Origin of the sequence: Streptomyces sp. NBC_01176, from assembly GCF_045039825.1 — a bacterium.
Classification (GTDB): Bacteria; Actinomycetota; Actinomycetes; order Streptomycetales; family Streptomycetaceae; genus Streptomyces.
This window is the reverse complement of record NZ_CP108600.1, coordinates 1318796-1374762: the sequence shown is the minus strand read 5'-3', so window position 1 is coordinate 1374762 and position 55967 is coordinate 1318796. Positions and strand designations below refer to the sequence as shown.

At 71.0% G+C, this 55967-nt stretch carries 51 protein-coding genes and 1 pseudogene (1 of these 52 cut by a window edge); 28 read left to right on the top strand and 24 right to left on the bottom strand.

Annotation, left to right across the window (positions count from 1 at the left end):
• Window positions 1–660, bottom strand: the 5' portion of a protein-coding gene (locus OG199_RS05750) for an XdhC family protein (RefSeq protein WP_405828355.1). Its footprint begins 513 nt before the window's first position; 660 of the gene's 1173 nt are visible here — the first part of the coding sequence; the start codon lies at window positions 658–660; its stop codon lies beyond the left edge, outside the window.
• Window positions 661–938: 278 nt separating this feature from the next.
• On the opposite strand from OG199_RS05750, the gene OG199_RS05745 reads away from it, so the two are divergent.
• Entirely contained in the window at window positions 939–2927 is a 1989-nt protein-coding gene (locus tag OG199_RS05745) for a translation factor GTPase family protein (RefSeq protein ID WP_356801112.1), read from the top strand.
• A 242-nt stretch (window positions 2928–3169) separates the two neighbouring features.
• On the opposite strand, the gene OG199_RS05740 is transcribed toward OG199_RS05745, so the two are convergent.
• Together OG199_RS05740 and OG199_RS05735 are read right to left on the bottom strand one after the other, a co-directional pair.
• Window positions 3170–3841: a formylglycine-generating enzyme family protein gene (locus tag OG199_RS05740; protein WP_405828353.1), complete on the bottom strand. Its 672-nt coding sequence runs from the start codon at window positions 3839–3841 to the stop codon at window positions 3170–3172.
• 166 nt (window positions 3842–4007) lie between these two features.
• The gene (locus OG199_RS05735) at window positions 4008–4358 is read right to left on the bottom strand and encodes a VOC family protein (protein WP_356801110.1); all 351 of its coding nucleotides are present in this window, start codon (window positions 4356–4358) and stop codon (window positions 4008–4010) included.
• A 178-nt stretch (window positions 4359–4536) separates the two neighbouring features.
• Between OG199_RS05735 and OG199_RS05730 the strand changes: the two genes are divergently transcribed.
• From OG199_RS05730 to glpK, 3 genes are all read left to right on the top strand, one after another.
• Window positions 4537–6426, top strand: coding sequence for an endoglycosylceramidase (locus OG199_RS05730; RefSeq protein ID WP_405828351.1), 1890 nt, complete (start codon window positions 4537–4539; stop codon window positions 6424–6426).
• A 162-nt stretch (window positions 6427–6588) separates the two neighbouring features.
• The gene (locus OG199_RS05725) at window positions 6589–7434 is read left to right on the top strand and encodes an MIP/aquaporin family protein (protein WP_356801108.1); all 846 of its coding nucleotides are present in this window, start codon (window positions 6589–6591) and stop codon (window positions 7432–7434) included.
• Between the two features lie 23 nt (window positions 7435–7457).
• Window positions 7458–8975 carry a glycerol kinase GlpK gene (gene glpK, locus OG199_RS05720; protein WP_405828348.1) on the top strand — a complete coding sequence of 506 codons (1518 nt, stop codon included), beginning with the start codon at window positions 7458–7460 and terminating at the stop codon, window positions 8973–8975.
• A gap of 52 nt (window positions 8976–9027) precedes the next feature.
• Here glpK and OG199_RS05715 read toward each other — a convergent pair whose 3' ends face one another.
• Both OG199_RS05715 and ctaD read right to left on the bottom strand, forming a co-directional pair.
• Window positions 9028–9378, bottom strand: a complete 351-nt coding sequence (locus OG199_RS05715; protein WP_356801106.1) for a hypothetical protein — start codon at window positions 9376–9378, stop codon at window positions 9028–9030.
• On the bottom strand, window positions 9375–11060 hold the full coding sequence (gene ctaD / locus OG199_RS05710) for a cytochrome c oxidase subunit I (protein WP_405828346.1): 1686 nt from the start codon (window positions 11058–11060) through the stop codon (window positions 9375–9377). Before ctaD ends, OG199_RS05715 begins: the two co-directional genes overlap by 4 nt.
• 105 nt (window positions 11061–11165) lie before the next feature.
• Here ctaD and OG199_RS05705 point away from each other — a divergent pair, with 105 nt between their 5' ends.
• Together OG199_RS05705 and OG199_RS05700 are read left to right on the top strand one after the other, a co-directional pair.
• On the top strand, window positions 11166–11729 hold the full coding sequence (locus OG199_RS05705; RefSeq protein ID WP_401809033.1) for an RNA polymerase sigma factor: 564 nt from the start codon (window positions 11166–11168) through the stop codon (window positions 11727–11729).
• The gene (locus OG199_RS05700) at window positions 11722–12693 is read left to right on the top strand and encodes a CU044_5270 family protein (RefSeq protein WP_405828344.1); all 972 of its coding nucleotides are present in this window, start codon (window positions 11722–11724) and stop codon (window positions 12691–12693) included. The genes OG199_RS05705 and OG199_RS05700 overlap by 8 nt, the downstream gene beginning before the upstream one ends.
• A 183-nt stretch (window positions 12694–12876) precedes the next feature.
• Here the strand turns inward: OG199_RS05700 and OG199_RS05695 are convergent, their stop codons facing one another.
• Window positions 12877–13815, bottom strand: coding sequence for a hypothetical protein (locus OG199_RS05695; protein WP_405828342.1), 939 nt, complete (start codon window positions 13813–13815; stop codon window positions 12877–12879).
• 59 nt (window positions 13816–13874) lie between these two features.
• Between OG199_RS05695 and OG199_RS05690 the strand changes: the two genes are divergently transcribed.
• Window positions 13875–14414 (top strand): MarR family transcriptional regulator, encoded by a 540-nt coding sequence (locus OG199_RS05690; protein ID WP_356804651.1) that lies wholly within the window; start codon window positions 13875–13877, stop codon window positions 14412–14414.
• A gap of 63 nt (window positions 14415–14477) precedes the next feature.
• Here the strand turns inward: OG199_RS05690 and OG199_RS05685 are convergent, their stop codons facing one another.
• The gene (locus OG199_RS05685; protein WP_356804649.1) at window positions 14478–14843 is read right to left on the bottom strand and encodes a nuclear transport factor 2 family protein; all 366 of its coding nucleotides are present in this window, start codon (window positions 14841–14843) and stop codon (window positions 14478–14480) included.
• Window positions 14844–15017: 174 nt separating this feature from the next.
• Between OG199_RS05685 and OG199_RS05680 the strand changes: the two genes are divergently transcribed.
• On the top strand, window positions 15018–15314 hold the full coding sequence (locus OG199_RS05680; protein ID WP_356804647.1) for a hypothetical protein: 297 nt from the start codon (window positions 15018–15020) through the stop codon (window positions 15312–15314).
• Window positions 15315–15441: 127 nt separating this feature from the next.
• Here the strand turns inward: OG199_RS05680 and OG199_RS05675 are convergent, their stop codons facing one another.
• Window positions 15442–17196: an ABC transporter ATP-binding protein gene (locus OG199_RS05675; RefSeq protein ID WP_405828340.1), complete on the bottom strand. Its 1755-nt coding sequence runs from the start codon at window positions 17194–17196 to the stop codon at window positions 15442–15444.
• A gap of 331 nt (window positions 17197–17527) precedes the next feature.
• Here OG199_RS05675 and OG199_RS05670 point away from each other — a divergent pair, with 331 nt between their 5' ends.
• The 3 genes from OG199_RS05670 (at window position 17528) to OG199_RS05660 (ending at window position 20325) form a co-directional block, all read left to right on the top strand.
• Window positions 17528–18613, top strand: a complete 1086-nt coding sequence (locus OG199_RS05670) for an S-(hydroxymethyl)mycothiol dehydrogenase (RefSeq protein WP_356804643.1) — start codon at window positions 17528–17530, stop codon at window positions 18611–18613.
• Window positions 18613–19242: an MBL fold metallo-hydrolase gene (locus OG199_RS05665; protein ID WP_266705323.1), complete on the top strand. Its 630-nt coding sequence runs from the start codon at window positions 18613–18615 to the stop codon at window positions 19240–19242. Before OG199_RS05670 ends, OG199_RS05665 begins: the two co-directional genes overlap by 1 nt.
• A 132-nt stretch (window positions 19243–19374) precedes the next feature.
• Entirely contained in the window at window positions 19375–20325 is a 951-nt protein-coding gene (locus OG199_RS05660) for an SDR family oxidoreductase (protein WP_405828337.1), read from the top strand.
• A 152-nt stretch (window positions 20326–20477) separates the two neighbouring features.
• Here OG199_RS05660 and OG199_RS05655 read toward each other — a convergent pair.
• Window positions 20478–20694: pseudogene (locus tag OG199_RS05655) on the bottom strand (hypothetical protein); the annotation flags it as partial.
• Between the two features lie 50 nt (window positions 20695–20744).
• Between OG199_RS05655 and OG199_RS05650 the strand changes: the two are divergent.
• Window positions 20745–21557 (top strand): SDR family NAD(P)-dependent oxidoreductase, encoded by an 813-nt coding sequence (locus OG199_RS05650; RefSeq protein ID WP_356804640.1) that lies wholly within the window; start codon window positions 20745–20747, stop codon window positions 21555–21557.
• A gap of 89 nt (window positions 21558–21646) precedes the next feature.
• Here the strand turns inward: OG199_RS05650 and OG199_RS05645 are convergent, their stop codons facing one another.
• From OG199_RS05645 to OG199_RS05635, 3 genes are all read right to left on the bottom strand, one after another.
• Window positions 21647–22231: a hypothetical protein gene (locus OG199_RS05645; RefSeq protein ID WP_356804638.1), complete on the bottom strand. Its 585-nt coding sequence runs from the start codon at window positions 22229–22231 to the stop codon at window positions 21647–21649.
• 520 nt (window positions 22232–22751) lie between these two features.
• Window positions 22752–23030, bottom strand: a complete 279-nt coding sequence (locus OG199_RS05640; protein ID WP_405828335.1) for a hypothetical protein — start codon at window positions 23028–23030, stop codon at window positions 22752–22754.
• Window positions 23027–23890, bottom strand: a complete 864-nt coding sequence (locus OG199_RS05635; RefSeq protein WP_356804634.1) for an isocitrate lyase/PEP mutase family protein — start codon at window positions 23888–23890, stop codon at window positions 23027–23029. The genes OG199_RS05640 and OG199_RS05635 overlap by 4 nt, the downstream gene beginning before the upstream one ends.
• Before the next feature lie 300 nt (window positions 23891–24190).
• On the opposite strand from OG199_RS05635, the gene OG199_RS05630 reads away from it, so the two are divergent.
• Window positions 24191–25867 (top strand): TauD/TfdA family dioxygenase, encoded by a 1677-nt coding sequence (locus OG199_RS05630; protein WP_405828333.1) that lies wholly within the window; start codon window positions 24191–24193, stop codon window positions 25865–25867.
• A 43-nt stretch (window positions 25868–25910) separates the two neighbouring features.
• Here the strand turns inward: OG199_RS05630 and OG199_RS05625 are convergent, their stop codons facing one another.
• The gene (locus OG199_RS05625; RefSeq protein ID WP_356804632.1) at window positions 25911–26696 is read right to left on the bottom strand and encodes a GntR family transcriptional regulator; all 786 of its coding nucleotides are present in this window, start codon (window positions 26694–26696) and stop codon (window positions 25911–25913) included.
• Between the two features lie 86 nt (window positions 26697–26782).
• Between OG199_RS05625 and OG199_RS05620 the strand changes: the two genes are divergently transcribed.
• Together OG199_RS05620 and OG199_RS05615 are read left to right on the top strand one after the other, a co-directional pair.
• A complete protein-coding gene (locus tag OG199_RS05620; protein WP_405828330.1) occupies window positions 26783–27103 on the top strand; it encodes a hypothetical protein in 321 nt (106 codons plus the stop codon).
• Between the two features lie 367 nt (window positions 27104–27470).
• Complete coding sequence (locus tag OG199_RS05615) at window positions 27471–28385, top strand: YihY/virulence factor BrkB family protein (RefSeq protein ID WP_401809055.1); 915 nt, start codon at window positions 27471–27473, stop codon at window positions 28383–28385.
• A 261-nt stretch (window positions 28386–28646) separates the two neighbouring features.
• Here OG199_RS05615 and OG199_RS05610 read toward each other — a convergent pair whose 3' ends face one another.
• On the bottom strand, window positions 28647–30920 hold the full coding sequence (locus tag OG199_RS05610) for a PAS domain S-box protein (RefSeq protein WP_401809056.1): 2274 nt from the start codon (window positions 30918–30920) through the stop codon (window positions 28647–28649).
• Window positions 30921–31722: 802 nt separating this feature from the next.
• Between OG199_RS05610 and OG199_RS05605 the strand changes: the two genes are divergently transcribed.
• Both OG199_RS05605 and OG199_RS05600 read left to right on the top strand, forming a co-directional pair.
• Window positions 31723–32553, top strand: coding sequence for a lamin tail domain-containing protein (locus tag OG199_RS05605; RefSeq protein WP_405828328.1), 831 nt, complete (start codon window positions 31723–31725; stop codon window positions 32551–32553).
• A gap of 404 nt (window positions 32554–32957) precedes the next feature.
• On the top strand, window positions 32958–33653 hold the full coding sequence (locus OG199_RS05600) for a L,D-transpeptidase (RefSeq protein WP_356799212.1): 696 nt from the start codon (window positions 32958–32960) through the stop codon (window positions 33651–33653).
• Window positions 33654–33704: 51 nt separating this feature from the next.
• Here OG199_RS05600 and OG199_RS05595 read toward each other — a convergent pair whose 3' ends face one another.
• Genes OG199_RS05595 through OG199_RS05580 form a run of 4 tightly spaced genes read right to left on the bottom strand, consistent with a single transcriptional unit; the run spans window position 33705 to window position 38169 of the window.
• Window positions 33705–34907 carry a Gfo/Idh/MocA family oxidoreductase gene (locus OG199_RS05595; protein ID WP_356799113.1) on the bottom strand — a complete coding sequence of 401 codons (1203 nt, stop codon included), beginning with the start codon at window positions 34905–34907 and terminating at the stop codon, window positions 33705–33707.
• A 13-nt stretch (window positions 34908–34920) separates the two neighbouring features.
• A complete protein-coding gene (locus OG199_RS05590; RefSeq protein ID WP_405828326.1) occupies window positions 34921–36264 on the bottom strand; it encodes an ABC transporter substrate-binding protein in 1344 nt (447 codons plus the stop codon).
• A gap of 10 nt (window positions 36265–36274) precedes the next feature.
• Window positions 36275–37192: a carbohydrate ABC transporter permease gene (locus OG199_RS05585; RefSeq protein ID WP_405828325.1), complete on the bottom strand. Its 918-nt coding sequence runs from the start codon at window positions 37190–37192 to the stop codon at window positions 36275–36277.
• Between the two features lie 14 nt (window positions 37193–37206).
• Window positions 37207–38169 (bottom strand): carbohydrate ABC transporter permease, encoded by a 963-nt coding sequence (locus OG199_RS05580; RefSeq protein ID WP_405828323.1) that lies wholly within the window; start codon window positions 38167–38169, stop codon window positions 37207–37209.
• A gap of 165 nt (window positions 38170–38334) precedes the next feature.
• Between OG199_RS05580 and OG199_RS05575 the strand changes: the two genes are divergently transcribed.
• A complete protein-coding gene (locus tag OG199_RS05575; protein ID WP_405828321.1) occupies window positions 38335–39495 on the top strand; it encodes an ROK family protein in 1161 nt (386 codons plus the stop codon).
• Window positions 39496–39566: 71 nt separating this feature from the next.
• Entirely contained in the window at window positions 39567–39755 is a 189-nt protein-coding gene (locus OG199_RS05570; RefSeq protein ID WP_356799123.1) for a hypothetical protein, read from the top strand.
• A 77-nt stretch (window positions 39756–39832) separates the two neighbouring features.
• Here OG199_RS05570 and OG199_RS05565 read toward each other — a convergent pair whose 3' ends face one another.
• Window positions 39833–41215, bottom strand: coding sequence for a S1 family peptidase (locus OG199_RS05565; RefSeq protein WP_405828319.1), 1383 nt, complete (start codon window positions 41213–41215; stop codon window positions 39833–39835).
• Between the two features lie 263 nt (window positions 41216–41478).
• Between OG199_RS05565 and OG199_RS05560 the strand changes: the two genes are divergently transcribed.
• On the top strand, window positions 41479–42237 hold the full coding sequence (locus OG199_RS05560) for a type 1 glutamine amidotransferase domain-containing protein (protein ID WP_356799127.1): 759 nt from the start codon (window positions 41479–41481) through the stop codon (window positions 42235–42237).
• Between the two features lie 111 nt (window positions 42238–42348).
• Here OG199_RS05560 and OG199_RS05555 read toward each other — a convergent pair whose 3' ends face one another.
• Window positions 42349–43695 carry an NAD(P)/FAD-dependent oxidoreductase gene (locus OG199_RS05555; protein WP_401809069.1) on the bottom strand — a complete coding sequence of 449 codons (1347 nt, stop codon included), beginning with the start codon at window positions 43693–43695 and terminating at the stop codon, window positions 42349–42351.
• A 229-nt stretch (window positions 43696–43924) separates the two neighbouring features.
• Here OG199_RS05555 and OG199_RS05550 point away from each other — a divergent pair, with 229 nt between their 5' ends.
• The 4 genes from OG199_RS05550 (at window position 43925) to OG199_RS05535 (ending at window position 47006) form a co-directional block, all read left to right on the top strand.
• Window positions 43925–44560 (top strand): HAD family acid phosphatase, encoded by a 636-nt coding sequence (locus tag OG199_RS05550; protein WP_356799132.1) that lies wholly within the window; start codon window positions 43925–43927, stop codon window positions 44558–44560.
• Between the two features lie 24 nt (window positions 44561–44584).
• A complete protein-coding gene (locus OG199_RS05545; protein ID WP_356799134.1) occupies window positions 44585–44971 on the top strand; it encodes a PPOX class F420-dependent oxidoreductase in 387 nt (128 codons plus the stop codon).
• 176 nt (window positions 44972–45147) lie between these two features.
• Complete coding sequence (locus tag OG199_RS05540; protein WP_356799136.1) at window positions 45148–45537, top strand: hypothetical protein; 390 nt, start codon at window positions 45148–45150, stop codon at window positions 45535–45537.
• Window positions 45538–45686: 149 nt separating this feature from the next.
• Window positions 45687–47006, top strand: coding sequence for an MFS transporter (locus tag OG199_RS05535; RefSeq protein ID WP_405828318.1), 1320 nt, complete (start codon window positions 45687–45689; stop codon window positions 47004–47006).
• 211 nt (window positions 47007–47217) lie between these two features.
• On the opposite strand, the gene OG199_RS05530 is transcribed toward OG199_RS05535, so the two are convergent.
• Window positions 47218–47844 carry an ATP-binding protein gene (locus tag OG199_RS05530; RefSeq protein WP_405828316.1) on the bottom strand — a complete coding sequence of 209 codons (627 nt, stop codon included), beginning with the start codon at window positions 47842–47844 and terminating at the stop codon, window positions 47218–47220.
• A gap of 327 nt (window positions 47845–48171) precedes the next feature.
• Here OG199_RS05530 and OG199_RS05525 point away from each other — a divergent pair, with 327 nt between their 5' ends.
• Window positions 48172–49152 carry a polysaccharide lyase family 1 protein gene (locus tag OG199_RS05525; protein WP_405828315.1) on the top strand — a complete coding sequence of 327 codons (981 nt, stop codon included), beginning with the start codon at window positions 48172–48174 and terminating at the stop codon, window positions 49150–49152.
• 31 nt (window positions 49153–49183) lie between these two features.
• On the top strand, window positions 49184–50014 hold the full coding sequence (locus OG199_RS05520; RefSeq protein WP_405828313.1) for a pectate lyase: 831 nt from the start codon (window positions 49184–49186) through the stop codon (window positions 50012–50014).
• 66 nt (window positions 50015–50080) lie between these two features.
• Here OG199_RS05520 and OG199_RS05515 read toward each other — a convergent pair whose 3' ends face one another.
• The 3 genes from OG199_RS05515 to OG199_RS05505 form a co-directional block, all read right to left on the bottom strand.
• Window positions 50081–50470 (bottom strand): OB-fold domain-containing protein, encoded by a 390-nt coding sequence (locus tag OG199_RS05515; protein WP_356799214.1) that lies wholly within the window; start codon window positions 50468–50470, stop codon window positions 50081–50083.
• A gap of 354 nt (window positions 50471–50824) precedes the next feature.
• Complete coding sequence (locus tag OG199_RS05510; RefSeq protein WP_405834444.1) at window positions 50825–51493, bottom strand: TetR family transcriptional regulator; 669 nt, start codon at window positions 51491–51493, stop codon at window positions 50825–50827.
• A 377-nt stretch (window positions 51494–51870) separates the two neighbouring features.
• Entirely contained in the window at window positions 51871–53331 is a 1461-nt protein-coding gene (locus OG199_RS05505; RefSeq protein ID WP_401809404.1) for an MFS transporter, read from the bottom strand.
• Window positions 53332–53529: 198 nt separating this feature from the next.
• Here OG199_RS05505 and OG199_RS05500 point away from each other — a divergent pair, with 198 nt between their 5' ends.
• Together OG199_RS05500 and OG199_RS05495 are read left to right on the top strand one after the other, a co-directional pair.
• Window positions 53530–53982, top strand: coding sequence for a MarR family winged helix-turn-helix transcriptional regulator (locus OG199_RS05500; RefSeq protein ID WP_405828311.1), 453 nt, complete (start codon window positions 53530–53532; stop codon window positions 53980–53982).
• Between the two features lie 152 nt (window positions 53983–54134).
• A complete protein-coding gene (locus tag OG199_RS05495; protein ID WP_405828309.1) occupies window positions 54135–55916 on the top strand; it encodes a tetratricopeptide repeat protein in 1782 nt (593 codons plus the stop codon).
• The last annotated feature ends 51 nt before the right edge of the window (window positions 55917–55967 follow it).

Here is a 55967-nt window from a genome sequence, read left to right as displayed (position 1 = left end):
CAGGAAGTCCCCGACGCGGGCCACCGCCGCGGCGTAGTCGATCGCTCCGAAGACGAGCATGCGCGGCGGCGGGGCGAAGGACTGCTGGAAGACGGTCACGGCGTCCTCGCGGCGCTCACCGCGCGGTCCGTAGTGCCGCTGTACGGTGGCGCCCTGGGCGAGCTCGCCGCGGGCGTCGGCCGTCACGGCCGCGTCCAGGCCGGTCGAGCCCAGCGAACCGGCCACCTCGTCCGGCCACACCGCGAGGGCGGCGCCGAGCGGCGCGGGCCCCGCCAGCACCGTCGCCACGGTCACCGCGCGCCCGGCGGCCACCGACTCGGCCACCGCGCCGAAGGAGGGGTCCTCGCCGGGCGTCACCCTGCGCAGCAGCAGGCTGATCTCGCCCCCGCAGGTGAGACCGACGGCGAACGCGTCCTCGTCGCTGTACCCGAAGGTCTCCAGGCGCGCCTCGCCGGACGCCACCACCTCCCGGGCCAGCTCGAAGACGGCCCCCTCGACACAGCCTCCCGACACACTGCCCACGACCTCGTCGCCCGGCCCCACCGCCATCGCCGCTCCCGGGTCGCGGGGCGCGCTCCGGGAGACCGCGACCACCGTGGCGAGCCCGAAGGGGGAGCCCGCCGCGTACCACCGGTTCAGCGCCGGGAGGATCTCACGCATCGCTCGCTCCGCTCACCGCTCACCCGCTCATCGCAGACCGCGGCCCGTTCGAGGGCCCGTTTCTCCTCAAGGGTCCACTCCTCTCACCACCCCCGCCAGCCGTTCCGGTACGGCGGGGCCGTACCGGGCGTTGGTTGAGCGTTAATCCGTTGCCGCCGGACCCGGCCGACTGCTGCACTACGTGGGACACGTCCGCCGGGATCAAGGAGCAGCAATGCGCACACCGTTCATGTCCGCCCAGGAAGGAATCACTCCCACTTCGAAGGACATGACGCCCGGTGCATATGCTCAACCTCGGAATCCTGGCGCACGTAGACGCCGGTAAGACAAGCCTGACCGAGCGCCTGCTGCACTCGGTCGGGGTCATCGACGAGATCGGCAGCGTCGACGACGGAAGCACCCAGACGGATTCCCTCGCGCTGGAGCGGCAGCGCGGTATCACCATCAAGTCCGCCGTCGTCTCCTTCGCGATCGACGACGACGTCACGGTCAATCTGATCGACACCCCCGGTCACCCCGACTTCATCGCGGAGGTGGAGCGGGTGCTGGCCGTGCTCGACGGCGCCGTGCTCGTGGTCTCGGCCGTGGAGGGCGTACAGGCGCAGACCCGGGTGCTGATGCGGACGTTGCGGCGGCTGCGGATCCCCACCCTCGTCTTCGTGAACAAGATCGACCGAGGAGGCGCGCGCGACGAGCGCGTTCTGGAGAACATCGCCGCGCGGCTCACCCCGGCGATCGTCCCGATGGGCGAGGTGAGCGGGGCGGGCACCCGGGACGCCCGCTTCAGCCGGTTCACCGCGGAGCGGCTCTGCGGGTCGCGGGCGGACCTGCTCGCCGAGCACGACGACGCGCTGCTGGCCGCGTACGTCGAAGGACGGGTCTCCCGCGACCGGTTCCGGGACGCCCTGGTGCGCCAGACCGGGCAGACGCTGGTGCACCCGGTGTTCTTCGGTTCGGCCATGACGGGCGCGGGCGTCGAGGAGCTGATCGCCGGGATCAGAGAGCTGCTGCCGCCGGCCGAGGGCGCGGCCGACGGCCCTGTCTCGGGCACCGTCTTCAAGGTGGAGCGCGGGCCGGCCGGGGAGAAGATCGCCTACGTCCGGCTGTTCTCCGGGACGCTGCGGACCCGCGACCGGCTGCGCCTGCGCGACGGCGAGGAGGCGAAGGTGACCGCGATCAGCGTGTTCGACCGTGGCGCGACGGTGCCCGAACCGGCCGTGACGGCGGGGCGGATCGGCAAGCTCTGGGGCCTCGGGGACATCCGTATCGGCGACACCATCGGCGTGGCGCGGAAGTCCTCGGACGACGAACTCCATTTCTCACCCCCGACCCTCGAAACCGTCGTCGTCCCCCGCCGTCCGGCCGACAGGGGCGCGCTCCACCTCGCGCTCACCCAACTGGCCGAACAGGACCCCCTGATCGACCTGCGCCAGGACGAGGTGCGCAAGCAGGTCTCCGTGTCGCTCTACGGCGAGGTGCAGAAGGAGGTCGTCCAGGCGACCCTGGCCGACGAGTTCGGCATCGAGGTCCTGTTCCGGGAGACGACACCGCTGTGCGTCGAGCGGCCGGTCGGCAGCGGCGCGGCGGTCGAGTTCAACGGAAAGGACCCGAACCCCTTCCTCGCGACCGTCGGGCTGCGCATCGATCCGGCGCCCGCCGGTTCCGGTGTGGAATTCCGTCTGGAGGTCGAACTCGGGGCGATGCCGTACGCGTTCTTCAAGGCGGTCGAGGACACCGTGGGGGAGACCCTGACCCAGGGGATCCACGGCTGGCAGGTCACCGACTGCACGGTCACGATGACCCACTCCGGCTATTCACCCCGGCAGAGCCACGCCCATCAGGGCTTCGACAAGAGCATGTCCAGCACGGGGGCCGACTTCCGGGGCCTGACCCCGCTGGTGGTGATGGACGCGCTGCGTGCGGCCGGTACCCGGGTGTACGAGCCGATGCACCGGTTCCGGCTGGAGGCTCCCACCGACACGCTGGGGGCGGTGCTCCCCCTGCTGGTGAGGCAGCACGCCGTGCCGGCGACCACCGAGATGCGGGGAACCGTGTGCGTGCTGGAGGGCCGGATCCCGGTCGCCCGGGTCCATGAGCTGCAGCAGCGGCTGCCGGGCCTGACCCGCGGTGAGGGCGAACTGGAATGCGCCTTCGACCACTACGCGCCGGTCGTCAGGGGCGCGGTCCCGGACCGGCCGCGAACCGACCTCAACCCGCTCGACCGGAAGGAGTACCTGCTGAACGTGACGCGAAGGGTCGGCGCGTGACGTGACGTGGCGTGACACGGCGCGCCGCGTGACGGGACGGGACCCACCAGGACGGGACCCGACCGGCCGGCACCCGACACAGGACGGCACGGACCGGCCAGCGAGTGACAGGACATGCCCTGTCTCCGTCGGTCCGGTCCGTGTCTCCGGTGAGCGGGCCCGATCCACTCGATGTCCCGGACGACCGAGCCCCGGTCGTGCGGTCGGTGGACACTGTGTCGGAGGACCGACGAGACCGGTCGTCACCGGTCGGAACGCGCGATGCGGAATCCGACGTCGTCGACCTGGAAGGTCGGGTGGCTGCGGCGCCGGGCGGAGGCCCGGCAACTCCAGTGCTCGTCGAACCAGCCACCGCCACGGAGTACCCGGTAGGTGCCGTAGACCTCGGGGTCGTAGACGTCCCAGCACCAGTCCCAGACATTGCCGAGCATGTCGTGGAACCCCCACGCGTTCGGGCGTTTGCCGCCCACGGAGTGGATGCGCTCGTGCGAGTTGCCGCGGTACCAGGCGATCTCGTCCAGCTCCCCGTATCGCGGACCCGCGGTACCCGCACGGCAGGCGTGCTCCCACTCGCCTTCGGTCGGCAGCCGGTACCCGTCGGCGGACTCGTCCCACTCGATGTCCTCGCCGTCGGCACGGAAGCGGTACGCGGAGGTGAACCCGTCGCGCTGGGACAGGGCATTGCAGAACCGCGCCGCGTCCCACCAGGAGACGCACTCCACGGGCGACTGGTCCCCACGGGCGGTGCTCGGCCGCCGGCCTGTGATCTGTGCGTAGAACGCCTGGGTGACCGGGAATGCCGCGAGCTGGTAGGGCGCGAGCTCGACCGACCAACTGCGCTGCGTCCGCCGGTCCGACAGCGTTGTCCGCCCCGGCGGGACAGTGATCATCTCGTTCCCCGTCACCACGTCCATGATCAGGAGATCCTAACGAGACCTGCCCGTGTGCGAGGGCAGAACCGAACCGGATGGGCCGGGACAGCCCCCGGCTTCCCACCTCCTCGCACCGGATCAGCGAGGATTCCCGGCGGCCGGGCGTCCCGACCGATCCGGTCGCCGCAGGTCACCGGGTGTCGTGGAGTCACAGGCTGTGGGCGATGGGGTGCCGCGGTTCGTACAGCGGGAGTTCGGCGCCGCTGGGGAGCCGGACTGCCGTCAGTCTGCCCCAGCGCTCTTCGCTGACCGGGCGGGTGATCTCGACCCCCTGCGCGCGGAACTCGCCGAGCTGGGCATCCAGGTCGTCGCACATCAGGAAGAACTCGTGCTGGGGCGGGCCGTCGGTCGGGTGCACGGCCACCTCGGCCGGGGGCAACTTGAAGATGAGCCAGCCGCCGCCCGCGTCGACGTCGGGAAAGCGGAGGACGTCACGGAGGAAGGCGCGGTCCGCCTCGGGGTCCTGGCTGTAGAGGACGACATGTGCACCGTTGATCACGGCTGGCTCCTGCCCGTCGACTGGTTCGCGGTCGTGTCCCCGGCATCCTGGCACGCTCAGGTCGGAGAAGACCTTCGGCTCAGCTCGACGACACGACGACACGACTGCTGGTCGCCCGGAGCTGATACTTACTCATGAGTCAGATGTATTGACCCCTTCTCGCACCCGCGCAATTGTTATGGACATGGCGAAGTTGCGTGCGCGTCTGCTCGGCGTCCTCGTACTCCTCACCGGCTTCCTCTCGGCGGCGGGCGCGCAACCCGCCGCTGCGGACGGACTTCCCGACTCCCTGTGGTTCGACGCGCCGGCCGCGGCCACCCTCACGGTCGCCGGCGGACACTTCACCGACGGTCTCGGCCGTGAGGTCGTCCTGCGCGGCTACAACGTCTCCGGCGAGACGAAGCTGGAGGAGAACAGCGGGCTCCCCTTCGCCTCGGTCGCCGACGCGAGGAAGTCGGCGACGGCCCTGCGCGCCCTCGGCGGCGGGAACTCCGTACGCTTCCTGTTCTCCTGGGCCCACGCCGAACCCGTACGCGGTCAGGTCGACGCGGCCTACCTCGCCGCGGCCACCGACCAGATGCGCGCCTTCCTGGACGCCGGAATCCGTGTGTACCCCGACTTCCACCAGGACCTCTACTCCCGGCACCTCTTCGAACCGGGCAGTTGGTACACCGGCGACGGCGCTCCCGCGTGGGCCGTGGACGCGGGGGACTACCCGGGTGAGTCGTGCGGGATCTGCCTCTTCTGGGGCCAGAACATCACCCAGAACGGGGCGGTGAAACAGGCGCAGTACGACTTCTGGCACAACGCCCACGGCCTCCAGGACGCCTTCCTGGCCACGGCCCAGGCCACCCTCGCCTACGTGGAACAGCACCTCACCACCGCCGAGTTCGCGGGCGTCGTCGGCTTCGACCCGTTCAACGAGCCGTACGCGGGCAGCTACGACTCGGGCCAGACCAGCCGCGGCTGGGAACGTGACCTGCTCTGGCCGTTCTACGTACGGTTCCGGGCCCGCATGGACGCGGCCGGCTGGCAGGACAAGCCCGCCTTCGTCGAACCGAACCTCTTCTGGAACGCCGGCATCGACTTCCAGAAGCAGGAGGGCGGCCTGCTCGACGCGGGTCCGCTGGGCCCCCGGTATGTGTTCAACACCCACTTCTACGACCAGAAGGCGATCTCCGGCATCCTGATGTGGGGCAAGGCGGGGGACGGCCAGTACGCCACCGACTTCTCCACGGTGCGCGACCGTGCCACGGCGGCGGGGACGACGGCGATCGTCAGCGAGTTCGGCCACCCGTTGTCGGGAACGGTCGCGGACAAGGCCCCGACGGTCCTCAAGGCGATGTACCAGGCTCTCGACTCCCGCCTGCCGGGGGCCGGTTGGTGGGCCCGGCCGACGGCCTCCGGGCCGGTCCTCTCCGGCACCCAGTGGCAGTGGGATCTCTACAGCGGCCGCCATCACGAGCTGATGAACGGTAACGCGAGCAAGGTCCGCACCTCCGGTGACGCCTGGAACGACGAGGACCTGTCCGCCGTAGGCCTCGACGACTCCGGAACGGCCGTCCTGCGCCAGGACGGCCGCCTCCTGGACCGGCTCTACCCCAGCGCGACCGCGGGCACCACGCTCGCCTTCACCTACGAGGACCGCTCCCGGGACGGCTCCACCACCCTGACCTGGAACCCGGTCCCGTCCACCCTGCCCCATGTCTCCCAGCTCGTGGGACCGGGCCGGTACGGCCTGCTGCTCTGGCGCTCGGACGGCGGCACCGCGCCCACGGAACTCCATCTTCCGGCGTCCTTCGCCACCTCGGCCACGACGGTGGTGTCCGACCTCGGTACGGCGTACTCCCCGCCCGCCTACACCACGAGCACGCCCATCGCCGTGACCCCCGAGCCGGGCGGCACCGGCACCCGCCGCCTGCTGCTCACCGCGCCGGGCGCCGCGGGGACCCCGCACTACGCGCTGGTCACGAACGGGGCCACGGCACCGTCCGCCGACCTGTTGAGCGCGGCCCGCTCCGAACTGACCTCATGGGCGGCGACGGCGGTCGGCCGGCCCGCCACCTGACGACACCCGTGGGGCGGCCCTGGTCCGTCGCCCTGCGAGGTGACCATCCGTGACGCCCGATATCTGCCTGTACATGCGGTTATCTCATGATCGACCTATGCTGATGTCGGAAAAGCTCGGGCAGTCGACGGCCGGTCATGAGCCGGCGGGAAGCGGGCTTGCATGACGGAGCGGTTCGACAGGCTGGGCCTGGTCGGCGAGATGGCCGCCGAATTCGTCGGCACCATGGTGCTGATCCTCTTCGGATCCGCCGTGGTGGCGCAGGTGGTCGCCGGCGGCGCGCTCACGACCCCACCGGGCGGACTCGGCGACCACGACAGCATCTCCTGGGCGTGGGGCATCGGAGTCACCATGGGTGTCTACGTCGCGGCCCGTCTCAGCGGCGCCCATCTGAACCCCGCGGTGACGGTGACGCTGGCCACGTTCAAGGGATTCCCCTGGCGCAAGGTGGCGCCGTACGCGCTCGCCCAGACGGTCGGCGCCTTCGTCGCGGCGCTCCTCGTGCGCTGGAACTACACCGAGGCACTGGCGAAGGCCGACCCCGGCCACACCTTCAAGACGCAGACGGTGTTCTCCACGCTGCCGGCCAACGGCAACCCGAACCTGCCGGTCCACGAGTGGGGCGCGTTTCGCGACCAGGTCATCGGCACCGCCCTGCTGCTGCTCCTGATCCTGGCCATCACGGACCTGCTCAACACACCCCCCGGCGCCAACCTGGGCGCGTTCATCACCGGTCTGGTCGTGGTCGGCATCGGTATGGCCTGGGGCACCAACGCGGGCTACGCCATCAACCCCGCGCGCGACTTCGGCCCCCGACTGGCCAGTTACCTCACCGGGTATCGCAGTGCGTGGCGGGACCAGTACGGAAACTTCTACTTCTGGGTGCCGATCGTCGGCCCGCTGGTCGGCGGTCTGCTCGGCGGGGCGCTGTACAAGGGCGTCGTCGGACGGTTCCTGCCCGCGGCGGAGCCGGAGCCCGCCGGCCGTGTCCCGGCCTCCGAGGGCTGACACCTACGCAGAAGGCGGCACCCATGGCTGACTTCGTCGGCGCCGTGGACCAGGGGACCACCAGTAGCCGGTTCATGATCTTCGACCATGCGGGCAACGAGGTGGCGAAGCACCAGCTGGAGCACACCCAGATCCTGCCGCGCTCCGGATGGGTCGAGCACGACCCGGTGGAGATCTGGGAGCGCACCGACTCGGTGATCCAGAACGCGCTGCGGAACGGGAACCTGTCCGCGAGCGACCTGGCGGCGATCGGCATCACCAACCAGCGCGAGACCACCGTCGTCTGGGACCCGCGCAATGGCCGCCCCTACTACAACGCGATCGTCTGGCAGGACACCCGCACCGACTCCATCGCCGCGGCCCTGGAACGATCGGGCCGGGGCGACGTCATCCGCCGCAAGGCGGGCCTGCCGCCGGCGACGTACTTCTCCGGCGGCAAGATCCAGTGGATCCTGGAGAACGTGGACGGCGTCCGCGAGGCGGCGGAAAGGGGCCACGCCGTCTTCGGCAACACGGACTGCTGGGTCCTGTGGAACCTCACCGGCGGCCCGCACGGAGGCATCCACGCCACCGACGTGACCAACGCCAGCCGCACCATGCTGATGGACCTGGAGACCCTCGACTGGGACGACGAACTGCTGGGATTCTTCGACATCCCGCGGAGGATGCTGCCCACCATCAACGCCTCGTCCCACCGCGAGGCGTACGGGGTGACAAGCACCTCCCGGCCCCTGCGGGCCGCCGTCCCCGTCACCGGGGTGCTCGGCGACCAGCAGGCGGCCACCGTCGGACAGGTCTGCTACGCGCCCGGCGAGGCCAAGAACACCTACGGCACCGGCAACTTCCTGGTCCTCAACACCGGTACGGAACCGGTCCGTTCGCAGCACGGCCTCCTCACCAACGTGGCCTACCGGTTCGGCGACAGTCCGGCGGTCTACGCCCTGGAGGGCTCCATCGCGGTCACCGGGTCCGCGGTGCAGTGGCTGCGCGACCAGATGAAGATCATCAAGAACGCGGCGGAGAGCGAGACGCTGGCCCGTACCGTCGAGGACAACGGAGGCGTGTACTTCGTCCCCGCCTTCTCGGGTCTGTTCGCCCCCTACTGGCGCTCCGACGCCCGCGGCGCCATCGTCGGCCTCGCCCGCTACAACGACAACGGTCATCTGGCCCGGGCCACCCTGGAAGCCATCTGCTACCAGAGCCGTGACGTCGTCGCGGCCATGGAACAGGACTCCGGAGTCCACCTCGACGTGCTCAAGGTCGACGGCGGGGTGACCGCCAACGACCTGTGCATGCAGATCCAGGCCGACGTCCTCGGCGTACCGGTCAGCCGCCCCGTCGTCGCCGAGACCACCGCGCTCGGCGCGGCCTACGCGGCGGGCCTGGCCACCGGCTTCTGGCAGAACACCGACGAACTGCGCACCCACTGGCAGGAGTCCAGACGCTGGGAACCCGAGTGGTCCGACGACCGGCGCGAGGAGGGGTACGCGGCATGGAAGAAGGCGGTGCAGCGGACCCTCGACTGGGCCGAGGTCGAATAGACCGCCCCGAGCCGCGCACCGCCCGCTTCTGCGGCACCGGCCGTCCCAGCGGTCAGCGCGCGCTCACCGAGGTGAGGGTCACCCAGGCCACGACGACCGCGCCGAGGAGGAACGCGGAGCACAGCCGCAGCCGCAGCGCGCGGTACGTCGCCTCGTACTCGGCCCGCAGCTCCCGGCCGCGCCGTGCCGTCCGTTCCCAGGAACGGCGCGTGAGCTCCAGGTAGTCGTCCACGTAGGACTCCTCCACCTCCTCCCGCTGGGTGTCCGTCAGCCATGCCAGCGACCGGGCGAAGCGAGCCGCCCGCGCCCGTCCCTCGGCCCGTGTGGCCTCGATGAGCAGATGGCCCTCCACCTCACTGATGAGGGCCCGCGGATCGAGCGGGCGGTCGTCCATGGCCGTCATCGCAGTTCCTCGCGCGTCGTCTCCAGCTGCGGACGGGCGGCGCCGATCTCCGGATGGTGGAGATCGAAGGCGGGGGATTCGCTGCGGATCCGCGGCAGGGTCAGGAAGTTGTGGCGCGGCGGCGGGCAGGACGTGGCCCACTCCAGTGAACGGCCGTACCCCCAGGGGTCGTCGACCTCGATCTTCTGGCCGTACTTGGCGGTCTTCCAGATGTTGTAGAAGAACGGCAGGAGGGAGCTGCCGAGCAGGAAGGAGAAGATGGTCGACACCGTGTTGAGGGTGGTCAGACCCTCCACCGCCAGGTAGTCGGGGATGCGGCGCTGCATGCCGCCCGCGCCCAGCCAGTGCTGCACCAGGAACGTGCCGTGGAAGCCCACGAACAGCGTCCAGAAGGTGATCTTGCCGAGCCGCTCGTCGAGCATCCTGCCCGTCATCTTCGGCCACCAGAAGTGGAAGCCCGAGAACATCGCGAACACGACCGTACCGAAGATCACGTAGTGGAAGTGCGCCACCACGAAGTAGCTGTCCGAGACGGGGAAGTCCATCGGCGGCGACGCGAGCATCACGCCCGTCAGACCGCCGAAGACGAAGGTGATGAGGAAGCCGGTGGCCCAGAGCATCGGGGTCTCGAAGGACAGCGAGCCCTTCCACATCGTTCCGATCCAGTTGAAGAACTTCACTCCGGTCGGTACGGCGATGAGGAACGTCATGAAGGAGAAGAACGGGAGCAGTACGCCACCGGTGACGTACATGTGGTGCGCCCACACGGTCACGGACAGACCGGCGATCGCGATGGTCGCGCCGATCAGGCCCATGTAACCGAACATCGGCTTGCGCGAGAACACCGGGATGACCTCGGAGATGATGCCGAAGAACGGCAGGGCGATGATGTACACCTCCGGATGCCCGAAGAACCAGAAGAGGTGCTGCCACAGCAACGCCCCTCCGTTCGACGCGTCGAAGACATGGGCGCCGAACTTGCGGTCCGCCTCCAGCGCGAACAGGGCCGCGGCCAGGACCGGGAAGGCCAGCAGCACCAGCACACCCGTGAGCAGCACGTTCCACACGAAGATCGGCATCCGGAACATCGTCATGCCGGGAGCGCGCATGCAGATGATCGTGGTGATGAAGTTGACCGCACCGAGGATCGTGCCGAAGCCGGAGAAGGCCAGACCCATGATCCACATGTCGGCGCCGACGCCCGGCGAACGCACCGCGTCCGACAGCGGCGCGTACGCGAACCAGCCGAAGTCCGCCGCGCCCTGCGGAGTGAGGAAGCCACCCACCGCGATCAGCGAGCCGAAGAGGTAGAGCCAGTACGCGAACATGTTCAGCCGCGGGAACGCCACGTCGGGCGCGCCGATCTGCAACGGCATGATCCAGTTCGCGAAGCCGGCGAACAGCGGCGTCGCGAACATCAGCAGCATGATCGTGCCGTGCATCGTGAACGCCTGGTTGAACTGCTCGTTCGACATGATCTGCAGTCCCGGCCGGGCCAGCTCGGCGCGCATCAGCAGCGCCATCACCCCGCCGATGCAGAAGAAGCCGAACGCCGTGACCAGATACAGCGTGCCGATCGTCTTGTGGTCCGTGGTGGTCAGCCACTTCACCGCGGCCTTTCCGGGACGACGCGGACGCCCGGGAACGGCTGCGGGCGGCGTCGTGACAGTGGTGCTCTCCATGCCCCGCCTGTGTCCGGCGCCGGGGCCACGGTCACACTGGAGGGAAGCGACGAGCGTCACACCCGCGGCTGTGACGTTCGCAGGACTGCCGGACACATACGGATCATGAGCAACGACGAGACCTTCGCCGCTGCCTATCGCGAGCACTACTGGGCGGTCAGCCGCTACGTGGCGAGGCGACTGGACGGCCGGAGCAGTGACGTGGAGGAGGTGGTGGCGGAGGTCTTCACCGTCGCCTGGCGGCGCCGGTCCGACCTTCCGCCGTCCCCGCTTCCCTGGCTCTACGGGGTGGCGCGCCACTGCCTGGCCAACGTCGTACGCGGCTACGGGCGGCGCCGCAGACTCCTGGACCGGCTCGGCAACGACGAGAGCGCGCACGGCAGACAGGTGGTCGAAAGCCCCGACTCCGGGTCGCCGGGCGACTGGGTGCACGAGGCACTGGCCCGGCTCTCACCGGCGGACCAGGAAATACTGCGCCTCACGGCCTGGGAGGAACTCGGCGTCGACGAGGTCGCCGTCGCCCTCGGCTGCGGCACCCGTGCCGCGGCGATGCGCCTGCACCGCGCCCGGCGCCGGCTCAGAGCCGAGATCGACCGTCCCCATCCCACCGTTGCCCCCGGCACCGCGACGCCCCGCCACGACACCCCGAAGGAGCACGGCCATGGCTGATGAACTCGACCTCCTGCGCCGCGCCAACCCGGTACCGTCCGACGACGGCCGCTTCCACGACCGGCCGCTCGACCAGCACGCCGAGCGCCGCCTCAACCGGCTGCTGCACAGCGGGCGCCCCCGCCGACTGCGCCGCTGGGCCCTGAGCGTCGGGTCCGCTGCCGCCGTCGGCGTGGTCGTCCTGACGGTTGTGCTGTCGGGCTCGGCGACCACGCCCGCGGTGGCCGAGCCCCGCCCCCTGCTGCTCGAGTCCGGCTCCACCCCCGTACCCCTGGACCGGATGGCCGAGCGGGCGGCGGCCGACCGCTCCCTCCGGCTGCGCCAGGGCACCCATGTGCAGACCTGGAGCCTCGGCATGACCTCGGGCCCCGGCGCCAGGCCGCCGGTCACACTGCCCGAGGAACGCGTGATCCGCTGGCGGGCCGACGGCACGCACACGGAACTCGTCGTGGCCACCGACCCCCGCCACCCGGGCAGGCCCGTCATCACCGGCGCGGACCCCGTCCCGCGCATCGTCGAGGACGGCCATGTCCTCAGCAGGCGGACCTACCCGCCCAGCTGGAGCGACGCCCCGCCCCTGGCGACCCCGCCGCACGACACCACCCGGCTGCGCGCCTACCTCGACGAACTCGACCGCACCGGCCCGCTGGGTACGCCCGAACTCCTCGACGGTGTGGCCGAGTTGTTGGACAACTGGACCCTCGGTTCGCGCGAGAACGCCGCACTGGTCCGCCTCCTGGCCGACGCGAAGGACCTGCGCCCGGCCGGCGCGGTCACCGACCGGCTGGGCCGCCCGGGACAGGCGTACGTGTACGACGACACCACGCACGACGTGCGCCGGATGCTGATCCTGGACCCGGCGACCGGCGCCGTACTCGGCCTGGAGGACACCGTCACGAAGGGCGACGCCGAGGTCGGCGTCCGGGCCGGGGACGTGATGTCGTACAGCGCGTGGATGCGCTGAGCGCACACCTCGGCCGCCGGGTCGGCGGGCGGCGCCCGTGGCGGTCCGCGCCGGCGGCACGGCGACGACGGCGATCGTCGTCGGGCCGACGCCGCCCGGCACCGGCATGATCAGCGAGGCCCGATGCACGGCACGGACTCGAAGCCGACGTCCCCGGAGTCGCGGCCACCGTCGCCGGTCTGATCAGTCGCTGTGCTCGCCGGCCGTGGGCGGTGCCGTCGGGTCGGCCCCGTCCAGGAACGCCTCCGCCTGCGCCGCGACGCTCACGGCGCCGACGGCCCGTGCCCAGCGGGCGACCTCACGGGCCAGCGCCGCGGCCCCGGCGTCGTCACCCGCGTCGCGGGCCAGGACCGCCAGGAGCAGTTGCTGCGAGAGGGTGCCGGGGACGGTTCCGGCCCGGGCGCCGAGCTCGGTCGCCCGGGTCCAGCGTTCCCGTGCCCGTACGGGGTCACCGGTGTCGTGATCGTGATCGCCGAGGTGTCGCAGCGCCTCGCGGGACAGAAGGTCGTCGCCGAACTCGCCGGCGCGCAGGGCCGCTTCGTAGTGCGAGGGCGCGAAGTCCCGCTCGGCGAAGAGGTTGTCGGCGATGAGACCCAGGTACATCTCCGCCCATCCGCGGCGGACACTGTCCGGGGCCCGGTCCCGCAGACCCACGGCGAAGCCGCGCAGCGAGGTGAGGACGGCCGGGTCCTTGCCGTCGGGGCCGAGCCGGAACACGCCGTCGACGTACAGCTGTTGCCGGTAGCCGTGACGCAGCCGCAGGAAGTCCAGGTCCCAGCGACTGTGGAGGGGCGACGCGCCTGCGATGACCTCGGTGGGCTCCGCGACCGACGTTCCGGCCACCCCTTCGGCCGCGTCTCTTGTGGTGTCCTCGAAGACTCTCTCGGCGGCCGCGAGCCTGGCCGCCGCCAGAGCGGTCCCGCCGAACCAGTCGCTCTCCAGGGCGACTTCGGCGGCGGCGACCGCGAGCCGGACGCGGGCCCGCGCATCGGTCACCTCGGCGCGGTCCAGTAGGGCCGTCGCACGCTCCCATCGCCCTGCGATCCTCAACTCACGTGCGGCTGCGAGGAGTTCGTCGGTCGACACGACCGCTCCGACGGCGTTGCTCGTGGTGTTCGTCATGGCGACGACGGTAGTAATCAGAAAAACTATCCACAAGAAAACCACTTTCGGAGGTGGGCGTGGGGGAGCACACGGGGCGGCAGTCCTCGAACGGGGACTCCGTCGACCGGCACGTGGCGCTCTGGTCGAAGGAACTCGACTGGATGGACCCGGTCAAGGAGGCGATCTTCGCCCGGCTCGCGATCCTGGCCCGGCACGCCGCGCAGGCCCGCCGGGACACCCTCGACTCGGACGGACTGCGGCACTGGCAGTTCAAGGTGCTCCTGATGCTGCGCAGGGCCGGCCCGCCGTACGCGGCGAGCCCGTCGCACCTCGCCGACCTGCTCGGGCTGACCCGCGGCGCCCTTTCGGCGCGGCTCGCCCCCCTGGAGGAGGCGGGACTGATCACCCGTACGCACGAGGCGGCCGACCGACGGCGGGTGGAGGTACGGCTCACCGACGCCGGATACGCCGCGTTCGAACAGCACGCGGTGTCGGAGGACGAGGGTGAGAACGCGCTGCTCGCAGTGCTGACCGCAGCAGAGAAGCGGACACTCGCAGACCTGCTGCGGAAACTGGTCGTGGCCGCCGAGTCCGGGGCGACCGCGACCGCCCCATAGCCACCTTGGCCGAGAAGGTCCAGGTCAGACGGGAGGACACCTGGACCTTCGGCCAGTTCCTCCCTACTCGTCCCATGCCTGAAGCAGCGTGTGTTCGACGATCTTGCCGTCCCGCAGCGACATCATCGAGCTGGCCAGAACCCGCACGCCGTCCGGGTAGAGGCAGGACTCGGTGAAGGCGACGTGGTCGCCCTGGATGACACACTGTTCGAGCTTGTGGATCATGTCCCGGCTGTAGACGTCGTTCAGCATGTCGGCGATCTCGCCACGACCGTGTTTCACCATCGGGTGACTGGGCTGCGTGTTGCGGTCGACGATCCGAATCTCCGCGTCGTCCGCGTACAGCGCAAGCATGTCCGCCGGGTCGTGTCCTTCGATTCCGCGCCGCAGCGCTTCCGTGTCGAAGGCGGGGCCTGCCCTGGTGCCCATGAAATGACCTCCTCGAAAGGCCGCGGCCCGGTAAGGAGCGGGCCGCGAGGGGCCTCTCCTCCGAGACTCCTCCGCCGCACAGCTCACGGCAAGCCCAGCCCGCACGATGAGCCTCTCGGGTGAGCGGCGGGGTCCGGCCGTGACCGGGCGGGGTCCGGTGCCGTTGCTGAGGGCATGATCTCAACACGACGTATGGTCGCCGCCGTTGGTCTCGCCGTCGGTGTCACGGGCCTCGCCGCGCCGATGGCCTCCGCGGCCGCCCCCGAGGCCCCGGACGCGGGACGGCTGAACCCGATCACCCAGCTCGACACGCTCGCGACGAGCGGCCTCCCGGCCGAGCAGCAGAACGCCATCCCGCGGATCTCCAACCAGCTGGCCGGGCTCAACCACCTGAACGACCTGAACCAGCTGCACCAGCTCACCGACCTGGCCGCCCCCGTCACCGGGTTGCTCCCGGGCATCGAGGCCTGAGCGGTCGGCCGAGCCCCGCACACCCTGCCCCCGGCACGCGTGCCGGGGGCAGGGTCGCGCCCGCCCCCTGTTCGCCCGGTGAAGGGGTCTGCGTTCTGCGGGCGCGCCGGCATGACGGCGCGGAGCCTCAGCCCGCCGTGGCGAGGAACTGTGTGGCGGCCAGCTCCGCGTAGAGGGGGTCTCCCGCCACAAGTTCCCGGTGGGTTCCCACGGCGCGCACCCGGCCCGCGTCCATGACGACGATGCGGTCGGCCATCGTGACGGTGGACAGCCGGTGCGCGACGACGAGCACCGTGGTCGTCCGCGCGACATCGGCGACCGTGTCCCGCAGCGCGGCCTCGTTCACGGCGTCGAGCTGCGAGGTCGCCTCGTCGAGGAGCAGCAGGCGGGGGCGGCGCAGCAGGGCGCGGCCGATCGCGACACGCTGGCGTTCACCCCCCGACAGCTTGGTGCCACGGTGCCCGACCAGCGTGTCGAGACCACGCGGCAGCCGGGCCACCAGCCCGTCCAGACGCGTCGTCCTCACCACCCGGGTCACCTCCGCCTCGTCGGCCTCCGGGTTGCCCAGCAGCAGGTTGTCCCGCAGGGAACCCGACAGGACCGGGGCGTCCTGCTCCACGTATCCGATGGCGGACCTGAGCTGCGACAGGTTCCAGTCCTCCAGCGGACGGCCGTCCACCGTGATGACGCCGGCCTCGGGGTCGTAGAACCGCTCGATGAGGGAGAACACGGTGGTCTTGCCCGCGCCCGAGGGGCCGACGAAGGCCGTCATCCCGCGGGCAGGCACGGCGAACGTCACGCCGTGATGGACGTACTGCAGATCGTCGGCGTACCGGAAGCGGACGTCGTCGAAGGCGAGCGAGGCGGGCGCGGAGCCGGGCGTCGGCAGGGGCACGGGAAGCGCGGCCGGGTCCGCGGGCAGCCGCAGCGCCTCCTGGATCCGGGCGAGCGCCGCGGCGCCGGTCTGGTACTGCGTGATCGCGCCGACGACCTGCTGGATCGGCGACATGAGGTAGAAGACGTAGAGAAGGAAGGCGACCAGGGTGCCGACGCCGATGGCGCCGGTCGCCACCCGGGCGCCACCCACCGCGAGCACCGTGATGAAGGCGATCTGCATCGCGAGCCCCGCCGTGTTGCCCGCAGCCGCCGACCACTTGGCGGCCCGCACGCTCTGCCGCCAGGACTCCTCGGCCGCCGCGTGGATGGTCTGCTCCTCGCGGTGCTCGGCCCCCGACGCCTTGATCGTGCGCAGTGCCCCGAGGATCCGCTCCAGCGCGGCGCCCATCACACCGACCGCGTCCTGCGCCTGCTTGCTGGCCCGGTTGATGCGCGGCACGATCAGGCCGAGCACCGTTCCCGCGCACAGGATCACCCCGAGGGTGACTCCGAGCAGCACCACGTCGACCAGCCCCATCATCACCACCGTCGCGACGAGGGTGAGGCCGCCGGTGCCGATGCCCACGAGCGAGTCGGTGGTGACCTCGCGCAGCAGTGTCGTGTCGGAGGTGATGCGGGCCATGAGGTCGCCGGGCTCGCTGCGGTCCACGGCCGGTATGCGCAGCCGCAGCAGATAGGACGACAGGGCGCGCCGCGCGCCGAGCACCACGGACTCGGCGGTGCGCCGCAGCACGTACGAACCCAGCGCGCCCACCGCAGCGTTGGTGACCACGAGCGCCGCCATGCCGAGCAGCGCCCGCCCGATGGGCCGGTCGTGCGACAGGTCGTCGATGAGCCCGCGTGCCACCAGTGGCAGCAGCAGACCGGTGCCACCGGTCGTCAGTGCCAGCAGGGCGCCCGCGAACAGCGCCCACCGGTGCGGGCGTACGTATCCGAGAAGCAGCCGCCAGGCGGGTGGTTCGGCTTGCGTCCCTGCGATGGTCACGGCGCTCCTTGCGGGAAGGGATGAGGATGCCTCAGGCTACGTCGGCGCCGGCACCGTACGGGCACCGGTCGGCCCCCCGTACACGGTGGACCGGCCACGCATCGGCGCCGCCCGGCGGGAGCCCCGCACCGGTGGGCGGGCGGCCGTCGAGCATACGGAACAGGGCGTCCGCCAGGCCCTGTTCGGCGCACGTCGTGACGCTCCCGCGGGACCGGCGGCGGCCGGCCCGGCACACGTCGACCGAGGCGACCGGAGACCACCTGGCCTGCTACCGGTCGGTCACACCGTAGGGTCGGTCGACGAACGTCGATCTACGGAAGGGTTCACCACCATGGCGCAGGAAGTACGTGGCGTGATCGCCCCGGGCAAGAACGAACCGGTGCGCGTGGAGACCATCGTCGTGCCTGATCCGGGGCCGGGAGAGGCCGTGGTGAAGATCCAGGCGTGCGGGGTCTGCCACACCGACCTGCACTACAAGCAGGGCGGCATCAACGACGACTTCCCGTTCCTGCTCGGCCACGAGGCCGCGGGCGTGGTGGAGTCGGTCGGCGACGGGGTCACGGACGTCGCACCCGGCGACTTCGTGATCCTCAACTGGCGGGCCGTGTGCGGGCAGTGCCGGGCCTGTCTGCGCGGGCGGCCCTGGTACTGCTTCAACACCCACAACGCCAAGCAGAAGATGACCCTCACGGACGGCACCGAGCTGTCCCCGGCCCTGGGTATCGGCGCCTTCGCCGAGAAGACCCTCGTCGCCGCCGGACAGTGCACCAAGGTCGACCCGGCCGTCTCCCCGGCGGTCGCCGGACTGCTCGGCTGCGGTGTGATGGCGGGGATCGGCGCCGCCATCAACACCGGCAACGTCGGCCGGGGCGACTCCGTGGCCGTCATCGGCTGCGGAGGCGTCGGCGACGCGGCGATCGCGGGGGCCCGGCTGGCCGGCGCCGCGAAGATCATCGCCGTCGACATCGACGACCGGAAGCTGACCACCGCCTCGAAGCTCGGCGCGACGCACACCGTCAACTCCAGCTCGACCGACCCCGTCGCGGCGATCCAGGAGCTGACCGGGGGCTTCGGCGCCGACGTCGTCATCGACGCGGTCGGCCGCCCCGAGACGTACAAGCAGGCGTTCTACGCCCGTGACCTCGCGGGCACGGTCGTCCTGGTGGGCGTCCCGACCCCGGAGATGAAGCTGGAGCTGCCGCTGCTCGACGTCTTCGGGCGCGGCGGAGCCCTCAAGTCGTCCTGGTACGGCGACTGCCTGCCGTCCCGCGACTTCCCGATGCTGATCGACCTGCACCTCCAGGGCCGCCTGGACCTGGAGGCGTTCGTGAGCGAGACGATCGCCCTGGACGAGATCGAGGCCGCCTTCGAGCGGATGCACCACGGCGACGTGCTGCGCTCGGTGGTGATGTTCTGATGACCGCGCGCATCGAACACCTCGTCACCTCGGGCACCTTCTCGCTCGACGGCGGCACCTGGGACGTCGACAACAACGTGTGGATCGTCGGGGACGACCACGAGGCGATCGTCATCGACGCCGCGCACGACGCCGACGCCATCGCCGAGGCGGTGGGCGACCGGCGGCTGCTGGCCATCGTGTGCACCCACGCCCACAACGACCACATCGACGCCGCGCCCGCCCTCGCCGAGCGCACCGGCGCCACGATCTGGCTCCACCCGGACGATCTGCCGCTGTGGAAGCAGACCCATCCCGACCGGCTGCCCGACGCCTGGCTGCAGGACGGGCAGGTGATCGAGGCGGCAGGTGCCGATCTGACCGTCCTGCACACGCCCGGCCACGCCCCCGGCGCGGTCTGCCTCTACGACGCGGGGCTCGGCACCGTGTTCACCGGCGACACCCTCTTCCAGGGCGGTCCGGGCGCCACCGGTCGCTCCTACTCGGACTTCCCGACCATCGTCACGTCGATCCGCGAGCGTCTGCTCGGCCTGCCGGGCGACACCGTCGTTCGCACCGGGCACGGCGACTCGACCACCATCGGCGCCGAGGCGCCGCACCTGGAGGAGTGGATCGCGCGCGGCCACTGACGCAGACGCGCCCGAAACCTGACAGAAGATGTCCGGCTTCCACGTCACGCTCGTAGCGACCCATCGGTGAAGCCACCGTTGGGCACTACGCACCCGTACGGACGCAAGAACGTACGAACACGGAGGTCGGACATGTCAGGGCCGCTGGAAGGCAAGGTCGCACTGGTCGCGGGCGCCACCCGGGGAGCGGGACGGGGGATCGCCGTGGAACTCGGCGCGGCCGGCGCCACCGTCTACGTGACCGGGCGCAGCACCCGCGAACGGCGCTCGGAGTCCGACCGCCCCGAGACGATCGAGGACACCGCGGAGCTGGTGGACGCGGCGGGCGGCGTCGGTGTCGCCGTGCCCACCGACCACCTCGACCCCGTGCAGGTCGAGGCCCTGGTCGCACGCGTCGACGACGAACAGGGCCGGCTCGATGTCCTGGTCAACGACATCTGGGGCGGCGAGAAGCTCTTCGAGTGGGACGCCCCGGTCTGGGAGCACGACCTCGACAACGGACTGCGGCTGCTCCGGCTGGCCGTCGAGACGCACGCCGTCACCAGCCATCACGCGCTTCCCCTGCTGCTGCGCCACCCCGGCGGCCTCGTCGTCGAGATGACCGACGGCACCGCGGAGTACAACCGGGACACCTATCGCGTCTCCTTCTTCTACGACCTCGCCAAGGCGTCGGTCCTGCGCATGGCGTTCGCGCTGGGACACGAACTGGGCCCGCGCGGCGCCACCGCGGTCGCGCTCACCCCGGGGTGGCTGCGCTCCGAGCTCATGCTCGAGACCTTCGGCGTCACCGAGGAGAACTGGCGCGACGCGGCGGAGCGCGTGCCGCACTTCGGCATCTCCGAGACCCCGTTCTTCGTCGGCCGTGCCGTGGCCGCGCTGGCCACCGACCCGGACGTCGCGCGCTGGAACGGGCGGTCCCTCTCCAGCGGGCAGCTCGCCCGGGTGTACGGCTTCACCGACCGCGACGGCAGCCGCCCGGACGCATGGCGCTACATGGTCGAGGTCCAGGACGCGGACGGGACGGACGGGAGCGGCGACGGTGGCGGCCCCGACGCCCAGGCGGTCATCGAGACCTACCGCTGACACCCCCGCGCCTCGGCCCGCCCGGGCCACTCCGCGGACCCCGCCGTACGCCGCTGCTCCACGTCGGCGCGTACGTGCAGGGGCGCACGCCACCGGGCGGTCGGTCGACAAGGCCGGGTCCGCACGGACCGCCGCGTCGTACGCCTCGCGGCCGTTCCCGAGAGGGGCGGCTACCCGATAGGTCAGCGTGACCGTCCGCTCGAGACAGCGCGCGTGGTCGGCGTACACGGACGGCCGTCGCTCCTCCCACCGCTCCGTCTGCTCCCGGCGGAAGCGGGCCCGGTCGCCCCGCACGATCGCCGGATACGAGCCGGGGGCACCGATGACCACGCCTGTCAGCGCCGGGAGTTGTTGCCTGAACGCGGACATGGGCGCGCGGTATCTGTCCGCGCGACGATCACGGCAGTACCTTCGCTGCCATGACTGCCACGACTGCCATGAGGCGCTTCGAAGGACACGGGGTTGTGATCACGGGCGCGGCCCGCGGCATCGGGGCGGCCACCGCCCGCCGGTTCGCCGACGAGGGCGCCCACGTGCTCCTCACCGACGTGGACCTGCCCGCGGCGGAGAAGACGGCCGCATCGATCCGTGACGTCGGCGGGCGGGCCGAGGCGTACGTCTGCGACGTGGGGGACCGCGCGTCCGTCGAGCGAGCCGTCGAGCATGCCGCCCACACCTTCGGCTCGCTGGACGTCCTGGTCAACAACGCCTACGGATGCACCCCCGACGAGCCGCTCTTCGAGAACGAGCCGGACGAGGTGTGGGCCCACGACCTCGACCTCACCCTGACCGGCGCCTACCGGTGCTCCCGCGCGGCGCTCCCGCACCTGGTGGCCTCCGGCCGCGGCGCGATCGTCCATATCGGCTCCGTGAACGGCATCCAGGACTTCGGCAACCACGCCTACAGCGCCGCGAAGGCGGGTCTCATGTCCCTGACCCGCACTCTCGCCGGTCACGCCGCGCCCCGGGGGGTACGCGTCAACATGGTCGCGCCGGGCACGGTCCGCACCACGGCGTGGGAGGGGCGCGACGACGACCTCGCCGTGGCCGCGGAGCTCTATCCGCTGGGGCGGGTCGGAGAGCCGGACGACATCGCCGCCGCCGTCGCCTTCCTCGCTTCCCGTGACGCGTCCTGGATCACCGGGACCACACTGTGCGTGGACGGAGGGGTGCTGGCGGTCAACACCGGGTTCCGCAACGCGCTGCGACGGAGTGCGGAGGGGACGCAGTAGGGGGTGGTGTCCGCGGAGGGGGTGCATCGGGTGCATCGGGTGCCTCCCGTTACCGTCGGCTGCGCCCCGTACGCCCTGGGTTTGTGGTGTCAAGGGGTCTTGTGCCCCCACCGCGGTCCCACCTGCTCCCACGCGCGGGCCCACTCGTCGTAGCGGCGGCGGTCGAGCCGCCAGCGGGCGAGGCGGCCGCCGGCGAACACCAGGCTGCCGAAGGCGATCGCGGCACCGGTGCCGAGGGCTCCCGCCTCGGCGGACGCCGTGCCCGGATCGGGAGGCTGGGTGGTGAGCCGTCCCTGGTGATCCAGCCAGACCACGACCTTCGACCCGGCCGGGTGGCCGGCGTTCACCAGTGTCCGGCCCGTGTGGGTGGCGCCGTCCGGACCCGTCCAGCGGACCGTCGCGCGGACACCGTCGTAGACGGGGCCGTCCCCTGTCGGCAGGGTCCGGGCCGTGTTGTCGACGAGGACGGCCGGGACCGGGTGCCGTTCGTGCCGCAACCGGGCGAAGGACGCGTCGGCGGTATGGGCGGCCACCAGACCGACGAGGGCGCCTCCCACCAGGATGACCGTCCAGACGACCAGCACGATCCAGGCTTCGACGACATCCTCGTGCCGGCGCAACGGATTGCTCCGCCACCGCCAGCACCACCGCTTCGTACGCCGTGTCCTGTGCATCGCCGCACCTCCTCGTCGTGCCTACGGCCAGGTGACGCCCGGGGGAGCGAGGGGTGGCGGGCCGACCGGACGGATCACGGGGCCGTCCGGCCCTCGTTCGCACACGGGGGCCGTTCCGTCCCGGCCGGCAGGGGCCTCGTGGGGCCCGCCCGGGGAACGGGGACCGATCGGCCCGTGCGCACCGCGGGCGCGAGGGGCCGGTGAAGGGATGTCAGGGCCAGGCGCCGGGGCGGGAAGGGCCCCACCCGCTTCTCGCGGGTCCTGATTGTGCGGTGCACGGCCGCCGGCCGCTTCTCCGCGTCCTTCCCGGGTCCTTCCCGTCCTCTCCAGGACAGCACGTGCGGCACGGAACCGCCAGGGCCGATCGGCCCTGGCCCCCTGTTCCGGGACCTCGCCCACCCCTCGTGAGCAGCAGCGGCACCGCCCGGGCCGCCGACGATTCCCGCCCGGGACGGCAGGAGCGTCGTCGGTCGAGGGGCTGCCCCGGCGCCCCGGGCGGTGCCCTGGGCGATCCCCGGTGTCAGTCGTCGTCCTCCGTGCCCTGCTCGTCCTGGTGCGCCGCCACGAGGGCCTCCACCAGGTCGACCGCGCTGCCCTCGTGGTCGCTGCCGGCCGTTCCGCTGCCTTGCTGGACGTTCGCGGCCCGGTCCACCTCGAGGATCGAGTCGGCGTGCGAGTTGTCGAGCACGGTGAGGAAGCTGTCGCCCGCGGCCGCCGGTGCCGCTGCGGCACCCAGCAGGGCCACGGCCAGTACGCCGGCCGTGCGCCGGCGCGGCGGCGGGACGCGGGGCGGTGTCACGCGCTCACGCCCTGGGGTTCCGGCCGCAGGCGCGCGATGTTGCGCTCCAGCAGCTGGGTGGCGGTCGCGACGCCGACACCGTTCGTCGTGTCCACCACCGGGAGCCGGCCGTCCGCCGCCCGGAGGTCGGCGAGCGCCGAGTGCATCGCCTGGTGGGCCGCGAACAGGCACGGTGTGCTGTAGATGGCGACGTCCACGCCGAGTTCGGACAGCTCGCCCAGGGAGAGCCGGGGCGACTTGCCGCCCGCGATCTGGTTGAAGAGCAGTGGCTTGTCACCGACCACCTTGCGGATCCGCCGGATCCATTCCACGCTGCGCACCCCGTCGACGAGCACCACGTCCGCGCCGGTCCCGGCGAGCGTCTCGGCCCGGTGCAGGATGTCGTTCTCGTCGGTCGCGTCCGTGCGGGCCACCACGAGCATGTCCTGCCGGGTCGCCAGAACCATCTCCAGCTTGGCGAGGTACTCGGACAGGGGCAGCACCTGCTTGCCGTCGGCGTGGCCGCACCGGCGCGGCCGCTTCTGGTCCTCCAGGATCACCCCCGACGCCCCGATCCGCTCCAGTCCCTCCACCACATGACAGGCGACCTCGGGATCGACGTACCCGTCGTCGATGTCCACCAGCAGATGGTGCCGCGGGAACGCGCCCCGCAGTCGCTGGACGAACGCCACCATGTCCGGCCAGGCGATGAATCCGATGTCCGGCAGCCCGTAGTACGAGGCCGCGAAGCCGAAGCCGGAGACGAACATCCCGTCGTAGTGCTCGGCCGCGATCGACGCCGAGTACATGTCGTGCACGCCGATCAGCGGAGTGGTCCCCGGCCCGGCGATCTGCTCCCTCAGCTTCTTCCCGTAAGTCAACGTCCGGTTCCTTCCTGGGGGTTGAACAGGGCGGGCGGAAAGGGCCGTCGCGACACGACACCCCTTTGCCAAGACAAAAGGATCTCTATGTCGATACGGGGTCCTCCCCTTGGGCGGGCTTTGCTCACCTCAATGGCGCAAGCGGTTCACCGGAGAAACGTCACTCGTCCCCCGTCCGGCCGCCGGGCGCCCTCGCCGGCTCGTTCATCCGCGCGCAAGCCGCGTGTCACCCCTCGCTCAACTGCGGCTGAGACCTTCACGGCATCGACAAAGTTGGCTATACAACTTAGGGAGAGAGTGATGACCACGTCACCGTCAGTCAGCAGGTCGTCCGCCGAGGAACCCGCCGTGGAGGACATGCCGCTCATGTGGCTGCGGGACAACTGCGCCTGCGCCCGGTGCCGGGACCCGCGCAACGGGCAGAAGCTGTTCCAGATCACCGAGCTGCCCGCCGGCCTCGCGCTCGGCGCGGTCCGGCGCACCGCCGACGGCGTCGAGGTCGACTGGGCACCCGACGGCCACCGCTCGGAGTACTCCACGCGGTGGCTCACGGCCAACCGACCCGGCGCCGGTACCGACAACGGCCCCGGGGACCGGCGTGGCGAGACGGGCAAGACACTGTGGACCGCCGCCGACCTGGACGGCAGGCTGCCCGAGGCCGGCTGGGCGGAGTACCTGGGCGACCCGGTCGTCAAGGCCCGCGTGCTGGACTCGGTCCTCGGGCTCGGCTTCGCCCTGCTGCGCGACGTTCCCTGCCGCGCGGGCCAGGTGCTCGAGGTGGCGGAGACCTTCGGCTACGTCCGCGAGACCAACTACGGGCGGCTGTTCGACGTACGGGTCGAACCGGACCCCAACAACCTGGCCTTCACCGGCGCGCGCATCACCCCGCACACGGACAACCCGTACCGCGACCCGGTACCCACCCTCCAACTGCTGCACTGCCTGGCCAACTCGGCGACCGGCGGTGACTCGGGTCTCGTGGACGGATTCAAGGCCGCCGCGCTGCTGCGCGCCGAGGACCCGGAGGCCTTCGCGGTGCTGACCCGCACCCCCGTGCCGTTCCGCTTCGGTGACGCCCGCACCGTACTGGAGGCCGAAAGGCCGCTGATCGACGTGGACGGCCGCGGACGGATCCGCGAGGTGCGCTTCAACAACCGCTCGATGTCCACCCTGCGGCTGCCCGCCGACGAACTGGAGGCGTTCTACCGGGCCTACCGGAAGTTCGCCGAGATCACTCTGCGCCCCGAACTCCAGCTGGACTTCCGGCTCGCGCCCGGCGACTGCCTGATCTTCGACAACGTCCGGCTGCTGCACGCCCGCACCGCCTTCGAGGAGAGCGGCGCCCGCCACCTGCAGGGCGCCTACGCCGACATCGACGCGCTGGCCGGCACCCTGGCCGTACTGCGCCGCGAACGGGAGGCGGCCGGTGCGGAGTTCCTGGACGGGCTGTCCGAACTCTTCGCGGGCGAAGGCGCGGGCGCCTACCTGGGCGAGCCGGTGACGATGGCGCAGCACATGCTGCAGGCCGCGGCGCGAGCCCAGGAGGCGGGAGCGTCCGACGCGCTGGTGGCGGCCGCCCTGCTGCACGACGTCGGCCACTTCCACGGCCCGATCACCGGCGAGGACCTGATGGCCGGCACCGACAACCGGCACAGCCACACCGGGGCGGACCGGCTGGCCGACTGGTTCGGCCCCGAGGTCACCGAGCCGATCCGGCTGCACGTGGCCGCGAAGCGCTACCTGTGCGCGGTCGAGCCCGAGTACTTCGGCCTGCTCACCGAGGCCTCCGTGTACACCCTCCAGGTGCAGGGCGGTCCGATGTCCGCGCCCGAGGTCGCCGAGTACGAGGCGAATCCGTACGCGGCGGACGGCGTCGCGGTGCGGCGCTGGGACGACGAGGGCAAGGACCCCGAGGCGTCGGCCCCCGACTTCGCGCACTTCCGGCCGCTGCTCGCCGCACTGCTGCGGACCGCCTGATCAGGCCGTCCGTCGCCGAACATCCGGCCGGGCCGGTGTGTGCTCAGGTGTCGCCGGCCGGGCGGCGGGCCAGCGAGCCGGAGGCGGCCGAACTGTGGACGGTGAAGGCCACGGTGTCCGGCAGGTACCGGTCGTCGGACCATTCGATCGGAGTGCCTGCCGGGTCCGTGCTGCACCGCCGTTCGCGCAGCAACGGGTCGCCGGCCCGGCAGCCGAGCAGCCGGGCGTCCTCCGCGTCGGCCGGGCACAGGTCGATGGTGTGCTGCGCGTCCGCGAACAGCACACCCCGCTCCTCCAGGGCCACCGTGTACGACACGGTGTCCGGCGGCAGCTCGGCGACCAGTTCACCGACGGCCGGCGGGAATACGGTGCGCTCCACCATCGCGGGCCGACCCGACAGCGTACGAAGCCGCCGTACGTGGTGGACCTCGGTCCCCTCGGGCAGGCGCAGTTGTGCGCACTCGGTCGCGTCGGCGGGCCGGGTCTCCGTGGCGATCATCAGGCCGCCGGGTTCCTCGCCCATCGAGCGTGCCCAGCGGGTGAAGCTGAGCAGTTCGCCGAAGCTCTGCGGCCGGGGCATCCCGATCACGACCCGCCGGGTACCGCGCCGCGAGGCGACCAGCCCCTCGGTCCGCAGCAGGGCCATCGCCTGACGGACCGTGCCCCGGGAGACGCCGTACCGTTCGGCCAGCTCGCCCTCGGCGGGCAGCCGTCCGCCGGAGCCGTATCTGCCCTCGCCGATCTCCCGGCCCAGGTCCGCCGCCACCCTCCGGTACAGCGCCTGGTCCTTCGCCGCGCGTTTCCCGGTCCCGGCCGCGCCGTCCGTCACCGTGTGTCTCTCCGTCCTGCCCTGCCGCGGCCCTGCTCGACCGGGCGGCGGATGTGCTCCGACCAGGGAGCCTAGCCGGGTTCGCCGTGGGTACGGCCGACCTCCGCCCTCACCCGCCCCTCATCGTGGGGTCGAGGGACGCGCGGGCCGGGCTCCCTTCCTTCGGTTCCGGACGCGAGCCGCGGGCCGAGGCCGAAGACGGGGAGCGGCGGGCCTCGATCGACCTGGACCGGATCGCCGAATACGGGGTACCCGTCCCCGACAGGGCGCGCGACGTGCGGGAGAACGTCGTCTCGGTGGTGAAGGTCTCACCGTCCTGCAAGTGGTCGAAGCGACCTGACCGTCGACGACGTCCACCGACCGACGGCAACACCCTCGACGCCTTCGCCGACTCCCGGACGCAGTGACTGGGCGCAGGTCCCGAGTGAGCTCATACCGTCGGTCGACCGGGGGAGAGGTGGAGAAGGAGGGTGAGCGGGCCACCACCCACGCCGACGTCACCGCCGCGACCCGCCGGGTCATCGGCGGCTCGCGGCTACGACACGCCCCGCGGGACAGGATCGTGCTGCGCACGGAGCCGGTGGGGCGGCCGACGCGACCCGAGGCCGAGGAGTCGCGGGCGCCCGCCCCGGTGGCGACGGCGCACGAATCGGAGAGGAAGACGAAGGCTGATGGAACAGCCCCGCCCGGCGGCCGACCGGACCGCGCACGCCGCGACCCCGTACCGTCTCGTCACCCGGGCGCACTTCAGCGCCCACGCGCACCGGAGCACTCATGTCCGCTGACCCCCGTACGGACGGCCTCGCCGACGCCCGGCCCCTCCGGGCGGCGCGCCCGGCCGCGTTCCGGCCACCCGCCGCCTGGTGGCCGGCGCTGCGCCGCACGCCGGTGTCGATGTGGAACGACGACGTCTCCGACTGGGCGGCGGCGCTGACCTACTACGCGATCCTGACCGTCCTCCCCGCCCTGCTGGTCATGGTCATCGCGTTCGGTCTGATCAGTCCGGACACCGCGGAGCAGTTCACCGAGCACGTCACCACCCACGCGCCCGCGCAGTCCGGCGCCGAACTGCACGGCGTCCTGGCCGGGACCCTGCGCGAACGTTCGGCCGCCTGGACCCTGCTCGTCACGGGTTCCGCGAGCGCGCTGTGGTCGGCCATCAGCTATCTCGCCGTGTTCCGCCGCGCCCTGCACCGCATGCACCAGGTCAAGGACTCGCGTTCCGCCTGGCGCACGGCGCACCGCATCGTGCTGACCGCCCTCACGCTGCTCGGCCTGCTGGTGGTCAGCGCCGTCCTGCTCCTCCTGACCGGGCCCGTCGCCGAGGCGCTGGGGCATGCCCTGGGACTCGACGCCACGGCGGCCCTGGCCTGGAACCTGCTGCGCTGGCCGCTGCTGCTGTGTCTCGTGGTGGTGCTGGTGGTCGTCGTCTTCCACGCGGGTCCCCCTCCCGCCCGCCGGCGCGGTCTCAGCCTGCCCGGGGGAGTTCTGGCCGCCGCGCTGTGGCTCGCGGTCTCCGCGGGCTTCGCCCTGTACGCCTCGGCGCTGAGCAACTACAGCCGGCTGTACGGCTCGCTGGCCGGTGCGGTGGTCTTCCTGGTCTGGCTGTGGCTGTCCAACCTCGCCCTGCTCGCCGGAGCGCAGTTCACCGCCGAACTCGCCAAGGCGGCCCCCAGGAGTGCCCGCTGACAATATGTGACTTTGGTGTGTAGATATCGTTGTATCCGTGTGAACACTCGTCATGACTCCAGTCCGCAGCAGCAGGTTCTCGCCGCTCTCCTCGGCGCCTACTGGCTCGACTCGCCGCCGCAGTACCACGGCCGGTACACCTCACGCGCCGACGGCCCGCCGTCCGCTTCGAGGACGGAGACGACACGGCCGTCACGACAGGAGCGCGACGGGCCGCCCACGGGGAGCCCGGGTCGTTAGTCGGGCCGGAGAGTCGTTTCCTCAGAGACCGAGGGTGAACCAGGTCGTCTTGCCCTCGTCGGTGGGCCGCACGCCCCAGTCGTCGGCGAGGGCGCGTACCAGGATCAGGCCCCGGCCCGACTCCGCGTCCTCGGGCGCCAGGCGCGGCTGGGGAAGATGCGGGCTGTGGTCGCTGACCTCGACGGTGAGATCGGTCGCGGTCCGGCACACGTGCAGGCGGATGGGGCCCTGGGCGTGCTGCACCGCGTTGGTCAGCACCTCGGAGAGCAGCAGCCGGGCGTCGTCGGCCAGGGCGGTGCAATCCCAGGAGGTGAGGGCCTTGCCGAGGAAGGCACGGCCCTCGGGCACGGACTCGGGGACGGCGGGCAGGCCGGTGGTGACAGCGGCCAGGGGCGCGGCGGGGAGCCGGGCCAGCAGCAGGGTGACGTCGTCGTTGTGGCTCTCGGGGTCGGGCAGGAGTGCGGTCAGCACGTGATCGGCCGCCGCCTCCAGGTCGGGGGCGGTGGTGAACAGCCGGCTCAGCGTGGTGGTGAGCTTCCTGAGCTGGTCCTCGATGTCACTGCCGGGGGTCTCGATCAGCCCGTCGGTGTAGAGCACGAGCGTCGCGCCGGGTGGGACGACCACGCTGGACTGCTGGTAGAGGACGCCGCCGACCCCGAGCGGCGCGTTCACGGGCACCGGGAGCGGGCGGGCGCCGTCGCCGGGGGTGGCGACGAGGGTGGGCAGGTGACCGGCCGAGCAGATCGTCACCTCGCCCGCGTCCGAGGCGATCACCAGATAGCAACAGGTGACCAACTGGTCCGGCACGTCCAGGTCGGTGACACAGGTGTCGAGGGCCTGCATGAGCTGACGCGGCTGCATGCCGGTCTTGGCCAGGGCGTGCGCGGCGGAGCGCAACTGTCCCATGACGGCCGCCGCTTCCAGACCGCGGCCCATCACGTCGCCGATCAGGACTCCGACCCGGCCGGCCCCCAGGGGGATGAGGTCGAACCAGTCGCCGCCCACGCCCGCCCCCTGGGTCGCGGGCCGGTAGCGGCTGGCGGTGGACAGACCGGGGATGGCCGGAGGGGTGCCCATCAGGCTGCGCTGCAGGGTCAGCGCGATGTGCCGCTGCTGCTCGTAGAGGGCGGTCAGCTCGGCCTCGGCACGCTTGCGGTCGCCGATGTCCCGTACGATCGCGCACGCGCCGACGACCGTGCCGTCCGCGGCGCGGGTCGGCCACAGCGTGATGTCGACGTCCAGCAGGTCACCGGAGCGGGTGAGCCGTAACGTCTCGAAGTGCTCGACCTTCTCCCCGCTGCCCAGCCGCTCCATGAGGGCGTCGATCTCGTCCCGGTGCTCGGACGGAGCGAGCACGGACACGTGCCGGCCCATCACCTCCTCCGGGACGTAGCCGTACAGCCTTTGCGCGGCGGCGTTCCAGTACGTGATGTCGCCGTCGAGGGTCTTGGCGAGGATCGCGTCCTGGGAGGACTCCACGAGCCCGGCCAGCTCGTTGATGCGTTCCTCGGCGGCTTTGCGGTCGCTGACGTCGCGGACGGCGGCGGAGAGGAGGAGGCCGTCGGTGGTTTCGAGGGGGGAGAGGCTGATCTCGACGGGGAATTCGGTGCCGTCCTTGCGGAGGCCGTTGAGTTCGAGTCCGGCGCCCATGGGGCGTACCTGGCGGTTGTTGGCGTAGCCGTTGCGGTGGTGGGTGTGGTGGGTGCGGAAGCGGCCGGGGACGAGGATTTCGACGGGGTGGCCGAGGAGTTCTTCGCGTCGGTAGCCGAAGAGGGATTCGGTCTGTGCGTTGACGAGTCTGATGGTGCCGGTGTCGTCGACGATGACCATGGCGTCCGGTGCCGCCTCCAGGAGTCCCCGGAACCGTTCCTCGGCGGCTTTGCGGTCGCTGACGTCGCGGACGGCGGCGGAGAGGAGGAGGCCGTCGGTGGTTTCGAGGGGGGAGAGGCTGATCTCGACGGGGAATTCGGTGCCGTCCTTGCGGAGGCCGTTGAGTTCGAGTCCGGCGCCCATGGGGCGTACCTGGCGGTTGTTGGCGTAGCCGTTGCGGTGGTGGGTGTGGTGGGTGCGGAAGCGGCCGGGGACGAGGATTTCGACAGGGTGGCCGAGGAGTTCTTCGCGTCGGTAGCCGAAGAGGGATTCGGTCTGTGCGTTGACGAGTCTGATGGTGCCGGTGTCGTCGACGATGACCATGGCGTCCGGTGCCGCCTCCAGCAGCCCCCGGAACCCCTCCTCGGCGTCCTTGGGCGCTGCCCCGTCCAGCAGGGCCCCGCACCGGCACGGTTCCTGGAACACCGCACCGACGGCCCGAGTTGAATGCGATCCGACGAAGTCGCCCATGTCCGCCCCAGGTGTGCTGTTCGCTCTGAATCGGGCCATCCCAGCGGAATGGGGCGGAGCCCGCCCCGCCATGTCGGTTACTGGCTTCACAACGGCCGAATCTGCCCGGCGGCGTTACGTCAACTGACCGTCTGCCGCCGCAGTCGTCTCGTAGTCGGTGGGGAGGCTGACCGGCCCGCGTGTCCGGGCACCGCACCGCGCCTGGCCGACCGATGACGTGACGGCGTGGGCCGAGGGTGCGAGTCCGTGCAGGTCCTGCCACCGGGAGGTGGTGGCCCGCCGGGTCCGGGGTGGGTGGGCGGTGGACGGGTGTTCGGGATGTCACTGGGTTGGCCGCATGGGCGGGGCGGCGGTTGTTACTCACTTTCGAGTGACAGGTGGGGTGACGCGAGGTCGACACGTGAGGTAATTGCCGCTGTTTTGTGGGGATTTGGTGCCAATGGGACGATATCGGGCGATAGGTGTATATTACAGGCGAGAGTCATGGTCGTGTTGTCGGTAGGTAATGCCGTGCGGGTGGTGGGCTCGAGCGGCGTGATCGGGCGGGAGAGTGTGGTTCTCGGCCAGCGGGCCGGGACCCAAACCCGCGGATCCTGATGTGTGGTCCGCCCGTTCCCTCTAGGGGGCGTTCGTGTCTGTTTCGCAGTCTGTGATGGTTCGTCGTGCTGCCGCGGCTGCGGTGGCTGCCGGTGTGGTGGTGGGTGTGGCGGCGCTGCCGGCGTCGGCGGACCAGGGGCGGCTTCCGTTTCGTGCGCAGGTGCAGATCAGCCAGGTGCAGTACGACTCTCCGGGCTGGGACTCGGGGAGCAACGCGTCGCTGAACAAGGAGTGGGTGGAGGTGACGAACACGGGCCGTTACGGGGTCAACCTGAACGGCTGGACGCTGGCGGGTCGTGACGGCCGCGCGTACGTGTTCCACCTGCGCCTGGGAGGCCGTGAGACGGTGCGGGTGCACACGGGAGTGGGGCGTGACGCGGGCCGGAACGTGTACCAGGACCGTCGTAACTACGCCTGGGACAACCGCTCGGACACCGCGACGCTGCGCAATGACCGTCTTCGTGTGATCGACGTGGTGTCGTGGGGCCGCGGACCCATCGGCGGCGGTCACGTGCTTCCCGGTCGTCACCTCGGCCGCGGTCACGTGCTTCCCGGTCGTCACTACGGCCGCGGCCACGTGCTTCCCGGCCGTCACCACGGTCGTGGGCACCAGCTGCCGGTCGGTCACGGCCACGTGCTCCCCGGTGGAAACAACGGCCGCGGCCACGAGCTGCCGATCGGTCACATCGGCCGTGGCAACGGGCTGCCGGTCGGCCACGTCGGTCGCGGTACCGAGCTGCCCGGTGGTCACATCGGCCGTGGCAACGGGCTGCCGGTCGGTCACGTGGGTCGCGGTACCGAGCAGCCGGTCGGTCACATCGGCCGTGGTACCGAGCAGCCGGTCGGTCACATCGGCCGTGGTACCGAGCAGCCGGTCGGCCCCATCGGCCGTGGCACCGAGCAGCCGGTCGGTCACATCGGTCGCGGTACCGAGCTGCCCGGCGGCCACCTGGGCAATGGCGGTCACGGCCTCGGCCTCGGCCGTCACTGACACCACCGACAGGCGGACGCGGTAAGCGAACCCGTCCGCTCGCCTCCTGGAGGGCGTGCCACCGACCATCGGTCGGTGGCACGCCCTCTTTGTGCTGCCCCGACACCAGAAAAGCGCATAAAAGGGAGCAAGCGCGACTCCTGCTCCATGTCGGTCATTGAGGTGGCGGGAACGGGCGTTCGCCTCTGCCCGGCGACCCGAGGCATACTTCATCGACGACTGGAGCGGGTCTGCTCCCGCGCCCCCGAGGTTCATCGCCGCACCGGGAGGGGCGTTCGATTCCGACGGTCAATGTCACCGTTTCGTCGCAGCCTGAGCCGCCGCGCAACGCAGGTGCGCCGACGCGTGTCTAGCAGACGGAACACCGAAGGAATCACCAGGACATGCAGAGGGAAGGGCCCGCCATGGGTGACGTACGCAGACGGGGAGCCGTCGCGCTGGGGATCACCGGACTTGTCGCACCGTTGGCACTCGCGCTGGGCACGGCGCCCGCGCAGGCCGCCAGCTGCACGACGCAGACCGGCCCGTATCAGAAGCAGGTGGAGAAGTTCCTCGGCCGCCCGGTCGACGGCAGGCAGTCCACCGCCGACTGCAAGGCGACCCAGGCCTTCCAGACCAAGCACGGCATCACCCCGAACGCGGGGTACGCGGGATCCGTCACCTGGGGCGTGATGGACCTCATGAACAAGCAGAAGGCCGTCGGCACCAAGCCCAACAAGGACGGCAAGTGCCCGGTCAACAAGGGCCGCATAGCCTGCGTGAACCTCACGCTCCAGCTCAGCTGGATCCAGGACGGCAGCAGGCTGGTCTACGGCCCGGTGCCCGTCCGCACGGGGCGCGACGGCTACGAGACCCGCACCGGCCTGAAGAAGATCTACTGGCGTGACCTCCATCACGTGTCGAGCATCTACAACGTGTCGATGCCCTACAGCCAGTTCTTCGACGGCGGCCAGGCCTTCCACTCGGTCGGCGTCTCCATGTGGAACCCGCCGGGCTCGCACGGCTGCGTCAACATGACCTCGACCACCGCCAAGAAGTACTGGTCGCTCCTGAAGAACGGCGACGACGTCTTCGTGTACGGCCGGAAGCCGGGCACCTGACCGCGCCAAGAGCCGGGCACCCGCCGTGCCCGGCTCGCCGAGGACCGGGCCTCACGCCTCGGGCGCGTCCCCGAAGTCCGGGATCTCCATCCTGACCCCGCCCCGCCGCGCGGACTCGTGCGCGACGATGCCCGGCAGGGTGTAGCGGGCGGCGACCCACGCGTTCACCGACGGCAGTGTCCGCGCGTTGACCGCGGTCACGAAGTCGTCGGCCAGGAAGTGGTGACTGCCCTCGTGACCGTTGTGGAGACGGTCGAAGGCACGGGGCAGCCGCGCCCGGTCATGGACGGGCGCGGACCCGGACGTGAACGCGGCCCGCAGCGCCGGGGCGATGTGCTGGAGCGACGGATCGTCGGGCGCCAGCGTCGGCTTCGGCTCCAGCAGCTCGGTGATGTCCCGCACCCCCTTCTTGTCCTGCCAGAAGCTCACCGTGGCGAGCTGCTCCATGCTGGCGTCGGTGCCGAAGAACCGGAAACGCGATTCCCGGATGTGCGAGGGATAGCCGACCCGCCGGAACTCGTTGGTACGGAACGAGCCGCCGCCCGCCACCTCGAACAGCGCGGTCGCGTTGGAGAAGTCGTTGCCGAACTGGCTGATCTCCTTGTCGAAGACACCGTCCCCGCGTTCGTCGCGCACCCCGATCGCGGACACGCTCACCGCGTGCGTCCGCCAGGCCCCCAGCACCCCGCCCACCGAGTGCGTCGGGTAGAGAAGCGGGGGATAGCTGGCGGTAGCCTTCCAGTTCTCGCCGCCGCTGTACCGGTACGCGTCGTAGAACCCCAGGTCCATGTCGTGGACGTAGTCGCCCTCCGCGTAGAACAGCCGGCCGAAGGCACCCTCGGCGATCTGGTTGCGGGCGTGCACGGTCGCCGGGTTGTACTGGCTGGTCTCGCCCATCATGTACGTCAGCCCGGTGGCCCGTACGGCGTCGATGATCGCCGCGATCTCCTCCGTGGAGACCGCCATCGGCACGGCCGAGTACACGTGCTTGCCGGCGTTCAGCCCCTGCAGCACCAGGGGGCCGTGTGTCCAGCGCTGGGTGAAGATCGCGACCGCGTCCACGGCCTTCGACTCCAGCATCGCCTCGTACGAGGGGAAGGTGCCGGACAGTCCTTCGGCGGCGGCCAGCCGCTCGGCCCGCTCGGGCAGGAGATCGGTGACGTGGACCTCGCGGACGCCCGGGTGAGCGAGGAACAGCCTGGCGAACTGCCCGGAGAACTGCCCGGCGCCGACGATGCCGAGGGAGAACGTCATGAATGCGTGTCCTTCACTGGTCGAGAATCAGGTTGATCTGGCCGTTGGTCCTGCTCAGCCCGCTCACGGGCGCGTGGTTGGCGTAGATGTCCTGCATCGCGGGGTGCATGAGTGCGAAGACGTCCGCCGCGTAGTCGGTGATGGGATAGGAGAAGGTCGTGAAGTCCTTGCCGTCGGCGACCGGCCGGGTGAAGGCCGTGACGTCGATGCCCTTCTTCCGGTAGGCGGCGACCGCGGCCCGGGTGCCTGCCGAGGTGGCGGGGAAGACGATCCCGTACCGCCCGACCGTGCGCTGGCACCCGGCCGAGGCCAGATAGGCCACCCACTTCTCCGCGCCCTTCTTGTTGCGGGCGTTCTTGGTGACCGAGTCGGCGAGGCCGTTCATCATCGTCGCGCGCTTGCCGGTGGGGCCGACGGGAGTGACGGCGGTGCCCGGGTCGAGACCCTTGGAGCCGTAGTACGTGGAGATCATCCACGCGCCGTCGAAGGCGGTCGCCGCCCGGCCCGAGGCGAGCTGGGCGTTGGGCGGGTTCGCGCCCTCGCTGTAGTCGGTGAACGGCGCGAGGTATCCCTTGCGGGCCAGACCGAAGTACCACTTCACGACGGACTGGAAGGTCCCACTGTCGTAGCGGTACCTGGTTCCCCACCGCTTCCTGTCGGTGTACGTCCAGCCGGCCGAGCCGGTGAAGGGGCTCCACTGGGTCTGGCCGTCGCCGTCGCCCGCGCCGCCGGTGGCCAGCCCGTACACCTTGACGTGGTGCTTGTCGAAGCCGGGTTCGTCGCCGCGCCTGCCGTTCTCGTCGACGGTGAGGTGCGCGAGGGCCTTCTCGAAGGTGCCTCCGTCCCGCGGGTTCCAGGAGAGGCTGTTGAGGTCCCGCGCGGACAGGCCGGCCGCCCCGGTCATCTTGCGGTTGTAGAAGAGCGCCACGGTGTCCCAGTCCTTCGGGGCTCCGTAGCGGTGGCCGTCCCGGCCGGTCCAGTTGGCGGCCAGCCCCGACTGGTAGGAGGAGTTCTCGATGCCCAGGCCGTCGAGCGGCTCCAGCACCTCGAGACCGGCGAACTGCCCGAACTTCTGTATGTGGTCGGTGAACACGTCCGGCTGGGTGCCGGCGATGAAGCTCGCGGTGAGCTTGGTCCAGTAGTCGTTCCAGCCCCATTGGGTGATGTCGACGTGGAGGCCCGGGTTCTCCTTCGCGAAGTCCTTCGCGCAGGCCTGGTAGGCGGGCAGTTGGTTGGCGTCCCACAGCCAGTACGTCACCGTGTGCGCGGACGATCCCGCCGTACCGCCCTTCGCGCACCCGCTCACCAGGGACAGCGCCAGCGCCCCGGTCAGCGCCACGACCGCACGAAATCGCATGCCCGTCCCCTTACTTGACGCCGGTGAAGCCGATGGAGCCGACGATCCGCCGCGCGAAGGTCCCGAACAGCACGAGCATCGGGAGCGCCGCGACGAGCGTCGCCGCCATCAGCCCCGACCAGTCGGTGCCCGTCTGCGGGGTCTGCGCCCGGAAGACGGCCAGGGCCACGGTCAGCACACGTGAACTGTCGCTGTAGGACACCATCAGCGGCCAGAAGTAGTCGTTCCAGGAGGTGATGTACGTCAGCACGGTCAGTGTGAGGACCGGTGTCGACGCCATCGGCAGCAGCACCCGGAAGAAGATCCGCACCTTCCCGGCGCCGTCGAGCAGAGCGGCCTCCTCGACCTCACGAGGCACGTTCATGAAGAACTGCCGCAGGAAGAACACGGCGAACGGCGTCATGAACATCGTGGGCAGAGCGATCCCCAACAAGGTGTCGATCAGGCCGAGTTGTTTGATCAGGACGAAGTTCGGAAGCAGGGTGAAGATCGCGGGCACCATCAGCCCCGCCAGGAAGAGACCGAACACCCTGTCCCGGCCGCGCCAGCGCAACCGCGCGAAGGCGTAGGCGGCCATGGCCGAGAAGAGGATCTGACAGACGGTGACCAGGGTAGACACGACGACCGAGTTGAGGAGGTAGCGCCAGAACACCAACCCGCCGCCCGAACCGCCCTGCGCGATGGCCTCCTTGGTGGACTGCAGGCCCAGGGCCCGGGCGAAGCCGCCGCCGGTGAGGCCCACCGGCAGGGGGTTGCCGGGGTCGGCGGCGAGCGCCGCGTCGGAGGAGAGCGCGGTGCGCAGGATCCAGTAGAACGGCAGCAGGGTGACGAGTGCGAACGCGCCCATCGCCGCCCAGGCGGCGGCCCGTCCGAGGGTGAGCCGGCGCCGGGCCGGCCGCAGCGGCGCCATCGTTGCCATCGCGGTCATGACGACTCTCCCGCTCAGCCGAGGTCGGTGTGGCCGGCCCGGGTGAGCCGGTACTGGACGAAGGTGATCGCGCTCAGCACGACCAGCAGGGCGACGGACATCGCCGAGGCGTAGCCGAACTGGAAGCGGCCGAAGGCGGAACCGTAGATGTAGTACTGGAGCACGTTGGTCGCGTTCGCCGGGCCGCCCGCCGTCGTGACGGCGACCGTGTCGAAGACCTGGAACGAACCGATCACGGTCATGATCAGTACGACGGCGAGCACCGGCCGCAGCAGCGGGAGGGTGATCCGCCAGAACATCCGCCACTCGCCCGCCCCGTCGACCTTCGCCGCCTCGTACATGTCGGCAGGGATGGCCTGCAGCCCGGCGAAGAGCAGGAGTGCGGTGTAGCCGACGTGCCGCCACACGTTGATCAGGGCGATGGTCGGTATCGCCCAGGTCTCGTCGGCCAGGAACGGGACGCGGCCGAAGCCGAGGCCCTGGAGGATCTCGTTGCCGATGCCGAGCTGCGTGTCGAGCATCCAGAGCCAGACGATGCCCGCGACGACGTTCGACACCAGGTACGGAGTGAGGACGACCGCGCGCAGCACCGCGGATCGGGTCAGACGCTGCAGCAGCACGGCGACGGCCAGCGCCGCGACCGTCTGCACGCCGATGTTGATGAACACGTACTCGACGGTGACCGACAGCGAGTCCCAGAAGATGGGGTCGTCGACCATCCGGACGTAGTTGTCGAGCCCCACCCACTCGGCGGGCGTGAGCAGGTTGAAGCGGGTGAAGCTCAAGTAGATCCCGCGCAGTGTCGGCCAGAGCAGGAACACGAGGAAGCCCAGCATGGCCGGGGCGATGAACAGGGCCGCGAGGGGGCCGTCGCCCCGCCCCTCGCGCTCCCGGACCCCGCGGACCTGCGACGCGGACCGCGGCCCCGCGACGCCGCGCGGCGGCAGGCGCGACGGGGGACTGGAGGCGACGGTCATCGGCAGACTCCCTCGGCTGCTACTCATCCTCGGGTCACTTACTTTCGAGGTGGAAGAATCCATCCGTCAAGAGTCGCGCGCACTTCTGTGCAGGACCCGACCGGCGTCCTAAAGTGCGAGCATTACTTCCAGGGCAAAAGGAAATCTTGGAGGAGTCCGACGCTCATGACCACACCTGCCGCCAGCTGGCTGCCGCTGAGTCCCGGGGAACGGGCGGTGGCGATCGAGGTGCTCGTGCACGGACCGCTGTCGCGCAGCGAGATCGCGCGCCGGCTGAACCTCTCGGCGGGCAGCCTCACCCGGCTGACCAAACCCCTGATCGAGTCGGGCCTGCTGATCGAGGCCGGCGGATCGGGGGAGGAGGCCGCGGTGCGCCAGGGGCGCCCCTCACAACCCCTGGACATCGTCGCCGAATCCCGCGCGTTCATCGGATTCAAGATCACCGGAGACCGGGTCTACGGGGTCGTCACCACCCTGCGCAGCGACATCGTGGCGCGCCACGACCGCCCGCTCACCACCCACGATCCGGCCGAAGTCGCCGACCTCCTGGGGGAGATGACCGAGGAGTTCACACACGCCTTCCCGGCACCGGCCGGTATCGGCATCGGCGTCGGCGGCCGGGCCGAGAAACGGGCGGTCGTCGTCGAGTCCGCCTTCCTCGGCTGGAGCGACGTCCCGCTGGCCGAACTCGTCGGGGAGCGCACCGGTCTGCCCGTGGTGGTCGAGAACGACGTCGCCGCGCTGGTCGAGGCCGAGACCTGGTTCGGCGCGGGCCGTGGCCTCGACCGCTTCGCGGTCCTCACCATCGGCGCCGGGATCGGCTACGGCCTCGTCCTCGGCGGCAGACGGGTGCCCTCCCCCGAGGACGGCCGGGGCATCGGCCGCCGGTGGTTGGTGAACCCGCAGGGCCCCCTCACCCCCGAGGGCGAACGCGGCAGCGCCGTCTCACTGCTCACCATCCCCAGCATCCGCTACCAGGTCCGGGCCGCCACCGGGCAGGACGCGACGTACGAGGAGATCCTCGCCCGGGCGGCCGCAGGTGACCCCCTGTCAGCTCGCGTCGTCGACGAGGCGGCCCGCGCGCTCGGCGTCCTCGTCGCGCAGATCGCCAACTTCGCCATGCCCCAGAAGATCCTGCTCGCCGGAGAGGGCGTCGGCCTCGTCGACGTGGCGGGCCGCGTCGTCGAGGAGACCGTCCTCGCCCACCGGCATCCGCTGGCCGATTCCGTCGACCTGGAGACGAAGGTGTCCGACTTCCACGACTGGGCCCGCGGAGCCGCCGTGTTGGCGATCCAGGTGCTCGTGCTGGGATCGGCCGACGAATGAGTGATCAGGTTCACGGTCCGTATTGTCGCCCGGTGTACCTTTGCTCACATCGCCTTCACGCCAGGGCCCGTATGCTTCACACCATGTCCACCACTCCTGAAAGCGACTCCGTGCGCTCTGCCACCGATGTCAACGAGGAGATCCGGGCCCTTTGGTTCCGTGCCGGTGGGACGCTGAGCGGGGAGGAGCGGCGGGAGTACCAGCGGCTCGTCCTGGAGTGGGCGGAGGCCGCCCCTCCGTCGCCCACCCATGCGGCGTGACCCCGCTCGGCCGCCCAGCGCCACGGTGACGAACGGGGACCCGGGTCCCGGCCCCGTGCCGCCTTCGTCACCCCGCCTCAGCCCCAACTCTGCGAGTACTGCCGCCGATAGCGATTGCGGTCCTGCTCCGTACGGATGTACCGCGTGGCGACCAGCGCGATGATGCTGCCCGCGATGACCAGCAGCCCCGGACCGATGTTCTGCGGGTCGGTCAGCCGGTCGAGGAGCGACACGGCGTCGCCGGACCCCACCGCCTGGACCGAGCCCGGAGCAACGGACCCCGGCGCGACGGCAGTTCCCCGCGAGGCCGCCGGTGCGGGGGAGTCCTGAGCGGTCGCACCCGACGCTCCCCGGCCCTGGGCGCCCGGCCCGGTCAGCTTCACGGCGAGCGCGGTGATCGCCTTGGTGATCGGCTGGAAGAACGTCGTACCGCCCGAGGTGCAGTCCCCGTTGCCGCCCGACGTCACACCGAGCGCGATGCCCTCGGAGAACAACGGCCCTCCGCTGTCGCCCGGTTCGGCGCACACATCGGTCTCGATCAGACCGGTCACCGTGCCCTCGGGGTAGTTGACCGTCGCGTTGAGCCCCTTCACCCGGCCGTCGTGGAGCCCGCTCGTGCTGCCGCTGCGAAAGACACGTTGCCCGACGGTCGCGTCGGCGGCCCCGAGGATCTGAACCCCCTTGCCGCCCCCGATCGCGACGACGTTGTTGCCGGTGTCGTTCTCGCCGTTGTTGTACTGGATGAGCGAGAAGTCGTTGCCGGGGAACGCCGTGGTGATCGTCTGTCCCAGCTGCTTGGTGCCCTGGTTGTCGGCGAACCAGACGGAACCGGCCGGCCCGCAGTGCCCTGCCGTGAGGATGAACTCGTTCTTCCCGTTCGTCACGTTGAAGCCCGCCGAGCAGCGCCCGCCGGTCGAGAACATCGGCTGGGCTCCGTTCAGCCGCGTGGTGAAGGTGCCTTGAGTGCGCTCCATGCGGACCGAACTCCCCATGCTCCCGGCCAGCTTCGTCATCCGGGACCAGTCGGAGGCGGAGACGCTGCTGTCGGCCTGCACCACCACCTCGTTGTCGACGTAGTCCATCGCCCAGGCGGTACCGGCCACTCGCGGAGCTAACTTGAGCGCCTGCGTCACGGACTTCAGCTCCCGCATGCTGTGCCGCACGACCTTGGGACGGGCACCCGCCCTCTCCACCTCGGCCGCCGCGGTCGAGTCGGTCACCGCGACCACCGGACGGCCGTCGTCGGCGATCCAACTGCCCGCCGTACGTGAGGTACCCAGGCGCGACACCAGGCCGGCGCCCTTGTCCGCGGCGAGCCGCGCGGCACTCTCCGGCGCACGCGACGACGCGGACGGCTCGCTCGCCATGGCGTGCGTCACCATCAGCCCACCGCAGAGGAGCCCGCCGACGGCCGCGAATCGCGCCCCCCGTCGGAAGATCCGTCGTCGTGCGTGCCTCATGCATGGGCTCCCGAAGCCGTACGGCGCGGTGTCACCACCGCCGGGACCCCGGTCGTGGGCCCTCCTTCCATACGTGCGTCCGCGCCACCGCGTTCACCGCCGGCCGGGTCTCCGGTTCATGTCCTGCGTCCTGCCCCGTCCACCGCGGCGACCGCGGGAGTTCGCAGGCCGCCCGGCCGGCCTCGTAGTCCCCTCCACGCGGCCCGAGTTCAATGGCCCCCACCACCCCCGGGCAGACCGTCCAGGACTGTCATGATGGACCCATGCGCGTGCTGATGCCGGTCCCCGACCGCGACGCCGACGTCACCGAAGTGGCCGTGCCCTGGCGGATCCTCACCGACGCGGGGCACGAAGTCGTTCTCGCCACCGAGCGGGCGGCCACCATCCCGGCGGCCGACCCGCGGCTGCTCACGGGCGTGCTCCTCGGACAGCTGGGCGCCGCGGAGGAGCCCCGACGTTACTACCAACAGCTCACCGAGGCACCGGAGTTCACCGCGACCGTGTCCTGGGAGGACGTGGCCGTCGACGACTTCGACGGTCTGCTCCTGCCGGGCGGACACGCGCCGGGCATGCGGCAGTATCTCGGCTCCGCCGCGCTCCAGCGGCAGGTGGCCCGTTTCTGGGCCCTGGGGCGGCCCGTCGGAGCGATCTGTCACGGTGTCCTCGTGCTCGCCCGTTCCCGCGACCTGGCCACGGGCCGCAGCGTGCTGGCCGGGCGGCGCACGACGTGTCTGCCGAAGTACATGGAACGCACGGCCTACTTCACCACCGCCTGGCGTCTCGGCCGCTACTACCGAACCTACCCCGCCTACGTCGAGGATGAGGTCAAGGCGGCCCTCGCCGACCCGATCGCGCAGTTCTCCCGCGGCCCCCGCACCCTCACCAGCCGTGGCACCGCCACCGACGACACCCACGCGTTCGTCGTCCAGGACGGTCCCTACCTCTCGGCCCGCTGGCCGGGCGACGCCTACCTCTTCGCCCGCCGCTACCTCGCCCTGCTGGACGGCACCACCGACCACTGAGCGCCGCCGCGTGAACCCCGCCGGGCGTGCGGCGCGCACGGTGAGGCACCTTCGGGGACGGCACCGCACCGGACGCCGCCCGCCCGGTCGGCGCGCGGTGCGGGCCGTGGCCTATACGCCCACGCGGGCGGCCACCGCCTCGGGGCTCAGATACGTGTCGGTGTGCTCGAAGTCCCGCAGGGTTCCCTTGCTTGCGGCGAGGAAGCCCGTGCGGACGAAGTCGTCGCCCGCGACCGCGTTGAGGAGCCAGTTGGCGCCCGTACGGAACCTGGCCGCGCCCGTGCGCAGCGCGTACAGGTGGTATCCACGAGCCACGACCTGCGCGGGCACGCCCTTGAGGTCGATGCCGAGCGGCTTCGACACCGCGTCGTGTCCACCGAGGTCGACCACCAGGCCGAGATCCTTGTGCCGGTACGACGTGGTCGGCTGCCCGTGCAGCAGCGCCGCCAGGTTCTTCGCGGCGTGCCGGCCCTGCCGGGCGGCGTGCTGCGCGGTTGGCACACAGTAGGAGCCGTCCCCCTTGGCGAGGTCGGGCACCGCGGCCGCGTCGCCCAGCGCGAACACCCCGTCCATGCCCGGCACCGTGAAGTCCGGCGCGGTCAGGATCCGGCCGCGTACGGTCTCGGCGCCCAGCGAGTCGACCAGGGGGCTCGCCGCGACACCGGCCGTCCACACCAGCGTCCGTGACGGCAGCACCCGGCCGTCCGTCAGGGTGACCTTGTCCTCGGTGACCGAGGCGACGGACGTCTTCAGCGAGATCTGCACCCCGCGCCGGCTGAGCATGCGCAGCGCGCTCGCTCCGAGCTTGTCGCCGAGCTCCGGCAGCAGCTTGGGGGCGACGTCGAGCAGATGCCACTGGATGAGGCGGGGATCGAGGCGCGGGTGGTAGCGCTTCGACGCGGCGGTGGTCAGGCGCTGCAGACAGGCGGCGGTCTCGGTGCCGGCGTACCCGCCGCCCACGACCACGAACTGCAGCCGTGCCGCCCGTTCGGCCTCGTCCGACGTGGCCGCCGCCAGGTCGAGTTGGGCGATCACGTGGTCGCGCAGGTACACGGCCTGGGCGAGCGTCTTCATGCCGCGCGCCTCGTCGAGCAGGCCGGGAATGTCGAAGGTGCGGGTCACACTGCCCGGGGTGAGGACCAGGTAGTCGTAGGACTGGTCGACGAGTTCGCCGGTGATCTTGCGGACGACGCAGACCTTGGACCCGGGATCCACGCCGGCGACCGTACCGGGGACCAGCTCCGTGCGGCGCAGGATCCGGCGCAGCGAGGGTGCCACGGACTGCGGGGTGACGACTCCTGAGGCGACCTGTGGCAGCAGGGGCAGGTAGAGCTGGTAGTCGGTGGGGCTGACCAGGGTGATCCGGGCGGCGCCCGGTCCGAGCGCGCGCTCGAGGCCCCGAGCGCACTCGACGCCGGCGAAGCCTCCGCCGACGATCACGATGTTCGGTGCGTCCATCCGTGATGCCTCTCTCCGTGTGCCGACACCGTGTCCGCCGCCCGCGAGCCAAGGCTCACACGGGTCGTCCCGGTCTGCCACCGCTGGACGGAGGCGAGGACGACGGCCACGGAATTCTCTACCGATCAGTAATTTCGTCTTCCCCTTTCGTCCATCCTTAGGCACGATCATCGGTCGCGCGGCGATGGTCGAGGCTCCCTCGCCGCTCCGACGTGAAAAGGGGACGAGTATGACTGGACGTGGTGTGGGTCGCCGGATCGGCGCGCTCTCGGCGGTCGTCGCGCTGGGCATCGGAGGGACGGTCTCCGTCGCCGGGTCCGCCGCCGCGGCCCCGGCGCGGACGGCGGTGGCCGCGACGCAGGCGGCCGACGTCGACTACGCCACCTGGCAGCAGGACGTCCGGGCCGTGCTCGACCAGGCGGTGCCCTACGTCCAGCAGCGCACCGCGAACGCGGCCGGGCAGAAGCTGGCCCTCGTCTTCGACATCGACAACACGTCGCTGGAGACGGACTTCCACCCGTGGTACCAGCTGCCCACGCCGGCCGTCGCGCCGTCGCTCGACCTCGCCCGTTACGCGCGCTCCCGCGGCGTCGACATCTTCTTCATCAGCGCGCGTCCGGGCATCATCGCCAGCGAGACGAAGTGGAACCTGACGTCGGTCGGCTATCCGGTCTCGGGTCTCTACACGCGTGACCTGCCCGACCTGTTCGACGAGGTCAGCGCCTACAAGACCGGCAAGCGGGCGCAGATCGAGTCCCTGGGCTACACCATCATCGCCAATGTCGGCAACAACGACTCCGACCTCGTCGGGGGCCACGCGGAGCGCACCTTCAAGCTGCCCGACTACGACGGGCAGCTGTCCTGAGCTCCGATTGCCTAGACTCCCCGCATGGACGAGACAAGGCTCGACACGCTCGGTTCGGGCAAGTTCCTTCTCATCACGAGCTACCGGAAGAACGGTACGGGCGTCCCGACGCCCGTGTGGGTGGTCCGGGACGGTGACGCGCTCGGTGCCTGGACCGCCGCGAACTCCTGGAAGGTGAAGCGGATCCGCAACCGGCCGGACGTTCTCGTGGGCCCCTGCGACGTGCGAGGCAACCCGACGGGTGAACAGGTCCCCGCCACGGCGGAGATCCTCGACCAGACCGCGACGGCGCGCTACCGGGGGCTGGTCGCCCGCAAGTACGGCATCCTCGGCCGTCTCACCCTCTTCGGCAGCCGGCTGCGCCGGGGCCGGGAGGGCACGGTCGGAGTACGCATCTCCCTGACCCCGTGAGGGACGGACGTGGGCCCGGCCGGCGCCGGGCCCACGTCCGCGGCGTCGCCCCGGGTGGCACGGCCCCGGAACCGGGCACGGGGGCGGCAGGCCCGTACGCTCGAGTGCCGCGTGCATGCCGTGCAGGCCGGTGCGATCGGCACCCCCCTGTCGGTGCCCTGCGGCATGATGACGCCGTGACCTCCGAAGAACTGACAGACGTCTGGCAGCGGCTTCTGGCCGACCCTCAAAAGTCGTGGGTGTTGTTCGAGCACGGCACGTGTGTCGTGCTGACCGCTCCGGACGGAGAGCTCGCCGAACAGGCCACCGAGATCCTGAAGGAGTTCGGCCCGTCGCACGCCGGATCTCCGGCAGGAGACTTCGGCGTGATCGATCTGAAGGACGTCGACGGATGGGTCGTCACCGGGCATCACAACGACGTCCTCACCTATGTCGGCCCCGCCGAGCCTCAGGACCCGTCGCACGTCGCTGTCGGGGTGGTCGGACGTGCCAAGCGCCATCGGGACGGCACTGAACTCCACGCCGTCCACGTCGAGGACAGGCGAGGCTCGACGGCCCCGGCGTGAATACCCCGCTTCACCGTCCGTGGGCCGCCGGGGCGTATCGGCTCCAGGGTCGACGCTTCGGTGACCAGGCTGCTGCTCGTTGGCGTTCTTGTCGGGGTAACGGAGGGCCTTCGCGATGACGGAGGCGGCTGGGGGGATCTGTGACGGAAGTGGCGAAGGATTTTCAGGAAGCCGAGCCGGTGCCGGTGTCGGAGCCGGTGTCGGAGCCGGACGGCCCGGGCCTGTGGCGTCAGCGGGATTTCATGCTGCTGTGGAGTGGACAGACGGCCAGTGAGATGGGCTCGGCCGTCACCCAGATCGCGCTGCCGCTGCTCGCGGTCGTCGCGCTCGACGCGAGCACGCTCGAGGTCGGGTTCCTGACCGCCGCCGCCACGGCGGCGTTCGCGCTGATCGCGCTGCCCGCGGGAGCGCTGGTGGACGGCGGTGCCAAACGTTCCGTCATGATCGTCTGCGATGTTCTCCGCCTGGTGATCGTGGGCTCGGTCCCGGTGGCGGCGGCGTTCGGCGTGCTGACGATGGCTCAGCTGTACGTGGTCGCGGCGGCCGCGGGTGTGTGCACGGTGTTCTTCGACGTCTCCTACCAGAGTTATGTGCCGTCGCTGATCCGCACCGAGGATCTGATGGCCGCCAACGGCAAGCTCGGGACGACCCAGGCGTTCGCGCAGCTCGGGGGCCCGGGTCTCGGCGGTGGCCTGGTCGGGGTGTTCGGCGCGGCGGGGGCGATGACGGCCGACGCCGTCTCGTACGCGATCTCGGTGCTGTCGATCCTCGGGATCAGGAAGCGGGAGGAGCCGCCGCCGGCCCGGACGGCGGACGAGCCGTTGCGGCGCCGGATCACCGAGGGGCTGAGGTTCGTCTTCGGGCACCCGATCCTGCGGAGGGTCGTGGCGTGCACGGGCACCGCGAACCTGTTCTCCGGGATGAGTTCGGCGCTGGTGATGGTCTTCCTCGTCCGGGTGCTGCACGTGCGCCCCGCGCTGACGGGGCTGATCGTGGCGGGCGCGGCCGTCGGCGGGATGGCCGGGGGCGTGTTCGCCGGCCGGCTCGCCAAGAAGATCGGCTCGGCGCGGATCATCTGGGTGTCGTCGCTGGTCCTCAGCGCGCCGCAGGTCGTCGCGGCGGCGGCCTGGCAGGGCTGGGGAGTGCTGCTGTTCCCGCTGGGCTGGGGCATCGCGTACTTCGCCGGGATGGTCTACAACGTCGCCCAGCTCAGCTACCGGCAGTCGGTGACACCGCCGGAGCTGCTGGGTCGGATGAACGCGGCCGTCCGCTGGATCGTGTGGGGCACGTTGCCGTTCGGGGGCATCCTCGGCGGAGTGCTCGGCTCGCTGATCGGCGTACGTCCCACACTCTGGCTGGCGTTCATCGGCACCTGGGCAGCGGGCTGGTTCGTGTACTTCTCCCCGCTCCGCCACATGCGCGATGTTCCCCGACCCGCGCCTGCGCCGGGTGCGGTTGTCCCGAGCTGACGGGGAGCGCGGGGGTCGTTGCGCCGCCCAGGCGTGACCCGACGGCGTGACCCGCCGGGTGGTTCCCGGAGGCAAAGGCTTCGGCCCACTTCCTACGGCGACCCGACCCGCGGTCCTGGCCGACGGGCCGTCAACCGGGCCGGCCGGGGGCGGACCGGTCAGGGGCGGACCGGTCGGCCGCCGTCGGTCCCGTCCGCGACCCCGACCGGCCTCAGCGCTCGCGCCGGTCGTCGAGGCGGAGCGTCAGGCCGGGCCAGTGCTCGGACCACCGCGCCAGGTCACCCACGGTCGACGACCATCGTGGGCGCAGGGCTTGGTCCGGCAGAAAGCGGACGCAGGTCCCCGTGGTCCCGTCGGATTCGACGGGCTCCAGACCGGTCACCGGGACGCCGTGTTCGTAGCGCTGACTCCAGGACCCGTTGAGACGGCGGTTGGTGTGAATCAGCCACTCGCTGAGCGCCGCGACGACGGACATGCCGCGACGCGGATGCCCGTCCGGAAGCCGTTCCGCCTCCGGGAGGTCGAAGAACCGAAGGTCCTTCGTGGCCATGACCGGCTTCTTCACCGCCTGGCCGTGCTCGTCGACGCGCGTGTCGGTACCCCGTCCGTCGTCCCTCACCGATACGGAGCCGTCGGCATGCAGCGTGACCACGCACCGTCCGCCGCCCCGGCTCGCCGCCTCGTCGGCGGCGTAGGCAACGACCTCGAGGACGAGGTGTCCTGGGCCGCCCGGCGTGAACTCCGCGGCTCGCTCGCGGATCCGAGCGAGATGGTCCGCGTCCAGGGAACCGGCCCAGTCGTGTGTGGTGTTGACCCACGTAGCCCTTGATCCATCCATCGGGCAAGTATCCGTCGTGCTCACGTCCAGGCTGCCGGGACCTCCTTCGCGGCATCAGCGGCTTCCGGAACGGGAGTTGACCGGATGTGTGCGGTGCGAAGCGTTGACCAGAAAGCGCTTACCCCTTACGTTTCCCGTTCAACGGCGTGACCCGTGTATGACATCTCGTATACGAGACATCAGATCTCCGGGCGGTACCACCTGGGAAAGTGCGTTCTCCGGAGGCGGTGATGCTCCGTGCCCATGTCACATCCGTCTCTCGCTGTTCAGCAAGGTGCACAGCGTTCGCGTACATGACCTCGAACACTCCCGAAGGGACGCACCCGCATGCGCACTCGCTCCCCACGCACCCGCTCTCGCACCCTGGCCCTGACGACGGCCGCGGCAGCCTCGCTGGCCGTCGCCGCCGCGCTCGTCCTCCCGCAGTCCGCGGGCGCCGCCGAGAGCGCGCCGATCGGCTTCGGCGCCGGCACCTCCGGCGGCGGAAGTGCCTCCGCCGTCACCGTCACCACCCTGGACGCCTTCAAGACGGCCGTCACGGGCAGCACGGCCAAGGTCGTACGCGTCAGCGGACTGATCTCGCTCAGCGGACAGGTCGACGTCGGCTCCAACACCACGGTCCTGGGCGTCGGTTCGTCGTCCGGGTTCACCGGCGGCGGCCTGCGGCTGAAGAAGGTGACCAACGTCGTCGTCCGCAACCTGAACATCAGCAAGCCGGTCGCGCCGTCCGACGGCATCACCGTCCAGGCGTCGACGAAGGTGTGGATCGACCACAACTCCTTCTCGGCGGACCGCGACCACGACAAGGACTACTACGACGGTCTGCTGGACATCACCCACGGCTCCGACGCCGTCACCGTCTCCTGGAACACCTTCAAGGACCACTTCAAGGGCTCCCTCGTCGGCCACAGCGACAGCAACGCCTCCGAGGACACCGGGCACCTGCACGTGACGTACCACCACAACTACTTCAACAACGTGTACTCGCGCATCCCCAGCCTGCGCTTCGGCACCGGCCACTTCTACGACAACTACGTCGTCGGCGCCGAGACCGCCGTGCACTCCCGGATGGGCGCCCAGATGCTCGTCGAGAACAACGTCTTCCGCCGCACGAAGGTCGCCGTCACCACCAACCGCGACAGCGACGTGGACGGCCACGCCAACCTGCGCGGCAACGACCTCGGCGGGGCCGCCACCGAGATCTCGCAGGTGGGCACCTTCACCACCGCTCCCTACAGCTACACCGCCGAGCCCGCCTCGACCGTCGTCACCTCGGTGACGTCCGGCGCGGGCGCCGGAAAGCTCTGACCACCCCACGGGCAGCAGAAGGAATCGGGACATGACCTCAGCAGCACAGCGACGCGTCCGCGAAGCCCGTCCACGGGCCGGCCGGCGTGCCCTGATCGGCTCACTGGCCGCGCTCGGCATGACCGGCGCGACCGTTCTGGCGAGCGGCCTGGCCGCCCCCGCCGACGCGGCCACCGCCTGGCCGACCCCCACCACCAGCGTGCCGGTCTCGGCGACGATCCCCGTCTCGGGCACCTACGACGGCAAGCTCCAGCGGTTCTACGGCAGCGGCGACCTCGGTGACGGGGGCCAGTCCGAGGACCAGGACCCGATCTTCGACCTCGCGGACGGTGCCGTTCTCAAGAACGTCGTCATCGGGGCCCCGGCCGCCGACGGTGTCCACTGCGCGGGCAGCTGCACGCTGCAGAACGTGTGGTGGGAGGACGTCGGCGAGGACGCGGCCACCTTCAAGGGCAAGTCGTCCTCCGCGACGTACACCGTGACCGGTGGCGGCGCGAAGGCGGCCTCGGACAAGGTGTTCCAGTTCAACGGCGCGGGGAAGCTGACCGTGACGGGATTCCAGGTGTCGAACTTCGGCAAGCTGGTGCGCAGTTGCGGCAACTGCTCCACGCAGTACAAGCGCACGATCGTCGTCAGCGACGTGGACGTGACCGCGCCCGGCAAGTCCATCGTCGGCATCAACCAGAACTACGGTGACACCGCGACCCTGACCAAGGTCCGCATCCACGGCGACAGCAGCAAGAAGATCAAGCCGTGCGTGCGTTACCAGGGCAACAGCACGGGCGCCGAGCCGACCGAGATCGGCAGCGGCGCCGACGGCACGTACTGCCGCTACGCCGGCTCCGACATCACCTACAGCTGACGCGCGCGGGCGGCCGAACGGACCGGCTCCGCGCGGTGGTTCGTTCGGCCGCCCGGGTACGGGGTGTCAGCTCCGGCTCCGGTAGGGCCCGTCGACGAGCTGGAACACCGGCTGGCTGCGCACCGGGTCCTGGGCGGTGGTGAGTTGGACCCGGTCTCCGCTGTGCACGTCGGTGGCCGGCCCCGTGACCCTGCCCCGGACGGTGAAGCCCTCGGCCATCTCGACGAGGGAGACGTTGCGTGCCGCCGGGGTGTTGCGGTGGATGACGGTGGCGTGACGGACGACACCGGTCCCCGTGCTCGCCTCCGTCCGCAGGTCGCTGCCGGCGCAGACCGGACACAGGAGGCGCTGGTACATCGCGCTGCCGCACCAGCGGCAGCGCTGGAAGAGAAGGGCGTCCGCGGCCGAAGTCCCGTGCGACGAAGAGTCGGTGCCGAGGGCGACGGCACCCGGCACGGCGCCCTCGGGTTCGGTGTCGAGCACGTCCGTCGAGGGTCGCGGACCCGGATGAAGGGCGATTCCTGGGTGGTGCACGATGTCATCTCCCTGCGCTCGGCCGGAGTCGAAGGTGCCCGGATCGCCGCGCACGAGCCACAGGTTATGGCACTCAGTGCCACCCGTAAAGGCACTCGGTACCCTCAGATGGAAGCGGGTGCACCTCGGTCGTGCCCGATCAGTCCCGTTCGGGCGGTTCCGTCCGGAGTGTCCCGGCCTGACAGTTCGGCTCGGCCCGTCCGACAGTTCGGCTCGGGCCGTCCGGCTGTTCGGCTCGCCCGGTCCGGTCCGGTCAGTCCCGTGCGGCCGGTCCGCTCAGTCCCGTCCCAGTGTCGACTCGATCTCCCGCACCACGCGCCACATGGGCGCCCCGCGCCGGGAGATGACGACGACCACGTCCTCCTGCTCCTCGGCCGGAGGGGCGGCAGGAGGGGTGCCGAACACGGCCTGCACGTGTCCCAGCGCGTGGTCCACGGCGGTGTCCGCGTCGCCCTGCCCGGCCGAACGCAGCCACGAGCGCAGCGCGTTGTTGTGCGCGGCGACCACCGACGCGGCGATCACGTCGGCCCGCAGGGCGCCGTCGGGCCGGCCGGCGAAGCGCCCGCGCAGATACTCCGCGAGGGCACGCTCGTAGCGCCAGACCACCGACAACTCGTAGGCGCGCAGACCGGGCACCTTCTTGGTGAGACGGTAGCGCTGTACGGAGAAGGTCGGGTTCTCGGCGTACATGCGCAGCACGAGCCGGGCCGCGTCGCAGACCCGTCGCACCGGCTCGTCCTCGTCCGTGCCGTCGGCGAGGAAGGCGGTCATGTCGGCCAGGCAGCGCTCGTGGTCAGGGAAGACCACGTCCTCCTTGGACGGGAAGTAGCGGAAGAAGGACCGCCGGCCGACCCCGGCGAGTGCCACGATGTCGTCGACCGTGGTCTGCTCGTAGCCCCGCTCGGGGAACAGCCGGAAAGCCGCCGCGACCAGCGCGTCCCGCATGGGGGGCTTCGCCGTCGTCGTGTCGGCGGTGTCGCCGCGCCGGGGTCCCTCGCTCATGGACGGGAACCTAGCATCGCGCGGACGTGATGGCACTCGGTGCCCATGACCGGGGGAACTGGGTGCCCTGCCGTGGGGAGGGTGCCGTGCGCGGTCCGGACCTCCCGCGCGACACGACAGGCACCCCGGCACCCTCCGGCGAAGGTCGCACCGGGTCCCGCCGGCGCCGGGCACAGCCGTTGATCCCGCGACCGACGCACCTTCGGACCACGCCGCCGTTTGCACGCCGAACGGTCCCCGGTGTTCACCAAGTACGTGAATACCGGGGACCGTTGCGCGGCGCCCGAGTGGCGCGCGCCCGGCGCGTCCGCCCGGGTGACTCAGGCCTCGACCGCCATGTGCTGCTCGGGGGCGGCGGCCGTGGCCGCCTTGTCGCCGCCGCCCGTGACGGCGCGGACGGCCGGGATGGCGGCCGCGATCACCGCGGCGACGACCGCGACGCCGCAGCCGATGATCAGGCTGGTGCGGAAGCCGTCCTCGGAGGCGAAGGTGTAGCCGCCCAGCGTGGTGGTCATCTGGGCGAGCACGACTCCGATCACGGCGGCGCCGACGGACGTGCCGAGGGAGCGCATGAGCGTGTTGAAGCCGTTGGCGGCGGCGGTCTCGGAGAGCGGCACCGAGCTCATGATCAGGGCGGGCATCGCTCCGTAGGCGAGGCCCACACCGCTGTTGACCACGATGCCGACGAGCATCAGGCCCCAGGCGGTGCCCATCAGGGTCAGGGCCAGGCCGTAGCCGACGGCGATGACCAGTACGCCGGAGATCAGGGTGAACTTCGGTCCACGGGCGTCGGTGAGCTTTCCGCCGAGCGGGGAGACGATCATCATCATGATGCCGCCGGGCGCCATCCACAGGCCGGCGGCGAGCATCGACTGCCCCAGCCCGTAGCCCGTGGCCTCGGGGAACTGCAGCAGCTGCGGCATGACCAGCATGCTGGCGTACATCGCGCAGCCGACGAAGACCGAGGCGAGGTTGGTGAGCAGCACCCGCGGCCGGGCGGTGGTGCGCAGGTCCACCAGGGGGTCGCGGGTCCGCAGCTCCCACACTCCCCAGCCGAGCAGCACCACGACGGCGGCGAGGAACAGTCCGACGGTGGTGGCCGAGCCCCAGCCCCAGTCGGCGCCCTTGGAGACCGCGAGCAGCAGGCAGACGAGTCCGGCGCCGAGACCGAGCGCGCCGGGCAGGTCGAAGCGCTGGCCCTTGGCGCCGGCGGGAATGTCGGGGATCAGGAACCAGACGAGTGTCGCCACCACCGCGGCCATGACGGCGGAACCCCAGAAGAGCACCCGCCAGTTCGCGTACTGGGCGACAGCCGCGGCGATGGGCAGGCCGAGGCCACCGCCGATGCCCATGGAGGCGCTGACCAGCGCGATCGAGGAGCTCAGCTTCTCCTTGGGGACCACGTCGCGCAGCAGGGCGATGCCGAGCGGGACCATGCCCATGCCCATGCCCTGGAGACCGCGTCCGACGATCATGGGGACGACCGAGGAGGACAGCGCGCACACCACCGAGCCCACGATCAGCGGTACCGAGCAGGCGAGGAGCATCCTGCGCTTGCCCACGAGGTCGCCCAGGCGTCCCGAGACCGGCACGAACACGGCGGCCACCAGGAGGGTGGCGGTGATCACCCAGGCCGCGTTCGACGAGGTGGTGTCCAAGAGCTGCGGCAACTCCGCGATCAGCGGCGTCACCAGGGTCTGCATGATCGCTGCCGTGATGCCTGCGAAGGCCAGGGTGGCGACCACGCCGCCCGAGCGGCTTGATGCCTGGGTGGCATCCATAGAGGGCTCCTCGTACTTGTCTGCGGTGCCTGTATGCGGAGGGACGGTATGCATCGTACATGAGACATGTATTGCGCACATTGAATGTAGGCTGCATATCTCCGTGGGAGGGTGCGACGGCAGGTCGACATGGTGTGCGGGGACGGCGCGCCGGACGGATGGGAGCGTCGACCGGTGGGAGAGGAAGGCGGCGGGCACATGGTCAGGTCCACGCGCGACGTCGAGTACGAGCAGATGCTGCTCAGCCGCCACGCGCTCGTGCGGCACAGGAGGACCCGGCGCGAGGGCGGACTGGAACGCAGCGCCTACATCCTGCTCAGCCGCATCGGCGTCCAGGGGCCCATGTCCATCGGTGAGCTGAGCGACGCCTTCGGGCTCGACGCCTCCACACTCAACAGACAGACCCGCGCGGCCATGCGCTCCGGCCTCGTGGACCGCATCGCCGACCCCGACGGGGGGATGGCCCGCAAGTTCCGCCTCACGGACAGGGGTGCACGCCTGCTGGACGAGGAGCGCGCCCGCAATGTCGAGGGCCTGGGCCGGGTGATGGCCGCGTGGTCGGACGACGACATCGCCGGATTCGCCGCCTGCCTCCGACGCTTCAACACCGACATCGAACGACTGGGCGGCCGCCCCTGGCCGCGCCCCTGAGGCTGCGTCGAATCCGTCAGGCGGCGAGCACCGCGCCGGATGACGACCATGCGATGACAAAAGCATCTCACCATCGGATGAATGGCTTATTCCGTGCATACGTGGATATGACATCGGCACGCGACGGTCGGTGAACACCGCGGGGGGCGGACATGGGTGTGGACGACGCGATGGTGCGTGCGCTGGGCACGGTGGCGAACTGGTTCCTCCTGGCCGTCGCGGCCCTGATCGCGCTCGGGGTCGTACGCAACGCCTCGGCGCTCCTGCATCGCGTACGCGCCCGCGGCCGGATCCTGCCGCTCATCCTGCTGCCCGAGCATCCGGCCGAGGAAGACGGCACCGCGGCACCGAGCGCGCACCTCACCGCCCATCTCGCCGCCCACCTCACCGAGCACCAGCGAGACAGCATCCTGGCTCCCGGGAGCCCGTCCGCCGCCACGGCCGTCAGCCGGCCCCAGGCCTCCACGCCCGCACAGGGCTGGGTCGAGTCCCTGATCCGCGTCGCCCTCGCCAGCCCGCCCGGGTACGCCGTCCACCTGCACGAACTGGAACCCCACGAGGGCGTACGCCGCGTGTCGGTGCGCATCCTGCGGGTGCCGAAGAACCGCATCGTCGCCGCCCGCGTCGTCGCCGAGACGAACGAGGAGAGGCTCATCGAGAAGGTCGCCGTCTACTGCATCGTGCAGGTCCGCAACCAGCCGGAGATGCTGCGCAGGATTCCGCGCTGGGAGCGCTGGGGCGAGGACGAGCGGGCCTTCACCCACTACCGCAAAGGCGTTCACGAGCAGCGTCAGCACACACAGGCCCGAGCGGACGACGCGAGTGCCGGCGTCGACTACGGCACAGCGCTGCGGTCCTACAGCCAGGCCGTCAAGTTCGCGCCGGGAAACCTGCTCATCCGGCACGGCGAGGCGGCGCTCATCGAGCTGATGCACGCCCACCAGCCGGACGACTACCAGCGGGCGATCGCCACCTACCAGCGCTGCACCGAGCTGTGGCCGGAACACATCGAGACCGCCTACCGGATGGCCATCGCCTACTCCCGCGCGGCCCGGCCCCTCCTGCGCGACCGCGACCTCCCGCCCGAGCAGATGACACAACTCGAGGGAATGGCCCGCCTGGCCCGGGAACATCTCGCCGACATCTGCGCGCGCCTGCGCCTGCGCTCACTGCTGCGCCGCTGGCTGCGCAACAGCATCCCCGGCGGCCGGTCCAACAGCGGGGAGCGCCGCTACTGGGGCTCGTGGCTCATGCCCCTGCCCCTTCCGGCGCGGCGGTCCCAGCGCCGTACGTTCCTGGGGGCGATCCGCATCGCCCTGGCGGCGCACGACCTCACCCAGCTCCATCTCAACGGCCGTCACGGCCGTACGAGTGTGGCGGCCGACCGGCAGCAGCGCGTGGTGGCCCTGGCGTTCGACCGCGTGGCCAGGGAAGTGCTCGTCCGTACCCGGCTGCCGGCGCGTGGCACCGGCGTCCGCCGACTGCTCTTCGACGACCACACCACGACGGGTTCCGCCCACGACGCACACACCCACAGCACCATCACCCACCCCCGGGCGACCTCTCAGCACTGGGGACCGGTGCGCAAGGGGTCGGCCGGCTGGATGACCCACTACAACGCGGCCTGTTTCCTCGCCCTCGCGATGACCCTGCCCGACGAGTGCCTGCCGACGGGCTACTCGCGCGCCCACTGGCAGCAGGACTGCAACCGGTCCGCCCTCAACCAGCTCGACCGCAGTCTTCGGACGCCCGACAGCACGCTGACGGGAGACTGGATCGCCCACGATCCCGATCTCGACCTGCTGTGGTCCACCGAGACCGGCGCGGCCTGGGCCGAGTTCATGAACATCGACATCCCCACCGCGCCGTCCCCGCGCCTGCCACCGCCCTCCGCTCCCCGCCCCGCCGTCAGGCCTCGCGTCCCGGGCCACTGACGGCCGTCACCGCACCGGGTGCGGCGGGGTCCGGTCCGGTTCGGCGGCCAG

Excerpts from the sequence above, each read along its gene's own strand:
- OG199_RS05740 (WP_405828353.1), bottom strand. The coding sequence starts at position 3,841 with ATGGACGTGGTGACGGGGAACGAGATGATCACTGTCCCGCCGGGGCGG.
- OG199_RS05730 (WP_405828351.1), top strand. The coding sequence starts at position 4,537 with ATGGACATGGCGAAGTTGCGTGCGCGTCTGCTCGGCGTCCTCGTACTC.
- OG199_RS05725 (WP_356801108.1), top strand. The coding sequence starts at position 6,589 with ATGACGGAGCGGTTCGACAGGCTGGGCCTGGTCGGCGAGATGGCCGCC.
- glpK (WP_405828348.1), top strand. The coding sequence starts at position 7,458 with ATGGCTGACTTCGTCGGCGCCGTGGACCAGGGGACCACCAGTAGCCGG.
- OG199_RS05715 (WP_356801106.1), bottom strand. The coding sequence starts at position 9,378 with ATGACGGCCATGGACGACCGCCCGCTCGATCCGCGGGCCCTCATCAGT.
- ctaD (WP_405828346.1), bottom strand. The coding sequence starts at position 11,060 with ATGGAGAGCACCACTGTCACGACGCCGCCCGCAGCCGTTCCCGGGCGT.
- OG199_RS05705 (WP_401809033.1), top strand. The coding sequence starts at position 11,166 with ATGAGCAACGACGAGACCTTCGCCGCTGCCTATCGCGAGCACTACTGG.
- OG199_RS05700 (WP_405828344.1), top strand. The coding sequence starts at position 11,722 with ATGGCTGATGAACTCGACCTCCTGCGCCGCGCCAACCCGGTACCGTCC.
- OG199_RS05695 (WP_405828342.1), bottom strand. The coding sequence starts at position 13,815 with ATGACGAACACCACGAGCAACGCCGTCGGAGCGGTCGTGTCGACCGAC.
- OG199_RS05685 (WP_356804649.1), bottom strand. The coding sequence starts at position 14,843 with ATGGGCACCAGGGCAGGCCCCGCCTTCGACACGGAAGCGCTGCGGCGC.
- OG199_RS05680 (WP_356804647.1), top strand. The coding sequence starts at position 15,018 with ATGATCTCAACACGACGTATGGTCGCCGCCGTTGGTCTCGCCGTCGGT.
- OG199_RS05670 (WP_356804643.1), top strand. The coding sequence starts at position 17,528 with ATGGCGCAGGAAGTACGTGGCGTGATCGCCCCGGGCAAGAACGAACCG.
- OG199_RS05665 (WP_266705323.1), top strand. The coding sequence starts at position 18,613 with ATGACCGCGCGCATCGAACACCTCGTCACCTCGGGCACCTTCTCGCTC.
- OG199_RS05660 (WP_405828337.1), top strand. The coding sequence starts at position 19,375 with ATGTCAGGGCCGCTGGAAGGCAAGGTCGCACTGGTCGCGGGCGCCACC.
- OG199_RS05650 (WP_356804640.1), top strand. The coding sequence starts at position 20,745 with ATGACTGCCACGACTGCCATGAGGCGCTTCGAAGGACACGGGGTTGTG.
- OG199_RS05645 (WP_356804638.1), bottom strand. The coding sequence starts at position 22,231 with ATGCACAGGACACGGCGTACGAAGCGGTGGTGCTGGCGGTGGCGGAGC.
- OG199_RS05630 (WP_405828333.1), top strand. The coding sequence starts at position 24,191 with ATGACCACGTCACCGTCAGTCAGCAGGTCGTCCGCCGAGGAACCCGCC.
- OG199_RS05615 (WP_401809055.1), top strand. The coding sequence starts at position 27,471 with ATGTCCGCTGACCCCCGTACGGACGGCCTCGCCGACGCCCGGCCCCTC.
- OG199_RS05600 (WP_356799212.1), top strand. The coding sequence starts at position 32,958 with ATGGGTGACGTACGCAGACGGGGAGCCGTCGCGCTGGGGATCACCGGA.
- OG199_RS05595 (WP_356799113.1), bottom strand. The coding sequence starts at position 34,907 with ATGACGTTCTCCCTCGGCATCGTCGGCGCCGGGCAGTTCTCCGGGCAG.
- OG199_RS05590 (WP_405828326.1), bottom strand. The coding sequence starts at position 36,264 with ATGCGATTTCGTGCGGTCGTGGCGCTGACCGGGGCGCTGGCGCTGTCC.
- OG199_RS05585 (WP_405828325.1), bottom strand. The coding sequence starts at position 37,192 with ATGACCGCGATGGCAACGATGGCGCCGCTGCGGCCGGCCCGGCGCCGG.
- OG199_RS05580 (WP_405828323.1), bottom strand. The coding sequence starts at position 38,169 with ATGACCGTCGCCTCCAGTCCCCCGTCGCGCCTGCCGCCGCGCGGCGTC.
- OG199_RS05575 (WP_405828321.1), top strand. The coding sequence starts at position 38,335 with ATGACCACACCTGCCGCCAGCTGGCTGCCGCTGAGTCCCGGGGAACGG.
- OG199_RS05570 (WP_356799123.1), top strand. The coding sequence starts at position 39,567 with ATGCTTCACACCATGTCCACCACTCCTGAAAGCGACTCCGTGCGCTCT.
- OG199_RS05565 (WP_405828319.1), bottom strand. The coding sequence starts at position 41,215 with ATGAGGCACGCACGACGACGGATCTTCCGACGGGGGGCGCGATTCGCG.
- OG199_RS05560 (WP_356799127.1), top strand. The coding sequence starts at position 41,479 with ATGCGCGTGCTGATGCCGGTCCCCGACCGCGACGCCGACGTCACCGAA.
- OG199_RS05555 (WP_401809069.1), bottom strand. The coding sequence starts at position 43,695 with ATGGACGCACCGAACATCGTGATCGTCGGCGGAGGCTTCGCCGGCGTC.
- OG199_RS05550 (WP_356799132.1), top strand. The coding sequence starts at position 43,925 with ATGACTGGACGTGGTGTGGGTCGCCGGATCGGCGCGCTCTCGGCGGTC.
- OG199_RS05545 (WP_356799134.1), top strand. The coding sequence starts at position 44,585 with ATGGACGAGACAAGGCTCGACACGCTCGGTTCGGGCAAGTTCCTTCTC.
- OG199_RS05530 (WP_405828316.1), bottom strand. The coding sequence starts at position 47,844 with ATGGATGGATCAAGGGCTACGTGGGTCAACACCACACACGACTGGGCC.
- OG199_RS05525 (WP_405828315.1), top strand. The coding sequence starts at position 48,172 with ATGCGCACTCGCTCCCCACGCACCCGCTCTCGCACCCTGGCCCTGACG.
- OG199_RS05520 (WP_405828313.1), top strand. The coding sequence starts at position 49,184 with ATGACCTCAGCAGCACAGCGACGCGTCCGCGAAGCCCGTCCACGGGCC.
- OG199_RS05510 (WP_405834444.1), bottom strand. The coding sequence starts at position 51,493 with ATGCGGGACGCGCTGGTCGCGGCGGCTTTCCGGCTGTTCCCCGAGCGG.
- OG199_RS05505 (WP_401809404.1), bottom strand. The coding sequence starts at position 53,331 with ATGGATGCCACCCAGGCATCAAGCCGCTCGGGCGGCGTGGTCGCCACC.
- OG199_RS05500 (WP_405828311.1), top strand. The coding sequence starts at position 53,530 with ATGGTCAGGTCCACGCGCGACGTCGAGTACGAGCAGATGCTGCTCAGC.
- OG199_RS05495 (WP_405828309.1), top strand. The coding sequence starts at position 54,135 with ATGGGTGTGGACGACGCGATGGTGCGTGCGCTGGGCACGGTGGCGAAC.